Source organism: Streptomyces sp. NPDC018000 (assembly GCF_044328025.1).
Taxonomy (GTDB): Bacteria; Actinomycetota; Actinomycetes; order Streptomycetales; family Streptomycetaceae; genus Streptomyces.
This window is the reverse complement of sequence record NZ_JBIRGM010000001.1, coordinates 453,649-509,418: the sequence shown is the minus strand read 5'-3', so window position 1 is coordinate 509,418 and position 55,770 is coordinate 453,649. Positions and strand designations below refer to the sequence as shown.

General features: G+C 68.0%; 57 protein-coding genes (2 of these 57 cut by a window edge). 20 read left to right on the top strand and 37 right to left on the bottom strand.

Annotation, left to right across the window (positions count from 1 at the left end; genetic code table 11):
* The 4 genes from ACH4EW_RS02530 to ACH4EW_RS02515 form a co-directional block, all read right to left on the bottom strand.
* Nucleotides 1-734 carry the 5' portion of a recombinase family protein gene (locus ACH4EW_RS02530; RefSeq protein ID WP_398250293.1) on the bottom strand. 196 nt of this gene lie to the left of the window's left edge, so only the first 734 of its 930 coding nucleotides appear in the window; its start codon is at nt 732-734; its stop codon lies beyond the left edge, outside the window.
* A 404-nt stretch (nt 735-1,138) separates the two neighbouring features.
* Complete coding sequence (locus ACH4EW_RS02525) at nt 1,139-1,867, bottom strand: Imm52 family immunity protein (protein WP_398250291.1); 729 nt, start codon at nt 1,865-1,867, stop codon at nt 1,139-1,141.
* A gap of 51 nt (nt 1,868-1,918) precedes the next feature.
* Entirely contained in the window at nt 1,919-4,276 is a 2,358-nt protein-coding gene (locus tag ACH4EW_RS02520; protein ID WP_398250289.1) for a Tox-REase-5 domain-containing protein, read from the bottom strand.
* 226 nt (nt 4,277-4,502) lie between these two features.
* Nucleotides 4,503-5,096, bottom strand: coding sequence for a hypothetical protein (locus tag ACH4EW_RS02515; protein WP_398250287.1), 594 nt, complete (start codon nt 5,094-5,096; stop codon nt 4,503-4,505).
* Nucleotides 5,097-5,377: 281 nt separating this feature from the next.
* On the opposite strand from ACH4EW_RS02515, the gene ACH4EW_RS02510 reads away from it, so the two are divergent.
* Together ACH4EW_RS02510 and ACH4EW_RS02505 are read left to right on the top strand one after the other, a co-directional pair.
* The gene (locus ACH4EW_RS02510) at nt 5,378-5,881 is read left to right on the top strand and encodes a DinB family protein (protein ID WP_398250285.1); all 504 of its coding nucleotides are present in this window, start codon (nt 5,378-5,380) and stop codon (nt 5,879-5,881) included.
* Nucleotides 5,882-6,070: 189 nt separating this feature from the next.
* A complete protein-coding gene (locus ACH4EW_RS02505) occupies nt 6,071-8,047 on the top strand; it encodes a protein kinase (protein WP_398250283.1) in 1,977 nt (658 codons plus the stop codon).
* Between the two features lie 50 nt (nt 8,048-8,097).
* Here ACH4EW_RS02505 and ACH4EW_RS02500 read toward each other — a convergent pair whose 3' ends face one another.
* Together ACH4EW_RS02500 and ACH4EW_RS02495 are read right to left on the bottom strand one after the other, a co-directional pair.
* Nucleotides 8,098-8,478, bottom strand: coding sequence for a VOC family protein (locus ACH4EW_RS02500; RefSeq protein ID WP_398250281.1), 381 nt, complete (start codon nt 8,476-8,478; stop codon nt 8,098-8,100).
* A gap of 180 nt (nt 8,479-8,658) precedes the next feature.
* Nucleotides 8,659-9,528, bottom strand: a complete 870-nt coding sequence (locus tag ACH4EW_RS02495) for an LLM class F420-dependent oxidoreductase (protein WP_398250279.1) — start codon at nt 9,526-9,528, stop codon at nt 8,659-8,661.
* Between the two features lie 423 nt (nt 9,529-9,951).
* Between ACH4EW_RS02495 and ACH4EW_RS02490 the strand changes: the two genes are divergently transcribed.
* The 3 genes from ACH4EW_RS02490 (at nt 9,952) to ACH4EW_RS02480 (ending at nt 11,924) form a co-directional block, all read left to right on the top strand.
* Nucleotides 9,952-10,533 (top strand): hypothetical protein, encoded by a 582-nt coding sequence (locus tag ACH4EW_RS02490; protein ID WP_398250277.1) that lies wholly within the window; start codon nt 9,952-9,954, stop codon nt 10,531-10,533.
* Nucleotides 10,534-10,742: 209 nt separating this feature from the next.
* A complete protein-coding gene (locus ACH4EW_RS02485) occupies nt 10,743-11,285 on the top strand; it encodes an O-methyltransferase (RefSeq protein ID WP_398250275.1) in 543 nt (180 codons plus the stop codon).
* 90 nt (nt 11,286-11,375) lie between these two features.
* On the top strand, nt 11,376-11,924 hold the full coding sequence (locus ACH4EW_RS02480) for a putative immunity protein (protein ID WP_398250273.1): 549 nt from the start codon (nt 11,376-11,378) through the stop codon (nt 11,922-11,924).
* Between the two features lie 347 nt (nt 11,925-12,271).
* Here the strand turns inward: ACH4EW_RS02480 and ACH4EW_RS02475 are convergent, their stop codons facing one another.
* Nucleotides 12,272-12,850, bottom strand: a complete 579-nt coding sequence (locus ACH4EW_RS02475; protein ID WP_398250272.1) for a winged helix-turn-helix domain-containing protein — start codon at nt 12,848-12,850, stop codon at nt 12,272-12,274.
* Nucleotides 12,851-12,961: 111 nt separating this feature from the next.
* On the opposite strand from ACH4EW_RS02475, the gene def reads away from it, so the two are divergent.
* Complete coding sequence (gene def / locus ACH4EW_RS02470) at nt 12,962-13,624, top strand: peptide deformylase (RefSeq protein WP_398251245.1); 663 nt, start codon at nt 12,962-12,964, stop codon at nt 13,622-13,624.
* A gap of 129 nt (nt 13,625-13,753) precedes the next feature.
* Here the strand turns inward: def and ACH4EW_RS02465 are convergent, their stop codons facing one another.
* The gene (locus ACH4EW_RS02465; protein ID WP_398250270.1) at nt 13,754-14,047 is read right to left on the bottom strand and encodes a hypothetical protein; all 294 of its coding nucleotides are present in this window, start codon (nt 14,045-14,047) and stop codon (nt 13,754-13,756) included.
* 111 nt (nt 14,048-14,158) lie between these two features.
* Nucleotides 14,159-15,406, bottom strand: a complete 1,248-nt coding sequence (locus ACH4EW_RS02460) for an RNA-guided endonuclease InsQ/TnpB family protein (protein WP_398250268.1) — start codon at nt 15,404-15,406, stop codon at nt 14,159-14,161.
* A gap of 31 nt (nt 15,407-15,437) precedes the next feature.
* Between ACH4EW_RS02460 and ACH4EW_RS02455 the strand changes: the two genes are divergently transcribed.
* Nucleotides 15,438-15,638 (top strand): transposase, encoded by a 201-nt coding sequence (locus ACH4EW_RS02455; protein WP_398251242.1) that lies wholly within the window; start codon nt 15,438-15,440, stop codon nt 15,636-15,638.
* Here the strand turns inward: ACH4EW_RS02455 and ACH4EW_RS02450 are convergent.
* The gene (locus tag ACH4EW_RS02450; protein WP_398250266.1) at nt 15,602-15,847 is read right to left on the bottom strand and encodes a hypothetical protein; all 246 of its coding nucleotides are present in this window, start codon (nt 15,845-15,847) and stop codon (nt 15,602-15,604) included. The genes ACH4EW_RS02455 and ACH4EW_RS02450 overlap by 37 nt on opposite strands.
* Nucleotides 15,848-16,186: 339 nt before the next feature.
* Here ACH4EW_RS02450 and ACH4EW_RS02445 point away from each other — a divergent pair, with 339 nt between their 5' ends.
* Nucleotides 16,187-20,551, top strand: a complete 4,365-nt coding sequence (locus ACH4EW_RS02445; protein WP_398250264.1) for a S8 family serine peptidase — start codon at nt 16,187-16,189, stop codon at nt 20,549-20,551.
* A 44-nt stretch (nt 20,552-20,595) separates the two neighbouring features.
* Here ACH4EW_RS02445 and ACH4EW_RS02440 read toward each other — a convergent pair whose 3' ends face one another.
* From ACH4EW_RS02440 to ACH4EW_RS02420, 5 genes are all read right to left on the bottom strand, one after another.
* Nucleotides 20,596-21,627: a hypothetical protein gene (locus tag ACH4EW_RS02440; protein WP_398250262.1), complete on the bottom strand. Its 1,032-nt coding sequence runs from the start codon at nt 21,625-21,627 to the stop codon at nt 20,596-20,598.
* Nucleotides 21,628-21,790: 163 nt separating this feature from the next.
* The gene (locus tag ACH4EW_RS02435) at nt 21,791-22,054 is read right to left on the bottom strand and encodes a hypothetical protein (RefSeq protein WP_398250260.1); all 264 of its coding nucleotides are present in this window, start codon (nt 22,052-22,054) and stop codon (nt 21,791-21,793) included.
* A gap of 71 nt (nt 22,055-22,125) precedes the next feature.
* Nucleotides 22,126-22,578, bottom strand: a complete 453-nt coding sequence (locus tag ACH4EW_RS02430; RefSeq protein ID WP_398250258.1) for a hypothetical protein — start codon at nt 22,576-22,578, stop codon at nt 22,126-22,128.
* Nucleotides 22,579-22,698: 120 nt separating this feature from the next.
* A complete protein-coding gene (locus ACH4EW_RS02425; RefSeq protein WP_398250257.1) occupies nt 22,699-23,031 on the bottom strand; it encodes a response regulator transcription factor in 333 nt (110 codons plus the stop codon).
* Nucleotides 23,032-23,416: 385 nt separating this feature from the next.
* The gene (locus ACH4EW_RS02420) at nt 23,417-23,953 is read right to left on the bottom strand and encodes an ATP-binding protein (protein ID WP_398250256.1); all 537 of its coding nucleotides are present in this window, start codon (nt 23,951-23,953) and stop codon (nt 23,417-23,419) included.
* A 312-nt stretch (nt 23,954-24,265) separates the two neighbouring features.
* Between ACH4EW_RS02420 and ACH4EW_RS02415 the strand changes: the two genes are divergently transcribed.
* Together ACH4EW_RS02415 and ACH4EW_RS02410 are read left to right on the top strand one after the other, a co-directional pair.
* Nucleotides 24,266-25,117 (top strand): helix-turn-helix domain-containing protein, encoded by an 852-nt coding sequence (locus tag ACH4EW_RS02415; RefSeq protein ID WP_398250255.1) that lies wholly within the window; start codon nt 24,266-24,268, stop codon nt 25,115-25,117.
* An 11-nt stretch (nt 25,118-25,128) separates the two neighbouring features.
* Nucleotides 25,129-25,320: a hypothetical protein gene (locus ACH4EW_RS02410; protein WP_398250254.1), complete on the top strand. Its 192-nt coding sequence runs from the start codon at nt 25,129-25,131 to the stop codon at nt 25,318-25,320.
* Between the two features lie 60 nt (nt 25,321-25,380).
* Here ACH4EW_RS02410 and ACH4EW_RS02405 read toward each other — a convergent pair whose 3' ends face one another.
* From ACH4EW_RS02405 to ACH4EW_RS02340, 14 genes are all read right to left on the bottom strand, one after another.
* Nucleotides 25,381-26,031 (bottom strand): OmpA family protein, encoded by a 651-nt coding sequence (locus ACH4EW_RS02405; RefSeq protein ID WP_398251239.1) that lies wholly within the window; start codon nt 26,029-26,031, stop codon nt 25,381-25,383.
* An 8-nt stretch (nt 26,032-26,039) separates the two neighbouring features.
* Nucleotides 26,040-26,657 carry a hypothetical protein gene (locus ACH4EW_RS02400; protein ID WP_398250253.1) on the bottom strand — a complete coding sequence of 206 codons (618 nt, stop codon included), beginning with the start codon at nt 26,655-26,657 and terminating at the stop codon, nt 26,040-26,042.
* Between the two features lie 31 nt (nt 26,658-26,688).
* The gene (locus ACH4EW_RS02395) at nt 26,689-27,297 is read right to left on the bottom strand and encodes a pilus assembly protein TadG-related protein (protein WP_398250252.1); all 609 of its coding nucleotides are present in this window, start codon (nt 27,295-27,297) and stop codon (nt 26,689-26,691) included.
* On the bottom strand, nt 27,294-27,527 hold the full coding sequence (locus ACH4EW_RS02390; protein ID WP_398250250.1) for a hypothetical protein: 234 nt from the start codon (nt 27,525-27,527) through the stop codon (nt 27,294-27,296). The genes ACH4EW_RS02395 and ACH4EW_RS02390 overlap by 4 nt, the downstream gene beginning before the upstream one ends.
* 254 nt (nt 27,528-27,781) lie before the next feature.
* Nucleotides 27,782-28,879, bottom strand: coding sequence for a response regulator (locus tag ACH4EW_RS02385; protein WP_398250248.1), 1,098 nt, complete (start codon nt 28,877-28,879; stop codon nt 27,782-27,784).
* 55 nt (nt 28,880-28,934) lie between these two features.
* A complete protein-coding gene (locus ACH4EW_RS02380; RefSeq protein ID WP_398250246.1) occupies nt 28,935-30,287 on the bottom strand; it encodes a sensor histidine kinase in 1,353 nt (450 codons plus the stop codon).
* Between the two features lie 51 nt (nt 30,288-30,338).
* Nucleotides 30,339-31,226 (bottom strand): DUF5936 domain-containing protein, encoded by an 888-nt coding sequence (locus ACH4EW_RS02375; protein WP_398251236.1) that lies wholly within the window; start codon nt 31,224-31,226, stop codon nt 30,339-30,341.
* Between the two features lie 14 nt (nt 31,227-31,240).
* Entirely contained in the window at nt 31,241-32,179 is a 939-nt protein-coding gene (locus ACH4EW_RS02370; RefSeq protein WP_398250244.1) for a type II secretion system F family protein, read from the bottom strand.
* Between the two features lie 10 nt (nt 32,180-32,189).
* On the bottom strand, nt 32,190-33,527 hold the full coding sequence (locus ACH4EW_RS02365; RefSeq protein ID WP_398250242.1) for a CpaF family protein: 1,338 nt from the start codon (nt 33,525-33,527) through the stop codon (nt 32,190-32,192).
* 68 nt (nt 33,528-33,595) lie between these two features.
* Complete coding sequence (locus tag ACH4EW_RS02360) at nt 33,596-34,003, bottom strand: TadE/TadG family type IV pilus assembly protein (protein WP_398250240.1); 408 nt, start codon at nt 34,001-34,003, stop codon at nt 33,596-33,598.
* Nucleotides 34,000-34,329 (bottom strand): septum formation initiator, encoded by a 330-nt coding sequence (locus ACH4EW_RS02355; protein ID WP_398250238.1) that lies wholly within the window; start codon nt 34,327-34,329, stop codon nt 34,000-34,002. Before ACH4EW_RS02355 ends, ACH4EW_RS02360 begins: the two co-directional genes overlap by 4 nt.
* 153 nt (nt 34,330-34,482) lie before the next feature.
* Nucleotides 34,483-35,787: a CpaE family protein gene (locus ACH4EW_RS02350; RefSeq protein ID WP_398250236.1), complete on the bottom strand. Its 1,305-nt coding sequence runs from the start codon at nt 35,785-35,787 to the stop codon at nt 34,483-34,485.
* Nucleotides 35,788-35,794: 7 nt separating this feature from the next.
* Nucleotides 35,795-36,502: a Flp pilus assembly protein CpaB gene (cpaB, locus tag ACH4EW_RS02345; protein ID WP_398250234.1), complete on the bottom strand. Its 708-nt coding sequence runs from the start codon at nt 36,500-36,502 to the stop codon at nt 35,795-35,797.
* Nucleotides 36,503-36,577: 75 nt separating this feature from the next.
* On the bottom strand, nt 36,578-37,444 hold the full coding sequence (locus ACH4EW_RS02340; protein ID WP_398250232.1) for a hypothetical protein: 867 nt from the start codon (nt 37,442-37,444) through the stop codon (nt 36,578-36,580).
* Between the two features lie 646 nt (nt 37,445-38,090).
* On the opposite strand from ACH4EW_RS02340, the gene ACH4EW_RS02335 reads away from it, so the two are divergent.
* Nucleotides 38,091-38,597, top strand: a complete 507-nt coding sequence (locus tag ACH4EW_RS02335) for a SigE family RNA polymerase sigma factor (protein ID WP_398250230.1) — start codon at nt 38,091-38,093, stop codon at nt 38,595-38,597.
* Nucleotides 38,598-38,613: 16 nt separating this feature from the next.
* On the opposite strand, the gene ACH4EW_RS02330 is transcribed toward ACH4EW_RS02335, so the two are convergent.
* Nucleotides 38,614-39,192 carry a hypothetical protein gene (locus ACH4EW_RS02330; RefSeq protein WP_398250228.1) on the bottom strand — a complete coding sequence of 193 codons (579 nt, stop codon included), beginning with the start codon at nt 39,190-39,192 and terminating at the stop codon, nt 38,614-38,616.
* 57 nt (nt 39,193-39,249) lie between these two features.
* Here ACH4EW_RS02330 and ACH4EW_RS02325 point away from each other — a divergent pair, with 57 nt between their 5' ends.
* The 3 genes from ACH4EW_RS02325 (at nt 39,250) to ACH4EW_RS02315 (ending at nt 43,152) form a co-directional block, all read left to right on the top strand.
* Nucleotides 39,250-40,473, top strand: a complete 1,224-nt coding sequence (locus ACH4EW_RS02325; RefSeq protein WP_398250226.1) for a glycosyltransferase — start codon at nt 39,250-39,252, stop codon at nt 40,471-40,473.
* Nucleotides 40,470-41,750: a hypothetical protein gene (locus ACH4EW_RS02320; RefSeq protein WP_398250224.1), complete on the top strand. Its 1,281-nt coding sequence runs from the start codon at nt 40,470-40,472 to the stop codon at nt 41,748-41,750. The genes ACH4EW_RS02325 and ACH4EW_RS02320 overlap by 4 nt, the downstream gene beginning before the upstream one ends.
* Nucleotides 41,751-41,817: 67 nt before the next feature.
* On the top strand, nt 41,818-43,152 hold the full coding sequence (locus tag ACH4EW_RS02315; protein ID WP_398250222.1) for an amino acid deaminase: 1,335 nt from the start codon (nt 41,818-41,820) through the stop codon (nt 43,150-43,152).
* Nucleotides 43,153-43,237: 85 nt separating this feature from the next.
* Here the strand turns inward: ACH4EW_RS02315 and ACH4EW_RS02310 are convergent, their stop codons facing one another.
* Nucleotides 43,238-44,122: a siderophore-interacting protein gene (locus tag ACH4EW_RS02310; protein WP_398250220.1), complete on the bottom strand. Its 885-nt coding sequence runs from the start codon at nt 44,120-44,122 to the stop codon at nt 43,238-43,240.
* An 84-nt stretch (nt 44,123-44,206) separates the two neighbouring features.
* Here ACH4EW_RS02310 and ACH4EW_RS02305 point away from each other — a divergent pair, with 84 nt between their 5' ends.
* The gene (locus ACH4EW_RS02305; RefSeq protein ID WP_398250218.1) at nt 44,207-45,034 is read left to right on the top strand and encodes a TetR/AcrR family transcriptional regulator; all 828 of its coding nucleotides are present in this window, start codon (nt 44,207-44,209) and stop codon (nt 45,032-45,034) included.
* A 66-nt stretch (nt 45,035-45,100) separates the two neighbouring features.
* Here ACH4EW_RS02305 and ACH4EW_RS02300 read toward each other — a convergent pair whose 3' ends face one another.
* Nucleotides 45,101-45,979: a serine protease gene (locus ACH4EW_RS02300; RefSeq protein ID WP_398250216.1), complete on the bottom strand. Its 879-nt coding sequence runs from the start codon at nt 45,977-45,979 to the stop codon at nt 45,101-45,103.
* A 266-nt stretch (nt 45,980-46,245) separates the two neighbouring features.
* Nucleotides 46,246-47,154 carry a DUF3626 domain-containing protein gene (locus tag ACH4EW_RS02295; protein WP_398250215.1) on the bottom strand — a complete coding sequence of 303 codons (909 nt, stop codon included), beginning with the start codon at nt 47,152-47,154 and terminating at the stop codon, nt 46,246-46,248.
* A gap of 143 nt (nt 47,155-47,297) precedes the next feature.
* Between ACH4EW_RS02295 and ACH4EW_RS02290 the strand changes: the two genes are divergently transcribed.
* Entirely contained in the window at nt 47,298-47,510 is a 213-nt protein-coding gene (locus tag ACH4EW_RS02290) for a DUF4287 domain-containing protein (protein ID WP_398250213.1), read from the top strand.
* A 114-nt stretch (nt 47,511-47,624) separates the two neighbouring features.
* Here ACH4EW_RS02290 and ACH4EW_RS02285 read toward each other — a convergent pair whose 3' ends face one another.
* Nucleotides 47,625-47,933, bottom strand: coding sequence for a helix-turn-helix domain-containing protein (locus ACH4EW_RS02285; RefSeq protein ID WP_398250211.1), 309 nt, complete (start codon nt 47,931-47,933; stop codon nt 47,625-47,627).
* Complete coding sequence (locus tag ACH4EW_RS02280) at nt 47,933-48,298, bottom strand: type II toxin-antitoxin system RelE/ParE family toxin (protein WP_398250209.1); 366 nt, start codon at nt 48,296-48,298, stop codon at nt 47,933-47,935. The genes ACH4EW_RS02285 and ACH4EW_RS02280 overlap by 1 nt, the downstream gene beginning before the upstream one ends.
* A gap of 302 nt (nt 48,299-48,600) precedes the next feature.
* Between ACH4EW_RS02280 and ACH4EW_RS02275 the strand changes: the two genes are divergently transcribed.
* The 4 genes from ACH4EW_RS02275 to ACH4EW_RS02260 all read left to right on the top strand — a co-directional run bounded on the left by ACH4EW_RS02275 (nt 48,601) and on the right by ACH4EW_RS02260 (nt 52,189).
* The gene (locus ACH4EW_RS02275; protein WP_398250208.1) at nt 48,601-49,812 is read left to right on the top strand and encodes a pyridoxal phosphate-dependent aminotransferase; all 1,212 of its coding nucleotides are present in this window, start codon (nt 48,601-48,603) and stop codon (nt 49,810-49,812) included.
* A 310-nt stretch (nt 49,813-50,122) separates the two neighbouring features.
* Nucleotides 50,123-50,500, top strand: coding sequence for a hypothetical protein (locus tag ACH4EW_RS02270; RefSeq protein WP_398250206.1), 378 nt, complete (start codon nt 50,123-50,125; stop codon nt 50,498-50,500).
* A gap of 104 nt (nt 50,501-50,604) precedes the next feature.
* Entirely contained in the window at nt 50,605-51,510 is a 906-nt protein-coding gene (locus ACH4EW_RS02265; protein ID WP_398250205.1) for a hypothetical protein, read from the top strand.
* Between the two features lie 274 nt (nt 51,511-51,784).
* Entirely contained in the window at nt 51,785-52,189 is a 405-nt protein-coding gene (locus ACH4EW_RS02260) for a hypothetical protein (RefSeq protein ID WP_398250203.1), read from the top strand.
* Between the two features lie 108 nt (nt 52,190-52,297).
* Here the strand turns inward: ACH4EW_RS02260 and ACH4EW_RS02255 are convergent, their stop codons facing one another.
* The gene (locus ACH4EW_RS02255) at nt 52,298-54,109 is read right to left on the bottom strand and encodes an Ig-like domain repeat protein (protein WP_398250201.1); all 1,812 of its coding nucleotides are present in this window, start codon (nt 54,107-54,109) and stop codon (nt 52,298-52,300) included.
* 238 nt (nt 54,110-54,347) lie between these two features.
* A protein-coding gene (locus ACH4EW_RS02250; RefSeq protein ID WP_398250199.1) for a phosphoenolpyruvate carboxykinase (GTP) crosses the window boundary here: on the bottom strand, nt 54,348-55,770 show its 3' portion. The gene runs 428 nt beyond the window's last position; only the last 1,423 of its 1,851 coding nucleotides appear in the window; the start codon falls outside the window, past its right edge; the stop codon is at nt 54,348-54,350.

The following is a 55,770-nucleotide window of genomic DNA, read 5'->3' as shown; positions in this document are numbered from 1 at the left end:
ATCTCGGCCGTCTCGGTGGCCTTGAGGTGCTCGGCGAGCAGGCCCGGGACGTCGATGGTGTGCGGCTGCTCGGGATCGGGCGTCTGCTCCTGGTGCTCGGCGTCGATGGCCGCGCCGTCGGACTCCTCCAGGACGTAGCTGATGTCGCGGGCGCCGGCCGCGTCGAGCACTCTGCGAATGGTCTTGGGCGCGACGTTGTACTGCCGGGCAAGCGCCTTGACCGCGGTGCCCTTGGCGTAGGCGTCGACGATGTCGGCCGCCTGGTCCTCGTCGAGCGCGGCCGGTCGGCCCAGCGTCTTGCCCGCGGCCTCGGCGGCGGCGACGCCCTCCTTGGTGTTCTCGCTGATCATGTCGCGCTGGAACTCCAGGACCCCGGCGAGCATCGTGACGAACAGCTTGGTCTGCGGTTCGTCGGCCGCCAGGTCGAAGCCGGACCAGGCGCCGGTCGCGATGCGCAGGTGCAGGCCGCGCCGCTGGAAGACTTCGCGGATCTGGATGACGTCCTTGGTCGAGCGGAACAGCCGCGCGGCGTCCGCGATGCGGATGGTGTCGCCGACCGCCGCCTCGTCGAGCAGCCCGCGGAACCCCGACCGGTTGATGGCGTAGACGCGGGACGACGTCGCCGGGTCCTCATACTTGGGAGCGCCGGACTTGAGTAGATGATTCAGAGCATGAAGTTGACGGGCATTCGTCTGCTTGTCGGTGGAGTGTCGCAGATACAGGCGATCCGTCATGCTTCGTTCCCTCTCTTTGTCGTTCCGGCGGGCGCCGGATCATGACGGTAAGGGGGCGAAATGGGGAGGCGCAATGATGGAGTGAGCCCGATTGGATCGACGTGCCGGTTTACCCCGATATGCTCGCATCCGGTCATCGGATCGGCCCGAGGGGGCGCAATCGACCGATTCCGCCTCCACGGCGGATCGGATCAGTGCCCAGGCGATCACCGTCGCAGCGGTAGCCAGCGGCGACTGTCAAATCATGTGACACCAAACTGCACTCTCTGTGCGGTTCCTACTCGACCCCCGGATTCACGGCGATGCGGGGATGGCTCTGAGACACGCCGCTCACGGGCGCGCGGGTATCACGACCTCGCCCACGATTGTCAGCGGCGTCGCGGTGCCAGTCGTCGGCGAGGTCGTCAGAACGTGGCCCGGTCGAACGGCACCGGGAGCCTCTCCAGCGCTCCGGCCTCCCGCAGTTGCGTGTTCGCCTCGATGACGGTCTCGATGGCCGGGGACTCCGTACCGCCACGGGTGAGGTCGATGACCAGTCCGCCGTGTGCGGTGCGGACGTACGTTCCGGGCAGCCCCTCGGGTGCGAGGGCGGCACGGCCGGCGGAGAGGAAGACCGCCCGGCCGCAGCGGGGGTCGCTGTTCGCCAGGTCGAACCGCTCGGCCACCGCCCGGTACTGGGGCCTGTCGTACACCTGCCCGGCGTCGATCTCCCAGTTCTCCGCGAGGAGACGCAGGATCTCCGGAGCGCGCCGGATCACCTCCGCTGTTTCGTCCACCTCGCGCGACCGGAAGGCGAGCGAGACGGAGTTCACCGCGTAGTGCGAGGTACTGCCCGCGTGAATGGCCATGGATACCCGCGCCGCAGCGGGGTTCTGCGCCCACAGCGACGTCGTGTAGCCCACCACGTCGAGGTCGGGACCCGTGTTCTTCCGCTCGATGTACTCCGCCAGTGCGGGGACCGAGGGCTCCAGCACGGGATCGGACGGGAGGTCGTCACCGGCCTCGTGCCATACGTCGAACGTCGGGCCGTCGATGTCCTTGAGCGCGGTGAGCGTGCCGGACCAGCGCTCGGCGATGCCCGGCACCGATTCCCCGCGGGGGCCCCAGAAACCGTTGACTACGACGTTCAGCACGACACGTTCTCCTCGGGCTCCGGTCTGCGGTTCCACACCCCCGTCCGGCGTTCAGCCGGTCACGTCCCCCGGGGTGTGGATCACCTTAACCGGGATGCCGCGGTCCTCGAACATCTCTCGCGCCGCCTCGGCGACGTCCGGGTCGGACAGGTGCCACTCGACCGGCTTGCCGCGTGCCGCGTCGACCTGCCGGCTCGCCTGGTCCGCCCACCGGTCGGCGACCTTCGACGTGAGCGTCCCGGTGTCGGCGTTGTAGTAGTCCTTGCCCTTGTACCCGTACTTCGCCTCCAGGTAGGTGCCCCGCGAGGCGTCCCAGCCGTCGAAGTCGACCGGCTTGCCGGTGAGTTTGTCCAGCGGAACCCGGTACTCCTTGCCGCGGCCCACCTTGGAGATCTGCTCCTGATAGCGGGCGCCCATCTCGGTCGGGTAGTTCCAGACGCCGGGCTTGATCTCCTGCCAGTTACCCGCGCCGCCGTCCTTGGCCCCGGCCGGCGGGTCCTTGAGGTCCTTGTACCAGGCCGGCTTCGGCTGGTTCTGGGCGGCTTCCAGAGCCTTCCGGCGCTTGGCCGCCTTCGCGGCCCTGTCCGCCTCGTCGGCCTGCTTCTGGGCCTCCTCGGCGGCGGCCTTCTTCTCCGGGTCGACCTCGTCGCACTTTCCGGCGAGGACCCCGAAGGGCACGGACGTGCGGGCCGCGGCCATGACGCCGATGCCCGAGCCGGACAGCCCCATGCCCGCACCGCTGCCGTACGGGACTCGTACACGGCCGCCCATGCCGACGGTGCAGCCCTTGAGTCCGGCCTGCTCGGCTGCGTCGTCGGCGTGCTGCTGCGCTTCCTTCGCGGCCTTCTCGGCGCCCTCGACATCGCCCGCCTTGGCGGCCTTCTTCGCCTTGGCCGCGGCCTGGGACGCCTTCTCGGCCACTTCGCCGAGCTTGCCGAGTTTCCCGAACTTGCCCAGCTTTCCGAGCTTGCCGACGAGCTTGGCCTCGCCGTAGCCCGGGATGAAGAGAGAGCCGATGTTCCAGAGGCCGGTGCCGATCGCCTGGCCCTCGTCGCCCCTCTCCCACATGTCGCGGACGTCGTCGCCGATGAACATGTCGTCCAGGACCTTCACCCCGGTACCACCGGACGCCTTGGTCCAGTCCCAGACCGCGCCGAGGTAGTCGCCCTTGGACCACTTGTCCCCGGCGTCCTTGGAGTCCTGGCTCCACTTGTCGCCGAGGCTCTTGCCGTAGTCCATCAGGCCGTTCCACGCCTCGACGGGGTGGATGACCGTGTCGAACGTGCCGGTGATGTCGCCCCACAGCCCGTCGCCGATCAGGCCCTCGAAGAAGCCGCCGGTCTGGTGTGCGGCGCAGGAGAAGAACGCCCCGACGCCGGAGGTGCAGCTCTCGCCGGGCTTCTCGTCGCCGCCGCTGCCGCCGTCGTTGCCGCTGTCGTTGCCGCTGTCGTCGATGTCGTCGCCACCGTCCGGCTCGCCGGAGGTGTCCACGTCGTCGCCGCCGTTGTCGACCTGGGTGGCGGTGTCGCCTCCGCCGGAACTGCCGGAGCCGGAGCCGGAGCCGCCGGCGGCGTTGGAACCACCGGCCGCATTGGAACCACCGGCCGCATTGGAACCACCGGCCGCATTGGAACCACCGGCCGCGCTGGAACCACCGGCCGCGTCGGACCCTCCTGGCCCGGACCCGCCGGAGTCCGAGCCGGACCCCCCGGACTCCGTACCTCCGGACTCCGTACTCCCGGACTCCGCACCTCCGGACTCCGTACCCCCGGAGTTCTTCCCGTCCCCCGCCACCACATCGCCGCCGGGCGCAGGGCACGCGCTACCGGTCAACTGGCAGATCGCGTTGCGCATCTCACCGGTCAGCTGGGCGCCGACCCCCGTGGCGACGAGTCCACCGATGAGGGCCACGACCACCAGGACCATGCCCAGGTATTCCATCGCGGTCTGACCGTCGTCGTCGCGGCGCCACTTGATCATCCGCGCGATGCTGAACCGCCGGTGCGGCGACCGTTGTTCGAGGGAAAGCTCGAACCAGTCGCGTGAGCTCGGCCGGAACAGCAGGACGACGACGACTACGGGCATCACCAGTTGGGTGACGCCTCGCCCGCCGCCGTCCTGGCCGAGGGTCGCCAGCGCACCGAGGGTGAGCCAGACGTGCACGGCCAGGAGTCCGCGCCAGATCCAGATGCCGCCGGTCCGCACATACAGCGAGAGCACACATGCGGTCACGCTCGGCAGCGCCGCGTACAGCAGCAGCCCGAACAGCTGGCCGTCGACCTCATTGACCGCCGACGCCACCGTCAGCACACCGGCGCCACCCAGGACCGCGGCCGCGAAGAGGACCCGGACAAGGATCAACACCGCCTGCAACGGGCGCGGCAGCGGCTGCCTGCCCTGCCGAGTCACGGCAGCACCTCCACCGGCGCCACCCGAAACCACAAATCCGCCTATGCCAGACACGACGAGTCCCCCAGCTTGCCGGTGTACAGCCACAGTTCAGCCACTCCACGCATCCGACCACACCGGCACCCTTCGGGCATGGGCCTCAGGGCCCAATGCAAGGCTCAAAGTTGCCGATTTCGCGCGGAGTTGCAGACATGGAGAGGTTGAGAGGTTCAGGGGGCCGACGCCGCTACCGGCTGAGCACCTCGCTCCCGAACAGCATCCACGGCGACTGGTCGAATGACTCCACACCGGACAACTGCGGCTGCATCGCCGCGATTTGATGCCGTACGGCAAGTGTGTCCGGCCAACTGTCGAAGAACGTCGTTCCGTTGATGACGACACCGCTCCAATCGGTCGCCGCGGAAGTGCCCTCCCGGTCGACCACGAAGCCGATGCAGAGAACGGAAGCCCGCCCTATCGCCTCCCGGATCGCCCGCGCGGCCACCTCCTGCTCGTCCCGCGTCAGCCGCCCGAATCCGAATTCGAGCGCGACGACTCCGTCCCCCATCCGCCGGATGCGCGCCGGAACATCGGTGCCGCTGTTCACCCACAGCAGGAAGTCGACCCTGTCGAGCCGCTGCAGGCCGGCCAGGAGCACGAGTTGCTCCCTCGTCACCCACGAAGGGATCCCCCGCGGATCCGGCCCCGGGCCGAGGAGCGTGACCCGCCTGGTGACGGGGTGCCTGAGCCGCAGTCCCGCCGCGTCGAGATCGCCGAAGAGCGACTCGGCATCCGGTCGGCTCCAGCCGAGGTGGTACGAGTAGAAGAAACCGTCACTCATCGACACATCACCCCATGAAAGTGTGGCCACCCCGCTTCGGGCGAACAGCATCGAACGAGAAGCGGCCGCCCAGCGGAAACAGGTGGAGCGTGCAGATCCATGCGCGTATGGGCACACCGGACAGGCGCCCATGGCGGGCGCCTGGTCAGTGGGCTCATGGTTGGTCGCGTACGAGCGTAATCACCCCCGCCCGCCCGGGCTTGGGCCCACGGACCCAGGGCCGGGCCCCAATGAAACAACGCGGTGGACAGGGGGCTGCGGATCGCAGATCGTTTCCCCCTATGACACGCACCGATACGCCTCCCACATGGGACGAGCGCACCCAGCTGGCCACCTTCCTCGACTACGCTCGCGACACCGCACGCGCGAAGTGCGAGGGCATTTCACCGGAAGACGCCCGCCGGGCCCCCCTGCCCGGCTCCCCCCTGATGACGGTCTCCGGGCTGATCAACCACCTCAGCTGGGTCGAGTACTACTGGTTCGAGGTGGCCTTCCTCGGCGGCGAGGACGAAGGGCCGTGGACGGACGAGGACCCCGACCGTGAGATGCGCATCGCGGTGGACATGCCGCTCGCCGATGTTCTGTCGGCGTACGAGGAACGGACCACCCGCTATCGCGAACTCGTCGCCTCCCACGACCTGGACACTCCGGCCGAGCGTCCGCGCAGGGACGGCCGATACCCCGATCTGCGCTGGATCGTCCTGCACCTGATCGAGGAGACCGCGCGGCACAACGGCCACCTCGACGTGATCCGGGAGATCGTCGACGGCACCACCGGTGTCTAGGTCCACTGACCCGTGAGGTCGGGGACGCGGCTCTGTCGAGGCTGCGACGGTTCGCTGATGCCGTCGGCGAACCGAACGTATGGCTGATCCTCGGCCTTGCGGGAATCGTGGACCTCCCCGATGCTCCTGAAATAGACAACGGAACGGGCGGGCACGCGCCCGCGGCCGTACAACCGATCCAAGGTGACCGTGAACGGGGAAGACGTGCCAGACCTGACCGGCAGTGGCGCCGAGCCGCTGGAGGACGAGGATCCGCGGCGGATCGGGGCGATCCCGCTGGTCGGCCGGCTCGGGGCCGGCGGCATGGGCCGGGTGTACCTCGGGGTGTACGAGGGCCGGTACGCGGCCGTCAAACAGCTGCTGCCCTCCGTGGTCGCCGAGGACAAGGACTTCCTGCGACGCTTCGGCCACGAGCTGGACAACCTCTCCCGGCTGCCCGCCGAGGCCACCGCACCGCTGCTCGACAGCGACCGCACCGCCCGGCCGCCGTGGTTCGCCACCGCGTACGTCCCCGGCCTCACCCTGCGCGAGGCCGTCGAGCTGAACGGCGGCCCCCTGCCCCTCGACGCGCTGTGGCTGCTGCTGCGGGACGCGGCCTCGGGGCTCGCGACCGTGCACGCGCTTGACATGGTCCACCGGGACGTCAAGCCTTCCAACGTCATGCTCACCCTCGACGGTCTCACCCTCATCGACTTCGGGGTCGCCCGGGCCGCCGACCAGAGCCAGCTGACCCGACCCGGCATGGTGGTCGGCACGCCCGCCTACATGTCGCCCGAACAGGCCTCCGGCAGACTTGAGTTGAGCGCCGCCGTCGATGTGTTCGCGCTGGGCTCGGTGGCCGCGTACGCGGCGGGCGGGCGGCCGCCGTTCGGGGACGAGTCCGGGCACGGTGTGCTGTATCGCATCGTGCACGAGGAGCCTGACCTCCAGGCCGTACGAGACCTGGATCCGGAGCTCGCCGATCTGGTCAGCTCCTGCCTCGCCAAAGACCCCGAGGCCCGCCCCACCGCCGCCGAACTGCTCGAACTCGCTTCGACGCACGGGCCGTTCGAGCCGCCACTCTGGCCGGAGGCGGTCACCGGGCGACTGGCCGAACGGGCCGCCTTCGCCGCGAGCGTGCCGGACGTCGAGGCCCTACCGTCCGAGTCCGTAGCGACGCTTCCGCTCGCCGGGCCGAAACAGGAGAAGCAGGAGAACCCGAAGGAGGAGGAGAACGGGGAGAACGGGGAGCGGGCGAAAAAGGAGCCGCCGTCCGAGGACCAGCGGAAGCCCGAGTCCCGTCCGGAGCGGCGGGGGACCCGTGTGCTGTTCAGCGTCATCCCCGTCGTGGTCGTGGCGACGGGCACGACGCTCGCCGTGCAGCTCCTGCCGTTCGGGTCCTCCCCGGAGACGGGGGCGAAGGCGCCCCCGTCCGTCTCCGTCCCGGCGTCGCTCACTCCCACACTGTCGGCCTCGGGTGGAGTCCCGTCGGACGCCACGCCGTCACCGAGGAAGTCCGCATCAAAGAGCGGGAGTTCCGACGCAGGAGGCTCCCGGGGCGGCGCTGGAGCGGGAGGCTCGGAAGGCTCCGGCGCCGTCGGCGGCAACTCCGGCGGGTCGGGTGACGCGGGCGGCTCCGGCGGCAGCAACGGTTCCAGCGGTTCCGGCGGTTCCGGCGCCGTCGGCGGCAACTCCGGCGGGTCGGGTGACGCGGGCGGCTCCGGCGGCAGCAACGGTTCCGGCGGTTCCAACGGTTCCGGCGGTTCCAACGGTTCCGGTGGTTCCAACGGTTCCGGTGGGGCATCCGGCGCGACCTCGCCGAAACCGCCCGCACCCAGCGGCTACTTCCAGCTCAGGGACGCCGGCTACGGCAAGTGCCTGGCCGTGAACTTCGGCGCCGTGTTCGCCACCTGCGCGGACAGCCCGGCGACCAACTGGACCACAAAGGCCGGTTCGGGCGGCTCCTACAAGCTGTACAACGAGTCCACCGGCAAGTGCCTGAGTGTCAACATCAACCAGCTGTACATGGCCGACTGCGGCTCCGGGACCGGCCAGAGCTGGCGCACGGGTACCAGCAGCACCGTCGTGAACCTGTACAGCAGCCTGTGTCTCGACGAGAGTGCCACCTGGCCGGTCCTGGCGTCCTGCGAGCCGTCGAAATCGACTCAGCACTGGGCGAGGGTGTGATCCAGGGCGTGTTTCGAAAGTCCCTGAGCCGCACCGGGGAAACGGAGCCGTCAGAGCGGATTGAGGCGGGCCTTGAGCAGGCAGAATTCATTGCCCTCGGGGTCGGCAAGAACGTGCCACGGCTCCTCACCGGTCTGGCCGATGTCGGCCGGGCGTGCCCCGAGCTTCAGGAGGCGTTCGAGCTCGGCGTCCTGATCGCGGTCGGTGGCGTTGACGTCGATATGCAGCCGGGACTTCCCCGGCTCCGGCTTGTCCCCGCGGAGGAGAATGATCGTCGGCTGCGGGCCGCCGAATCCTTCGCGCGGCCCGATCTCGATGCAGTCGTCCCCTTCACGATCGAGCACTACGAAGTCCAGGACCTCGCACCAGAACCGCGCCAGCGCCTCGGGGTCATGGCAACCGAGCACGAGTTCACTGATACGACATGCCATCGACAAAACCAACTCTCAACGCGGGGACGGCCGGGGCGACCGCGCAGAACTCCTGAGGCTCCCCGCAGTGGCAGTGATCGAGACCGTACCGGGTGAAGCGATCAGGCGAAAAGGTTTTTTGGGGGGCGTCGCCTCCCCCGGCCGGGGTGCCACCGCGACCGGTTCGTTCCCGGTCCGGCGCTATCCGATCAGCGCGGTCCGGGGCGCGATGTGCTCGGCGACCTGGTGGGTGAAGCTGACCGGGTGCCGGTCCGGCAGCAGCTGGATCTCACTGATCCCCAGGCCCGCGTACGCCTCCGCATCCGCGAGGAACGCGTCGGGCTTGGACAGCACCGGGCCGTTGTACATCACGGTTTTCGCGATGGCGTCGTAGTCACGGCCCTCCATATCGCAGTGGGCGCGCAGCACATCGAGCTTGTGGGCCACTTCTTCCTGGTCGGTGGCGAACAGATTGCAGGCGTCCGCGTATCGGGCGACCAATCGCAGGGTCTTCTTCTCGCCCCCGCCGCCGATCATGATCGGCGGTCGCTCGCCGATCGGCTCGGGCACGCACAGCGTCTCGGCGAGCTGGTAATGACGGCCCCGGAACGGGCCGTTGTCGTCGCTCCACATCTGGAGGCAGATCAGGATCGCCTCCTCCAGCCGTTCGAACCGCTCGGCCATCGGAACCACCGGCACTCCGAGCCCGTACTGCTCCCGCTCGTACCAGGAGGCTCCGATGCCCAGCCTGGCCCTGCCGCGCGACAGCACATCGAGGCTGGTGACGATCTTCGCCAGCAGCCCGGGGTGCCGGTACATCACTCCCGTGACCATCAGGCCGAGCGTCATGCGCTCGCTCACCGCCGCGACATAGCCGAGCGTGGTGTACCCCTCCAGCATCGGTTCGTCGGCGACGGTCTGCCCGGTCTCCATCTGGAAGTAGTGATCCATCACGGTGAACGACGCGATGCCCGCCTGTTCGGCGATCCGCACCGACTCCGCGAGCGTCGGGGCGATGAGCGCGGGGTCTGCCGGTGTCGAGTAGTTCCAGTAGTGCAAGCCGAGCTTCACATCCGACCTCCGCAGGTCAAGGGAGAGCAGCAGGCCTGGTCAGCATCGCTGCCCCGGCCGAAGTGTTCAGGACTTGTGCGTGGCGTACTCGCTCCGCACCGCCTCGACGCTCAGCCTCCCGATTCACCCATTCGACTACTCTGCGCAGTCGCTCATCACGCTACGCGAGGTCGGCGTCATCGGCACTTCGGTGCGCCCTGCCGGGCGGACCCTGCGCTCATCAGCACGGGTACGCCATGGATGCCGGATGGATGCCGCTGGGCAATGCGGCTCGCGCGACACAGCACCGTTCCTGTCGCCCGACCGATGCATACGGGTCAAAGATGGGCCCTTCTCGGACGCGACTTCACCTCGCCGCCGACGTCGATGTCTCAAAGGACGTCTTCGACCTCGACCGTTCATACGCCTCCGGGGAGGAACCACGTGCGCGCACGCGGATCACGTACAAGCGTCCTGGCCGCGGCACTGACTGCGGCAGCAATCGCGGGAGGCGTCACAGCATCGGCGAACTCCGCTCCCCGGACACCGGCAGCGGCAGACCGGGTCCGGCTGTCCCGACTCGCGCAGAGCTACCTTCAGCAACGCGCCGACCTGGTGACCCGGACCGCCGCACGATCCCCCGACGCCGCCGAACCTCCGGCCGCGGCCACCCCGTCGATGCGGACGGAGTTACGGGCGGAGTTCGCCGCGCTGGTCCGTCAAGGCCGTGTCTACCAGCATGCCGACGGCGGGTACACCCGCGCTGCGGTCGACGTGACGGTGAACGATGCGGCCGAGGAAGGGGGCGTCGTGACACTGCGCATCACGGAGGACACCCGCCTCTACTACCCGTTCACACCAGCTCAAGTGGCGCAAGGAGCCCCGGAGCGCGAGGAGTACTCACTTCCCCACACACTGACCTTCGTCCGTGACCCTTCAGGGTCCTGGCTGCTCGCTTCGGACGAGGCCGAGCTGGGCGGCGGGATCGCGCCGAGTACACAAGTCGTCGCGTCCGGCGCGGCGTGAGCCGGACTGTGGTGCAGGGCGCTCTCTCACATGTGGCCGGGAAAGGCGCTCTTCTGCGACCCTGGCCACGGCTGCGGAGCGAAGCTGGTCGGGGTTGACAGCGGTCGGCTGCCCGGACGGTTGCGCAGTCGTTGACGTACGTGAATAGGGGGAGCATGTCCAGTTCTGGAACGGACGCTTATGCAGGCCTGACTGGCCTGCCTGATCTCGTGGTGGAGGCAGTCGAGCTCGCCAGGCGGCTGGACTTCCCGTCCTCTTGCCGTCCGGAACAGGGGCGCCTCCTGCACGCGCTGGCCGCCGGTGCTCGAGAGAGCATCGGGGAAACGGGGACCGGCTGCGGTGTGGGTCTCGCCTGGATGATTGCGGGACGTCGACCTGGCGTCCGGATCGTCAGCGTCGAGCGGGACGAGCGGCGCGCCGAGGAGACTGCCAAGCTCTTCGCAGACGTCCCCGACGTGGAGATCCTCTGCGGCGACTGGACCCGCATCTACGAACGCGGTCCTTTCGACTTGCTCGTCCCCGACGGCGGCGGCAACGGCAAGAAGACGTCCCCCGTGGATCCGGAGCGCCTGCTCCGTCCTGCGGGCACGATCGTCGTTGACGACTTCACCCCCATGACTCAATGGCCGCCGCTGCTCGACGGCCGGCCGGACGCCGCTCGTCTCGCCTGGCTTGAGCATCCGGCTCTGCTGTGCACAGAGGTGCGGCTGGCCCCGGACCTGTCGGCGCTGGTCGGCACGAGGCGGACGTGACCGCTGTCGCGCATCTCGCCGCCGCCGCTCAACAGCCCGAAGCCCCCGCCACCTTGCTGTCCAGCGCAATGGGCGAGGGAGGATGGAATTGTGGCAGGGGAAGCGAACGAGATCTCTCTGAGTAAGCAAGACCTTCGTGAGATCGCCGCGTTCGCTGCGGCGTGCGCCGAAGTGGTGCTCGAGGTATTCGAGGCCGATCAGCCGGACGATTCGCGGCCTCGGGACGCTATCGGTGCCGCGTGGGAGTTCGCTCGGGGTGGTGAGCGAGGGAAGTCTCTGCGCGACACCGCGTGGGCGGCCCTCAAAGCAGCCAAGAGCGCAGACACTGCGGCTGCGCGCGAGGCAGCTCGGGCAGCGATGGCTGCGGCGGGCGCCGCCTACTTGCATCCGCTGGCCAAGGCCACCCAGGTCAAGCACATTCTCGGAGCAGGCGCTCACGCGGCCAGAGCAGCCGAACTCGTCGCCGGCGACAATCCCGGCATGGGTGCCGAACACGTTGAGCGAGCGGTGCATCGTGCGACACCGATCGTCGTCGAGGTACTCAAACGCTTCCCGGCGGCGCCAGGTGGCGGTGGACGGGTTGGTGAACTGATCCGCATGCTGGACGCCGACCTTCGTTCACTCACGCTCACTGAATGACTTTCAGCGTCCGGATGACGCAGCCTCCTGACCAGGGGGCTCAGCCCCTTGGTCAGGCGTCGGTGGGCACGGGTTTCCTCGGCCGGCTGGGGTGGCGCCTACTCGCTGTACATCCAGGAGCAGTGCCGCCGCGAGTGGGATTCCTTCGGGGCCGTGCAGATCAACCTGGCGAGTGACCCGGTCCTCGGCATCGACCTCGAAGAAGAACCAGATGTCTTCCTCCTTCCAGTAACAGCGCATCCAACGCATGGGTGCCCATCCCCTCGGCACAGACGGCAGACTCTGGCGCCCGCGGTCTCAGCTTCGTGTCATTTCCTCGCCCCGGCGGGGAAACAGCTGGCGGCTTCTCAGTCCTGGTCCGCGTCGTCCGTTGCGTGGGGGAGCAGGGGGAACAGCCGGGTAATGAGGGCCACCGGTCGAGCGCTGTCGGGTCGGGCCAGGGGGCGTTGCTCGCGGTCTTGGTAGGGTGCGAGCGCCCGTCGGATCCTGCCCGCGACCCGGCTCATCTCTTCAGGAGTCAGATAGGCGACGGCGCTGAAGGCCTCGTCGTGGCGCCAAGCGGACGGCGCCTCATCGCGCTGGGTCAGCCATCGTTGCCAGCTCTCGTCCTCCAGCCCTCGGGCCAAGTCACCGAATTGCTCCTCCGCAGGCCCGTCGGCAGTGGAGGTCTGCTGCTTCAGACGCCAGGGGCGGGCGCGCCCCCCACTGCGGGGGGCTTCCTCGATGTATCCGTGGCGTGCGAGCTGCCGTAGGTGAAATGAGCAGAGCCCGGAGCTGTAGCCCAGTCGGGAAGCGGCTTCGGTCGCCGTGACGGCGCCGACTTCGGCGAGCAGGCCCAGCAGGGCTGTCCGGACCTCGTGCTCGCGCAGCTCTTCGCCCATGTTGCGCGTCTGGTCGTTCGGAGTGTTGACATCATCTTCAGTCACTTTGCAAAGTCTGTTACTTTGCAAAGCACTTGGCAAGCAGCGCTTGCTTGAAGGAATCAGGCTGCGGCGACATCCGCAGCATCTGTGGTGTGCACCGAAGGGGAGACAGCTATGTCTGTTCGTCACGAGCGATCCCGCCCCGTCGACCGGCGAGTCCGCCTGCAAGGCCGCCCAGTCGACTCTTATCCGGCTCTGCCGCCGGAGACAGAACGGGGTTCGGTGCGCCGAGTCACGGTGGTCGGTGAGGAGATCCTGAGTCATTCGTGCCAGGAAGTGACCGAGTTCGGTTGCCCCGAGTTATCGGCGCTGATCGACGACATGTTCCTGACGATGTATGTGGCCGACGGCGCCGGCCTGGCTGCCAACCAGGTGGGCGTCGACCTACGGCTGTTCGTGTACGACTGCCCGGATGACTACGGGATCCGGCATGTCGGCCACATCATCAACCCGGTTCTGGACCTGCCCGATCCGGGTAGCCGCCGGCTCGTTGACGACTTCGAGGGCTGCCTGTCCGTGCCCGGTGCCGCCATGGCTGTCCCCCGCACCGATCGTGCAGTCGCTCGCGGGTTCGACAAGGACGGCAATCCACTCGTCATCGAAGGGGCGGGTTACTTCGCCCGGTGTCTGCAGCACGAGACCGACCACCTCTTCGGTCACACGTATCTCGACCGGCTCTCCAAGCGGGATCGCAAGGACGCGCTGCGGCAGATGGAATACAACCGTGAGGGCGTCTTCACGCAACGCGCGATCAAGGCCACAAGCCTGGGCCGATGAGGCGCTCCCCTGCCGCCGACGGCACGTGCCACGACTCTGAGGGCACAGGATTCTGCGGGATGTTGACCGGCGACACAGGAGATAGAACTCAGCCGTCGGCCGGGACTCCGGTCTGACGGTGAGTCCTCCTCAGCCGAGCATCATCAACACGATCAGGACCCCTGCCAACTCCACCAACAACAAGAGTGATCCGTATCCGAGGATCTGGCCAACAGACCGAACTGGATGACCTGCATCCGCCCGCAGAACCGTAATGTGCGCGGCCAGCGCGGCCGGCATGGAGATGCAGTAGAGGGCTGACGCGTACAACAACCAGTCGAGGATGTCCTGCCATGAAATATACGCAGGTCCTCGTCCGTAGAAGGCCACAATCAGCAGCGTGCCCACTACGGGCGCCAGCACCAACGAGCCCGCGGTCGCCACCCACCACCAACGCCTTCCGCTGCCCCAACGCTCCCCCAGCCAATGGCCGAGGGCGACAGAAGGCAGTACGTACGCGGCGGATACCAACGAGCCGTTGACGTGCTTCCTGGCCTAAAGTCCAGGGATTCCGGCCTGGGTCGTGTGACCCTTCCGGGGGCTTCCTGCTTCAACGAGCTGTGCCGGGACTTTCGTCCTGGTCTTACCGGCGCTCTGCGAGGCGTTTAGCGTCTCCGCCCGTCCGGCGGCGACGATACGGCGTCCTTCGAACAGGACGTTGCGGGCTGCGTTGTGGTCACGGTCGTGCACGGTGCCGCACGCTCCGCACGTCCACTCCCGGACGTGCAGGGGCTTGGGACCGTCCCTGAATCCGCAGGCCGAACAGACCTGAGAGGACGGGAAAGCACGGTCCACCTTGACGAACGTGCGGCCGTGCTTGACCGCCTTGTACTCCAGCATGCCGACGAACGCGGACCACCCCGCGTCATGCACGGACTTGGCGAGCCGGGTACGGCCGAGACCGGACACCGCGAGGTCTTCCACATACACCGCTTGGCTGTCGCGAATGATCTGCGTGGATACCTTGTGGTGCCAGTCCCGGCGCCGGTCCGCCACCTTGGCATGCTGGCGTGCGACCTTGATACGGGCCTTGGCCCGGTTCTTAGATCCCTTGGCCTTGCGGGACAGGTCCCGCTGGAGACGCTTGAGTTTCTTCTCCGCCCTGCGCAGGAAGCGGGGGCTGTCGATCTTCCGGCCGTCGGACAGGACCGCGAAGGCGGACAGGCCGAGGTCGATACCCGACTCCGTCTCCACCTCGGGAAGGATGTCCGGCTCGGTGTCCACCACGAAGCTGAGGAAGTACCGCCCCGAACTGTCCTTGGTGACGGTCAGGGACGTAGGCGCGGCCGGAAGCCGACGCGACCATTTCACCTTGAGATCGCCGACCTTGGCCACATACACCGTGCCGTTCTCCTTCAGGGAGAAGGCGTTGGTGTTGAGGCGGATCGACTGCCGGGTGTCCTTCTTCGACTTGTACCGGGGCGGCCCGACCTTCCGGCCCTGCCGCTTTCCCTTGAGACTGTCGAAGAAGTTCTTGTAGGCGGTGTCGAGGTCCCGAAGGGACTGCTGCAGAACGACCGCCGACACATCCGCGAGCCAAGCCCGTTCCTCGGTGCGCTTGGCCTCGGTGATACGAAGCCGGGACAACTGGGCTGACGTCACATACGGCAGCCCCGCCGCGTGCGCTTCCTTCCGGTCACGCAAGCAGTCGTTCCACACCACCCGGGCGCACCCGAACGCCCGGTCCAGCGCACGGCGCTGGGCGGCATCCGGATAAGCCCGATAGTTGTAGCGAAGCTGCACAACCAAGACCCTACGACGATTGATCTCATGAATCAGGAGAACGACTACAGGCGAGGAGTTCACCGGCCACATCAACCGCACCATCACGCACGAGGCCCCGTGGTCGCCCTCGTACTTCTCGGCATCCTGCGACGGAACACCACCGGCGATCGTCCGTCAGTACATCGAGCAGCACAAACGCCCGCTCAGTGCAGGTCAGAGCAGCCCTGAAACGCATTCATCCCCGGCGTGAACGCCGGGGCCTTCTGCAAGAGTCTCGGTAAAGAGAAGAGCCAGCAGAGCCAGGGGCAGCACAAAGACTGACCTCACCTCCGGCACTCCTCCGAAGAGCGGCATCGCCAGAAGGAGACCAAAGCCCTCCACCCACAGCACAGCCATCGAGACCGACGACGGTGCGGCCCCCTGTTCCTGACGAATGTCCCCACGCAACAGTTGCGTCATCTCGCCCCCTGTTCGGCACTCATCATCGGGGACAGGGCCGACGCTGTCAGCTGCTCAGAATCGCGCGGGCGGTGAATGGAACCGATGGTGAACGGCTGCAGGTGCATGCAGCTGACCGTTCTGGGTCCGGCCCTCCTGCCGCGGTGATCTGCTTTCGGCACCGCAAAGGACCTCCTTCGTCGTCCCTGCGACCGTGCCGACAACAGGCGGGTTGATGCAGGCGGAATGCCGCCATGTCACAGATCCGCCGGGCCCGGCCCATTGCTGCGCACTGGTTCGGACTGCGAGATTCCGGACGGACTCGCGACCGAGCCGGGACATGTCATCTGAAGGAGCAGCGTGAGACGCAAGAGACCCCAACCACTCACTACGATCGGCGCAGCCGCATTGGCCGCTGCGGTCCTGATGGTCGGCCAGCCGACCATCGCCGCGGCAGCGACGGACAGTCCGGGGAACGACGGTCCGGGGACGAGCGTCCCGCGGGTGCCCTTTGCGGAGCCGTCGCAGGCGGCCGACGATCCGTATGAGCCGTCCAAGGACGACAAGGGATTCCAGCCGCTGGGCGCCACGGCGCCCGCCGGCAAGAGTTCGGAGAAGCTCGGCGCCCAGGACACCCAGGTGCTGCAGCAGGCGCAGGCCACCGAGGCCAAGACCGTCACGGTGATGCTGCTCGCCAAGTCGGGCAACACCAAGGAGGTGACGGCGGCCGTCGCCAAGGCCGGCGGCTCCGTAGGCAAGGTCGAGCCCGAGGTCGGCTACGTGCGGGCCACTGTCCCGACCGGCAAGGTCCAGAGCCTGGCCGCGCTCCCGGTGGTGAAGGCCATCGATCTGGACAAGACGTTCCGTGTGCCGAGCCCGGAGCTGGGCAAGGCCGTCAGCCCGGCCGGAGCCAAGGCGAGGGCCGCTCATCCGGCGGCGCCGGGCGCGACCACGCCGGCCGACAATCCGTATATGCCGGTCAACGACATCGGTGCCGTCGATTTCGTTGAGTCGCACCAGAAGTGGGACGGGCGTGGGATCACCGTCGGAGTGCTCGACACCGGCGTCGACCTCGATCATCCGGCCCTGCAGAAGACCAGCGACGGGCGGCCGAAGGTGGTCGACTGGGTGACGGCCACCGATCCGGTGACGGACGGCGACGGCACCTGGGTAAAGATGAGCAAGGCAGTGACCGGTCCCCGGTTCGACTACGCCGGGGCCACATGGACGGCCCCGGAGGGGTCCTTCCAACTCGGCCTGTTCTACGAGATGAGCACCACCTACAGCGATTTCGGTGGCGATCTCAACAACAACGGCACCACCACCGACAGGTTCGGCGCGCTGTACGACCCGCAGACCCACCGGGTGTGGGTGGATGCCGACAACGACCACGACTTCACCGATGCGCCGGCGATGCTGCCGTACGGCCAGCAGCGGCAGATCGGCCATTTCGGCACCGAAGATCCGGAAACCGCTGTCACCGAACGGATTCCGTTCGTCGTGGACTACCGCGACAACGTCGACCTGTCGCCGCAGGGCGGCGGCAACGTCGGCAAGACGGCGAACTTCGTGAACATCGGGTTGCCGTCGGGGTCGCACGGCACCCATGTCGCGGGAATCACCGCCGGCACGTCGTTGCTCGGCGGCGCGATGCACGGTGTGGCTCCGGGCGCGCAGATCGTCTCGTCCCGGGCCTGCACCTGGGGCGGCGGTTGCACACAGGCGGCGCTCACCGAAGGCATGATCGACCTGGTCGTCAATCGCGACGTCGATGTGGTGAACCTGTCGATCGGCGGGTTGCCTGCGCTCAACGACGGATCCGACGTGATATCCCAGCTGTACAACAAGCTGACCGGTCACTTCGGCGTGCAGATCGTGGTGGCGGCCGGTAACGAGGGCGCGGGCACCAACACCGTCGGCTCCCCGGCGGTCTCCTCGTCGGTGCTGGCCGTCGCAGCCTCGGTGAGCAAGGAAACCTGGTGGGCCAACTACGGTTCCAAGGTCGGTGCACGGCAGGGACTGTTCGGGTTCTCCTCCCACGGCCCGTCCGAGGACGGTGCGCTCGCACCCGCGATCAGCGCCCCGGGATCGGCGATCTCCTCGATCCCCGGCTGGCTGGAAGGTCAGCCCGTGCCGGAAGCGCGCTACTCGCTGCCGGCCGGCTACGGCATGGCGAACGGAACCTCCATGGCAGCACCCCAGGTGGCCGGAGCCGCTGCCCTGTTGCTGTCGGCGGCGAAGTCCCAGGACGTCGAATCCGGCCCGACGGCGCTGCGCGCCGTGCTGACAGGTACGGCGACACACATCGACGGAGTGCCGACCACCGCCCAGGGCGCCGGACTGGTCGACATCCCGGCCGCCTGGAAGCAGCTCTCGAAGGGCGTGCGGGTCGACAACTATGACGTCTCCGCCCCGGTGTGCACGGCGCTGTCGGGCAATCTGGCCACGCCGAACAGCGGCGCCGGGATCTACAACCGGTGCCTGCCCGGGTCGGGTGGGCAGCCGGTCGGGACCGGCAAGTCCTACCAGGTGACGGTGACCAGGACCAGCGGAAAGGCCGGAAGCACCAAGAGCCGGATCGGCTGGATCGGCAACGACGGCACGTTCCGTGCACCGAAGACCCTCTCGACGCGGCGCGACGCCTCGAGCACCGTGACAGTGACCGCCACTCCGGAGACGGCCGGTGTGCACAGCGCGATCATGACGATCGACGATCCGACGACGACCGGCATCGACCGGTTCGTAGCAGTCACCGTGCTGGCGGCGGATGCGTTGCACGGCCCGAAGTATCAGGTCAGCAAGACCGGAACCCTTGGTCGCGCCGAAGCTACGTCGTTCCTGGTCGCGGTACCGAAGGGCGTCGAGGCCCTGCAGCTGAACCTTGGCGGACTGGCCAAGGACAGCCAGGTGCGAGTCCTGCCCATCGATCCCGACGGGATCCCGGCAGACTCCAACGCCAGCAATCACTGCTTCACCGGATACAGCGATCCGGCCGGATGCGATCCGCGATCCAGGGCCGTGATGCGGCCGAAGGCGGGCATCTGGGAGTTCGTCGTGGAAGCCCGACGCACCTCCGAGACCGCCGAGAACCCCTTCGCCGCATCGGTTTCGTTGCAGGGAATGTCGTTTGCGCCGGACGTGACGACCTTGCCGTCGGCCACCGTGCACCAGAAGGAGTCGGTCGAGTTCACCGGGACGAACACCTGGGGCACGGCGAAGCTCAAGGCCACCGACGGTGAGCTCGGGTTCGTCCGGAACCTGTTCTCCACCGTCGACAACGGACAGCTCACGGCGAATCGGGTCGACGTGCCGCGGCAGTCGACGCGACTGGACGTGAAGTTGACCCCACGCTCCGACGATGCCGATCTCGACATGTACATCATCGGACGCCGCGGCCTCGCAGCCACCAGCATGAACATCGGCCCGGGCGTGGAGAGCATCGTCCTGGACAATCCGGCACCTGGCACCTACTACGTGGTGGTGACCGGCGCCAACGTCCCGTCTGGCCCGGTGACCTTCGACTATCACGAGGAGATGTTCTCCCGCGGCATCGGGACCATCACGGCCCAGTCCGACAAGGCGTTCCGGCTCAAGCCGGGACAGTCGATGCCTCTGGCCGCCGACATCGACCTGAGCACGGCCACCCGGACGAGCGAGCCGGTGATCGGCCGGGTCCGAGTGGCCAACACCGACGGCACCGTCGTCGGCGCGGCGAAGGTCAAGATCAACAAGGTTGTCGCGCCGAAGCTGACGGCGGTGAAGTGGGAAAAGCCTTTCGTCGGTGCCAAACTCACCAACAGCGGCGTCGTCGCGGGCGATCGACAGTTCAACTACAAAACGACGCCGACAACCTGGACCAAGGAGACCGGGTTCACCGACCTGGCCCTGGGGACGGCGAAGAGCGGCTCGGCGCTGGACATGAATGAGCGCCGGGAAGCGGCCGGCATACTCTCTTACCCTGGCGGGGGAGGCACCCGTCCGACCATGTGGGCGGCCGACGGCAGTGTGACGGACCTCGGTCTGCCGGACTGGCGGGAAAAGGCCTACCTCAGCGGGTTCGCCACCGGCATCAGCGACAGCGGGACCGTCGTCGGGTTCGCGGACCTTCAGTACCGGGAGAACGGTCAGGGACACACCTACGTGGACCCGTTCAGCTGGACCAAGAGCGGCGGATACGCGAAGCTGGCCCACCTGTCGGACAACACCACGCAGACCCAGCCGAGAGCGATCAACGCCCAAGGCACCGCGGTCGGGTCGTCGCTCACCGCTGAGGGTCAAATGCGAGCCGTCACCTGGAAGACCTCAACCGGGAAGATCACCGATCTCGGCACCCTTCCCGGGCAGTACGACTCGGTTGCCCTGGGCATCAACGCGGTCGGCTCGGTGGTCGGCTCCAGCGGAGACGACGCGTTCGTCTGGACGTCGGAAGCCGGAATGAAGCGCTTGCCGGACTACGGGTTCAACGCCAAGGCGGAGAAGATCACCACCGACGGCTGGATCCTCGGCACCGTGGAACTGGCGCCCGACGCCGAGGTTTCGGCGATGTGGGATCCGCAGGGCCGGCTCTGGGATCTGTCGGCGATGATCCCCGGGGACGATTGGTTCCAGCCGCTGTACAGCTTCGGCATCAACGACAACCACGATCTGATGCTCTACGGCGAAGGCGGGCCCAACCGGGCCCCGTCGAGCTCTGTCCTGCTGCACATACCGGAGCAGCTCTCCTAATAGCTCCTGCGTAGCGACCGCGACCGTGGCCGGCCTGAGGCGACTCAGAGCCAGCCACGGTCGCGTGCGTACCAGCCGAGCAGAATCCGGGAGTCGGTGCCCGCCAGATTCATCAGATGCCGCACCCGGCGTTGCACGGTCCGCAGGCTGACGCCGAGCCGAGCCGCCACCGCCCCGTCGGTGTGCCCGGCGAGCAACAAGGTCAGCACCTTCCGATCCATCGGATCGCCCAGGTCGTCCATCGACGCCGGATACGGCTCGAGCCGCCGCCCCGGCGCCTCCCGCAGTTGGACCGAGCGCTCCCACAACGACTCGAACAGTGTCGCCAGGGATGTGAGCAGACCGCCGGGCCGCACCACCGCCACCACGTCGTGGGACGGGCCGCCGTCGTCGAGTTGCACCAGGGCCAAGGAGTCGTCGGCGATCAGCAATTTGCTCGGCAGCGTCTCGGCCAGCCGGATCTCCTGGCCGCGGTCCAGGGACGCCAGCAATTCCTTCTCGGTCTCCGGTTCGTCGAGCAGCGACCGCTCGATGATCACCCGTTCGACCAGCCCGCGGCCCGCCAACTCCTTCTCCTGCTCCGTTTCGGCAACACCGATCACCCCGAACGGCGGCTTGGCGAACAACCGCAACTGCTGCTCCGTGGAACGCATCAGGTGATTGACCCAGCCGCCGATGTTCGCCCGCCCGCGGACCACCTCAAGACCGCGAAACTCGTGCTGGTTACGGATTGCCCGGTGCTGCTCGGCGAGTTCGTCCAGCGCCGAGCGAGCCATCCTGGCCTCACGTTCGCTGTTGGCAACCAAGTCGCCGAGTGCGAGCAACGGGGAGACAGCGGTCAACATGCCACCGCTCTTGCCGACCAGGCCGCGGGCGACGAGTGCCTCGATAAGGGCTGCAACACCGTCGACGGTCATTCCGGTCGCCAGGGCGAGCTCATCCGGCCGGATCGCCGGCTGAGCGACAATCGCCCGGTACACGGACTCCATGGCCCCCGTGAGGCCGATGCCGGACAACGACCCCCGCCCCACTGGTCCCGGCCCCAGCGGGATCTGCACGGCGGAGTCGGCACCCATGGTGCTCCACTGTATCCCCCCGGAACCGGCGGGCTGCGTCGGCGTCGCACCAGTGATCGCCGTCGGTGCAACGCAGCTCCTCCACAAGCTCGACGGCCGGGCTCCGTCGAAGACCGTCGCCACGCTCTGTACGACGCAGCGTCGTTTTCCCACGGCCAAGGAATCAGCCATGGTTTACCCAGAACACGGCGCCCATGATCAAGAGGATTCCGCAGCCGAAGACCGCACCGATCCCAGGATTTCTGCGCTGCGCGACGGTCCGGCCGAGCATTCCCAGGACCGGAATCCAGCCCGCAGCATAAACGATCCAGGCGCTTCTCTGCATTAATGGACTGGCATCCACCTTGAACAGCACCCACGCCACGAATACAAAAAGCGCCGGCGCGGCCCACAGGTTGCGCTCGATCACTTCCTGACGTTCCGACAACGAAATCCTCCTGGATCGATGAGGGCGCACCCCCTCCCTTTTAGAGGGGACGCGATCCCTCCACGGCTGTACTAGAAGTTGCTGATTAAGTACGAGATGACCTCGTCGATCACGTAAGCGGGTGCAGCCTTGATGGCCCACTTCAGCGGATTCCAATTGGACAGACTGTCAACCCACTTCTTGAAGGCCTTGCGTCCCTTCTTAGCGGCCTTGATCGCAGCCTTTCCGTACTTGCTCTCGACTATCTTGTTGACCAGCTTCTTGGCCGCGCCACTAATGCCCTTCGCTCCGGCATCGGTCTGCACACCAAGGGATGCCGAACCGGCATCAGCCGACGAGCCGACGCTCGTCGCACCGGCGGACAGTGCGACACCGACCGGGACCGCCCGTACGGCCGAAGCGGAAGGCGCGACCCTGGAACGGCTGGCGTCCGCCGCCGATGCAGCCGACGCTGCGGGGGCCACAACACCGAGCGCGAATGCCGCTGTGAGTGCGGCAGCGGTCATACGCATCTTGTTGTGCATCAGTACTCCTCCTGCTCACCAGGAGGCACGGCGATTCAAGAAGCGTTACGTAAACCACCATGCCCTGGCCGGAATTTCCGGCTGGTGAGATGGAGTTTCCAACGCTCTTGGTGATTCCCACTATTGGACCTTGGGGAGGTGACCCAAAGGGCATTGTCCTGCAGGGCAGATCAGTTCGTGATGGGCATAGGCGAACAATGCGGCTTCCAGCCGGGAAGACACGCGGATTTTCCCCATGATGCTGGTCAAATGGGCTTTTACAGTACGCTCCGCGATGCCGAGTCGCCGGGCAATCACTCGATTCCCCGCAGCTCCCCCCACCAACACGAGAACCTGGCGCTCACGGCCGGTCAAAAGCGGAGCCCCCGCCGGATCACCGGGCACGACACCTACCCCTGCGCTTGCTATGACATGCGGCTCTGCACCCGTTTCCAGGGCATCCTGCGTGGTCAAAGCAGATACACCTCCCCCATGGAGCGCCACGAACGGCGCTCCACTCACCCTAAGGCATCCGTTCGCGCCAGGAAAGGTGAATGCAAAACCGCCCGGAACATATCCGGCATCTGCCGCATCGCCGGTATCGACTGACCGGAAACCAGGGGTTGGATGCCTAAAACCTGGCCAATTTTCATCCACTCTAAAATCCCTTCACTGCTTTGCAGCAAACAGGTCGGCGTGCGTGGCCAGCGCGGCCGGCATGGAGATGCAGTAGAGGGCTGACGCGTACAACAACCAGTCGAGGATGTCCTGCAATCCCTATGACCCGGTGGCGATTCACGAGGCACCCGGTCGACGCATCCTCGGGGTTTGGCGGGGCACAGTCCCCCGATCGGGAATGTCAGCGGGGCAACGCCACCCAGGACTTGATGCCTAGCTGCGGCGGCGGAGCCTCGCAGGCACCCCACTCGCCGCCCCAGTCGTCCACCACGGCCGCGAGCAACCACAGCGCCCGCCGACGCCGCGTCTCACAGAGCGTGGCCACGTCAGGGTTGAGGTGGCGAGGGTGCTGGTCCCAGACGACGAGACGGAGCGCGTCGTCACGGTGCCGCAGAGATACGTAGAGCTCCTTGCCCGGGCTCATCCTGCTAGTGACGGCGATGAGTTCGGCCGCAGCAAGCGTGGCCGGCCAGATGTACGGGGCGAGCCCATGCACCTCGAGAGCGGCGGCAATCGCGGTGCGCCCGATGAACGCGCTACGGACATCGCCCGGCAGCGTGAAGCTCATCGTGAGGCCGCGCGCGGAGCGGCCCTTGGAGCGCAGGTAGGGCTGTGGGTACTGCCGCGAGTCGGGTTGCGGGCTGCCGAAATGCGGATACGGGACCGGCGTACGCGCCTCGGTGGCAGCTGGACAGAGTGCGGCGCGAGATGGGTGCATGGCTGACTCCCCTGATACGGGTGGCGAGTTGGCGGTTTCTCTCTTTCGCGTGGGCGCGCACGAGTGGCTCTTTTGCTGCGGACGAGCAGTGGCCTGTCTCCCTGACGCGGGACTGCCCCTCCCAGGGCAGGAGGTTGCGGGCAGGACCACGCGATGCACTTCCGGCTCGTCGTCGCTGTGTGAGCGGTGCGTTACTGAATGTAGGGTGCGGTGGGTCATATTGGCCACCCAAACCCGAGAAGTTGACCCTTGCGTGGCTCAAGATGCCCTCCAGGCGGCAGACTTCACGGACAAGGTCACGGAAGGACTGACATGGCATCGCGAACGTCCCCGACCGAACGACAGAAGCGCCTGGGGCGTGAACTCCGGAAGATGCGGCTGGCTGCCGACATCTCCGCCGAGGCTGCTGCCGGGCTTCTCGGGGTAGACCGGTCCAGACTCTCCAACATCGAGCAGGGCATCCGAGCGATCAGCGAGGACCGACTGCGCACTCTCGCCCGCGCGTGCGAATGCCAGGACCAGGCGTACATCGAGGCACTGGCCGGCATGGCGAAGCCTGTGAAGCGGGGCTGGTGGGAGAGGTATCGCGACTCACTTCCCGAGGGGCTCCTCGACATCGCCGAGTTGGAGGCAAACGCTCTACGGATGCGGACCGCTCACTCCGTACATATCCCGGGAATCCTTCAGACCAGCGACCACGCCCTGGCTGTCTTCCGAGTGGTTGTCCCCGCCCTCCCGGAGCACGAGGTCGCCCTGCGGCTGGCTCACCGAGTGGAACGCCAGCAAGTCCTGGAGGGAACCGCCTCACCTGAGTACGTGGGAGTCATACACGAGGCCGCACTACGCATGCAGTTCGGCGGTCGAGCGGTTGCCCGCGCTCAGCTCGACCACCTGCTCGCCGTCTCCGAAAGCCGTCACATCACGCTGCGTGTCATCCCTTTCGAGGCGGGCGCATTCCCCGGTGCGGGGCAGACGGTCAACTACGCAGAGGGACCCGTACCTCAGCTGGACACAGTTCAGGTGGACAGCACCCATGGTCCCGAATTCCTGTACGAGCATGACCAGTTGGGGAAGTATCGTTCACACCTTGACTGGATGGAGCGGATCGCGCTGCCGCCCCAGGATTCGCGGGGATTCATCCATGACATCGCACGTCATCTCTGAGGGGAGTCATCATGCAGGACGTCACGTGGGAACAACCATTCTGCGGCGAAGGCGCCAGCTGCTACCGCCTCGGGACAGACGAACGGGGTAACAGCTACATCTCCGTCGCCGGTTCCGAGGAGCACTTCCTCACCGACAGCCGCGAGGCGCTTCAGCAGATGATCCGCGACATCAAGGCCGGCAAGGCCGACCACCTGCTGTAACGGCAAGGGCCCGGCACCGCGACGCGCTCGCGGTGCCGGGCCCCTGTGGGCGCGGATGCCTCAGGAAGCGCCGCCGCGCGGGAAGGAGACCTCCACGCGGCGGTTCTTCTTGCGGCCCTCCTCCGTGCTGTTGTTGGCGATCGGATACTGCTCGCCGTAGCCGCGGATATCAAAGCTGACCGTCGATCCCAGTTCCTTGACCAGCACCGATTGCACGGCGTTGGCGCGCTGCTTGGACAGCACGTCACCGTGAGCCGAGGAACCGAGGTTGTCGGTGAAGCCGAAGACGCGCACCTTGGTGGCGTTCTGCTTCTTGATCTCGGCGGCGATGGCCGCGATACGGGAGTTGGCGGCGGAGCTCAGCTTGGCGCTGTCCTTGCCGAAGAGGACTTCGGCCTGGAGCGCGAACTTGACGTTCGCATTGCTGTCCTCGCGACGCTCCTCGCCGCCCTCGTCTTCGACAACCTGGATGATGTCGAGAACCTTGCCCGGTGCGAGAGTGCCGCCCTCCGGCATCTTGAGGTCAGGGTCGTTGCCGTCCACCTTGACGGGCGGCTCGGAAGAGGCCTCGGTGCCTGGCGGCACGCTCGGGCCGTCATCAGCCAGAGCCGTGGTCGCGCCGAAGACAGTGGTGCCGGCCAGCAGTACTGCCACAGCGATGGCACGCCCTGCGACATGGTGTCGCTCGCGCCGTGAACGAACGCATTTCATGTCGGCCATCACCCAGAAATCTTCAGCGAGGCAGTGGCGAACGTCGGCAGCGTGAAGTCGACTTCAGTGGTGGTTGCCGGCGGCGCCGGGAACTGCATGAAGACAGAGACCGACTTTCCGGGCTGAATCGCTGTCAACCCGGTGGTGCAGAGGCATCGTCCATCCGTGTCCCGAAGAATGTAGTAACGCTTCTTGCCGACCTTGTCCACAAGTGTCGCACCTGCTACGGAATTCGGATTCTTGGCCACGATGGTGCTCTCGTTGCCCGACCACTGGCCGCCACTCTGAATGCCGTCTCCGTCATTCTTGATCAGGCCGCTGACGGTGACGAACCCGCCACTGTCGCGCTTTACCTCATTGACGACAAGAGTCAGCCCATTACGGCCATTGACCTGAGCGAGTTTTACATTCGGGTCCACATTGTCACCGGCAGCCGTGTCCTCCTGCTTTGCGTCCTTGTCCTCTCCCGAGGGCTTGGACGAAGCGGAGGATGGCGACGAACCAGCTTCATCGGTCTTTCCGCCACCGCCATCGGTGCCGCACCCAACGACAGTCAGGGCCATTGCCGCCGCCAGCGAGACGGCTGCCACAACCCTTCGGGATCTGGTGGAGTGCCGAATGCTCATGGATTCTGAATCCTTTACTCGTCGTTCGCCATCAATTGTCGACCAGGTGCACGTCGTAGAGAATCTTGCTCACCTCGGACCAGGGCGGGGGGTTGCTCGGCTCGATTTTGAGGAAATCATTGCCGCACCAGAAGAAGAACATGTCCCGGATGCCGTCGTTGTTGTAGTCGAACGACGTCCATTCACAGCGAAACTTGATGACAGCGGTGGCCGTGGCTTTCGCGCGCGTCCTCTCCGAACCGGGAAGCACCGTGGAGTCCACCGGCTTGCGGCCCTCGACCTCGACCTCGATCCGGTCCTCGCGGCCACGGGGGAACTCGCGGCAGCCCGAGTTCGTGACATCCGCCTGGTTCGCGGCGGCAAGACTCTGGGCCGCAGGGCAGCCCACGACCGGGTGACTCCGCAGGTACGCGGCGAGCAGGTCCTTGGGTAGCGAGGCAAGGAACCCGGCCTCGAAGTTCTCACGCGCCTCGTTCGCCGCAGCCAGAGCTGCCGCGTCCGCCGCCCCCTGGGCCCCGTTACGCAAGGCCGATGCCTTGCCGACGGCAAAGAACGCGAACACGAGGAAGAGCAGGCCCGCCACCATCATCATGTAGATGGGGAAGGCCTGCCCTGCATCGCGGCGACTGCGCTCGATCACGTGCCCGAGGTGATGGAGCTCACAAGGCCCTGGATCCGCTCCGAGATCGCGCCGCCGATGCCCGTCGCCATGATCGCGCCGATGATCGCCACGACGACCAGAATGATGCCCAGGTACTCGAACGCCGTCTGGCCGCGGTCCTTGGCCTCGTAGCGCTTCTGGATCGCGCTGACCGCCGTGTTGGCCCAGCCGTTGACACGCACGGCGGTCTTCAGGGTGATGTTCGACATGAAATTCCCCTCCGGGTTCGGCCGACCGGTAGTCGGCCGACTCAGACGTTTTCTGGGCGTCGCCTGCGGTACCGGCTTCCTCCTGGCCGGTGCCGCTGGCGACGTGAGAAACATACGGTGACGCACCTTGCTCACCGGAGGGTCCCAGGACCCATTCCCGGGCCCAAAGCATCAGTTGGGCCTCTGCCAGTACGTGCTGGGCCCCACGCCCCGCGCGTACGACCACGACCCCACGGCCGGCCTCGCTGCGACGCTCAGCCACGGTGACCACCGGCCCCACGTGCCCCTGGTCCCGCCGTCGGGGCAGTGCCGAGCCAGCGGGCGATGGCTTCGCTGCGGCTTGTGCTGTGCAACTTGGTGAAGATGCGGTTGATGTGGTTCTTGACCGTCTTCTCGCTGATGAAGCAGGTGGCGGCGATCTGCTGATTGCTCATGCCGGACGCGATCAGCTCCATGACCTCCACCTCCCTTGAACTCAGCCCGTACTTCCGCCTGTTGAGGCCCGAACCCGTCCCCTCGGCCACGGAAGACTGTGCCACAACTGGTTGCAGATGCGAAAGACCCTGTGGTGGTCGGACTGCTCGCGTCGCAGGTGGAGACGGTGCGGGCTGGGACACATGTGCGGGCGCACCGTGTTGCTGAGGGAAACTCGGGACCTGGTCGTCGTAGCCGGGCCCCTGGTACGGAACGCCCGTGGTCAGGGCCGTTCCGAGTCCCTCCGGAAGTGGTCGCCCCTGTGGTCCGGGGCCCTGGCGCATGTGGGCCAGGAGCGCGTTGGCGGCGGTGGCGGTGAAATGGGCCCGGCCATCCTTGGTGTCGCGTACGGCTTGTACCAACTGGTCCGCCGTGAACTCGCCGTGGACCAGGTAGCCGCCCGCGCCCAGGCGCAGCGCCTCGTGGACAACCTCGCTCTCGCGGCTGTAGGTCAGCATCATCACGGGTGCGACCTGGACGAGGTGCGGAAGCGCGGAGATGCCGTCCACGCCCGGCATGCGTACGTCGAGCAGGACGACGTCCGGGCGGTGGCGTACGGCCAGGTCGTAGGCCTGGCGGCCGTCGGTGGCCTCGGCCACGACTTCGATGTCCTCGCGGCCGGAGAGCAGTACGCCCAGGCCGGCCCGGACGACGGGGTTGTCGTCGGCGACGACAACCCTCAGGGCACTCGGTGCGGGGAAGGGGGACAGGGGCTCGGATGCCGCGGACTGCGGGGGGACGGGGGCGGGGGCGGGAACTGGGAACGCGTGGGAGCTGGGTTCCGAGTTGAGCGGGGTGACGTGCGAGGACGTGTGCTGGGAGGCGTGGTTCCGTGCTGCCCAGTTCTGGCCCGACGCGTGGGAGACGTCGTCCGGCATCTGCGACCTCCTCTCAGTGATCTACGGGGGGGGTGTGAAAGTGGGGTGGAACTCTTCAGTTCACTTGCTGGTGCATCGGGAGCGGTGGTGCTGTCCGGTGAGGTAATGCGTCCGTAGTGGTCGTGAGGGCGGCCATCGGCAGTTCCAGGCGTACTTCCGTGCCTTTGGTCGCCTGGCCCTTGCCGATACGGATACGGGCTCCGATGGAGGCGGCACGTTCGACCATGCCGACCAGGCCGAAGTGTCCGGCGTGCCGGAGGTCGTCGAGGGTGGTGCCCGCCGGTAGGCCGCAGCCGTCGTCGTACACGCTGACGCGCAGGACGGAGCCCTGCACGCCTGCCAGCACAACGAGATAGGTGGGGTGGGCGTGGCGGTGGGCGTTCTCCATCGCTTCGGAGGCGACGGTGAGCAGTTGGCGTGCGACGGCCTGAGGGACGTGTGGAATCGGCGCTTCATTGAAAAGCCGGAAGGTGGCGGTGAGTCCGTTGCGTCGGGTGAAGTCTTCGGCGCGGGCGCGGAGTTCGCGTACAACGTCGATGCCACCGTCGAGTCCGGACTCGCGGCGCAGGTCGGAGAGGAGTTCCCGGGATTCGGCGGCTGCGCGGCGGGCGGCGCGGGCGACCAGTTCGGCCTGGTGCTTGACGGTGAGCGGGTCCATACGGTCGGAGGAGCCCGCCAGTCCGTCGGCGGCGAGTGCCAGGCCGTGCAGGGTCTTGGCGACGGAGTCGTGCATTTCTCGGGCGAGCCTGGTGCGTTCGGCCTCGACGGCCTCGCTGACGGCCAGGCGGGCCCTGGTCTCGGTGAGCGCCTGGCTGGCGGTTCCGAAGCGGAGCAGCAAGTTGCGCAGGGTGACTCCGACGGCGCCGGCGATGATGCAGAAGCCGGGGAGGAGGAGTGCCGTGGCGTCGGCGGGTCGCAGTTTCGGGTCAGTGCTGTACACACCGAGGACGATGACGATCTGAAGAGCGGCGAACACCGCCGCGCCGCGCCAGCCGGAGACGAGCCCGGCCAGCAACGGGGTGCACACGGTGACGTAGGCGAGGGTGGACTCGGGGCTGGCGGTGATCAGCAGCAGAGCGCCGAAGAAGGCGTCTATGCCGAGCAGCCAGGGGTGGCGCAGGAGGACGGGGCCGAAGCGTTCCCAGTCGCGGAACAGGAGGTATGAGCCCATGAAGGTGACGAGGATGGCCGAGCCGATCAGCCAGGAGGCCAGTCCCTTCGCGGTGTGGTCGATCGCGAACGGTGTGGCTATGGCAATCATCGCGAGCCGGAATCCGAAGACCTGGCGGCACATCGCCTGGAGCGCGTTCAGCTGGATCGCGAACGCCGGGCGTGAACCGGGATCGGCGATCGCCTGACGCACCTCGGCATTCAGTCCGGTCTGGATGCCGCCGAGTTGGAACGACATGAGCCTGTCACCTCCTTTCGCTCGTCCTGCCCGCCGTCCGCCGAGTTCACGTCATCCGCCCGCGAGGAAGCCGAAGTCGATGTTGGCTCCGTAGACGAATCCGACCGTCAGCAGGACCAGCGTTCCGGGAAGCAGGAACGTCGTGACGGCAAAGGTCGCCTTGGGGACGGCCCTGGCGGCCTTCCGGCGTGCGTTCTGGGCGTCGGTGCGCCGCATGTCGTTGGCGATCTGGATCAGTGTCTCGACGATCGGCGCACCGAGCTCCTCGCCCTGCTGGAGCGTGGTCACGAACATCGCGACCTGCTCCGAGTCATTGCGCTTGCGCAGTTGCTCGAATGCCTCGCGGCGGCTGACGCCCATGTCCATCTGGCGCAGGGTGATGCGGAGTTCGTCGGCCCAGGGGCCCTCGTACTTCTCGGCGACGCGACCCAGCGCCTGGCGGAAGCCGAGGCCCGCCGAGACGACGACGGCGAGGACGTCGAGGAAGTCGGGGAGCGTCCGGTCGATGTGCTCGCGGCGGATGCGGACCGCCGACCAGATACCGACCTCGACCCAGAAGAGGCCGAACGCGACCAGCAACAGGGCGAAGAAGATCTGGCCGCGCATGAGCATCGAGAAGGCGCCGAGCGCGCCGAGTCCGCCGTAGACGGCGCGGCGGGCGGCGTAGCGGTCGATGGTCAGACCGCCCGGGTTGCCCGCCAGGTCGATCTGACGCCGCTTCTTGTTGACGGCCTTGGGGCCCATCATCCGCAGGACCGCGGGAGCCCAGCGCATGCCGAGGCGGTCGATGCCGGAGCCGACCGCGCTGGTGCGGGTGGAGCCGACCTCCAGGGCGATCGCGAGGTCGCCGGGGAGCTTCGCGTCGCGCCGGTACATGCGGATACCGGCGATCGCTCCGTACACCGCCAGACCCATGACGCCGGCGAGCAGCAGGCCCATGTTCGCCCCGCCCATCAGACGTCGATCCGGGACATGCGGCGGATCACGATGAATCCGATCGCGTACAGGGCGATGGAGATGACCACCGCGACCTGCCCGATGAAGGCGCCGGTCATGCGGTCGAGTGCGCCGGGCATGACCGCGTTCATCAGGAGCATGGCACCCAGGCCGAAGATCGGGACGGCGTAGGCGGTGACGGTGACCTGGGAGAGCTGGGTCTTGACCTCGCGCCGGGTCTCCTTGCGCTCCTCCAGCGTCTCGGTGAGGTTGCGCAGGGAGCTGACGACCGTACCGCCGGCCCGGTTGGACAGGACGAGGGTGGTCACCAGGACGACAAGTTCGCGGGAGGGCAGCCGGTCGGTCAGCTCACTCATCGCGTCTTCGAGGGATTCGCCGACGGCGAGGCGGCGGGAGACCCGGGCCAGTTCCTCGCCGGCCGGGTTCTCCATCTCGTCGGCCGCCATGCCGATGGACGTACGCAGCGCGAGTCCGGCCTGGGTGGCGTTGGCGAGAATGCGGGCGAGTTCGGGGAGCTGGTTGATGAAGTGTTCGGTGCGTTTGGTCCGCTGCCAGTTCAGGAAGGCGTTGGTGCCCCAGAGGCCGATGAGGGCGGCAACGGGCCCGAAGAAGCTGGCCAGCATCGACGAGGCGATCATCCAGAGGCCGGCCATGGCGGCGAGCGCGTAGACGAAGAACTCGCCCGGGGTGAGTTCCAGACCGGTGGCGGCCAGCTTCAGTTCGAGCTTCCGGCCCAGGCCGGTCCTGCGCAGCCTGGTGTCGAGTCTGCGGAAGCGGCGGTGGCGACCGGTCTCCGGGATGTGGCCGGTGTGCGAAAGGCGGTTCACCAGGGCGTCCTGGTCGGCCTTCCCGCCGGAGTAGGCGTGCAGGCCCACGACGCCCGTTACGCCGGCGAGCAGCGTCACGCCGATCGTGAGCAGAGGGAGATTTGTCATGGCACGGTACCTAGTTGGCCTCTCGAGTGGCGAGCTGTTCGGCGGATGCGGCGACCCCGAAGGCCTGCGGGATGGGCTGGCTGGCCATGTAGAGGCGATCGGCGATCTTGCGCGGGATCGGGAGGTACGTGAACTCGCCGTTGATCCGCCCCTCGGCGTCCATCGGCTGGGCATCGAACCGGGCGACGGTCACGATGCGGTACGGGTCGCGGCCGTGCGAGTCGAGTACGGCGATCTCGGTGACCTTGCGGGAACCGTCGGCGTGCCGGGTGAGCTGGACGATGACGTCGACGGCGCTGTTGATCTGGTCGTGCAGTGCCTCGAACGGGATCTTGATCTCGGACATCGAGGCCAGGGTCTGCAGACGCATGAGCGCGTCCTCGGCGTTGTTGGCGTGGACGGTGGCGAGCGAGCCGTCGTGACCGGTCGACATCGCCTGGAGCATGTCAAGCGACTCGCCGCCACGGACCTCACCGACGACGATGCGGTCGGGGCGCATACGCAGGGAGTTGCGGACCAGGTCACGGATGGTGATCTGGCCCTTCCCCTCAACGTTCGCCGGACGGGACTCCAGCCGGATGACATGGCTCTGCTGGAGCTGGAGCTCGGCGGAGTCCTCGATGGTGACGATGCGCTCGCTGTCGGGGATGAGGCCGGAGAGCGCGTTGAGGAGCGTTGTCTTCCCGGTACCGGTGGCTCCGGAGACGATCACATTGAGCTTGGCCTGGACGAGCCCGGAGAGCAGGATCAGCATCTGCTCGTCGAGCGAGCCTACGTTGATCATCTCCTGGAGCGTGAAGGCCCTGGGGAACCGTCGGATGGTGAGCGTGGCACCGGTCAGCGACAGCGGCGGGATGATCACGTTGACACGCTCACCACTGGGTAGACGCGCGTCAACCATGGGGTTTGACTCGTCGACGCGGCGGTTGACGGTCGACACGATGCGCTCGATGGTCTGCATCAGCTGTTCGTGCGAACTGAAGCGCATCGGGAGCTGTTCGACCCTGCCGCTGCGCTCGACGAAGATCTGGTCCGGTCCGTTCACCATGATTTCGGTGATGGACGCGTCTTCGAGGAGCGGTTCCAGGATGCCGAGACCGAGGGCCTCGTCGACGACCCGGCGGATCAACTGAGTGCGTTCGACGGTTGAGAGGACCGGACCTTCGCGGCTGATGATGTGGCTGAGCACGCGCTCCAGCCGGGCCCGCCGGTCTGCGGCGGCGAGCGAGGACATCTCCGCCAGGTCGATCTCTTCGAGCAGCTTGGCGCGATAGGTGGCCACCATGTGGCTGTCCTCCCGCGCCCCGCCGTTCTTCTCGGGGGCGGTCATGCGTGCCCGCAGACTCATTGCGTAACTCCTCGTTCCGGCTTGCTTGTTGAGCCGCTGGTGTGGCAGCGGCGCGTGCGCCGCAGGGGTCAGGTGCGGGGCATCGTGGAACTGCGTTCGGCCGTGCCCCAGATATGAACGCCCGGGATGATGTCGGGCACGTCGACGCGGGCGGTGCAGGTGACCTCGTCGAAGGAGGAGGAGGACTCGCGGATCTTGGCCAGGCCGGCGGTCCAGTCGCTCATCGCGGCCTTGCCCGCCCGCTCGTCGCAGCCGCCCGACGACATGCTGGCCATACGGGCTGCCGCGCGGGCGCCGGTGCCCGCCTGATTGGCGGCGTATGCGGCGAGGCCGGCCTGGATCGCGAGGAGGCCGACCAGGAGCAGCAGGGGGAGGAAGCCCAGATACTCGATGGCGACCTGGCCGCGGTCGCGGCGGGGGGCGGCGGTGGTGGTGGCAGCGGCTGTCCGGCCGGGTGTGGGCGTGTGCTTGCTCATCGGTCAGCCTCCAGCGGGTACGCGCCGTTGCCTTTGACAGGAAACGGCCAGTCGAGCACACCGGGCACCAGGACCGGCACCTGCAGCCTGACTTCAGCCTTGTACATGCCTGATGAGTGGCGACACTTGGACGGCTTCATCGATTTGCGCCAGGCCTTCGGCAGATCCTTCTTGGCCGCTTCCTGGCATTCCCTCAGCCGAAAGCCCTGCGTGACGGCCCCCTGGTGCGCCGCCTGGTCCGCCGCGTTCCCCGCCAGGGAGAACGTGTAGCCGATCAGCGCGCACTGCCAGAGCACGACCGCCAGCAGGATGATCAGCGGTGTCATGCCCAGGGCCTCGATCGCGGTCTGGCCGCTGTCACGCCTGCGGCCGAACAGCCTGCCGTACAGCCGGCCCCGCGTCAGTCCCCGTGCCGGGGATGGCTCACCGCAACGCCTTCCCCGTATCTCCATGTCTGCCGTCTCGGTAAGTGCCATTGGTCAACTTGCCCCCTTGGTCGTCGCCCGGTTCCGGACATCGCCGTCGCGTCGGCCGATGCGTGGGCGCCCGATCGAGCCCCGGTCGTTCTTGAACATTCCGCCGCTCTTGGCGCCGTTCTTCTCGGCCTTCTCAGGAACCTTGACGATGCCGAGCTCGCCCGCAAGGGCCCAGAGGGCCTGTTTGACCGTGCTCTTGGAATCGAGTTCGTGCAGCCGGCCCGCGTCGACGACGCTCTGGAGTTCTTTGAAGTTCGCGGGAACGGCCGTGTTGGCCGTCCTGGTCCCGGTGATCTTCTCGATCAGCTGCGGCTGGATCTCGGTGTTGCGGATGAACCGGTTGACCACGGTGACCGTCTCCTCCGCCTTGCGGATCTGGAGCCGTTCCCACATCCGTACGAGGCGCTTGGCCCCGCGTACCGCGATCACATCGGGCGTGGTGACCAGCAGCGCCGCGTCGGCCATCTCGATGGCCGCCGCGTTGGCGCCCTGCAGCTGGCTGCCGCAGTCGATCACCACGACCTCGTAGCGCGAACGCAGGGCGCTGACGATCTGCCGGGCCGAGCGGTCGCTGACCTCCTCGGCGCTCTCGCCCTCGCCGGGTGCCAGGAGCAGCGCGAGGCCGGTGCCATGGCTGAACACGGCGTCGGACAGGACGCGTGGCGAGATGTCGCTGATCGCCGACAGGTCGACGACGGAACGCCGGAACTGCACATCGAGGTAGGAGCCGATGTCGCCGGCCTGGAGGTCCATGTCGACCAGGGCTACGGAGCGCCCGGACGCCTGGGCCGCCAGGGCGAGTTGAACGGCGGTGACGGTGGCGCCGACGCCGCCCTTGGCGCCGCTGACCGTGATGACCGTACCGCCGGGGCCGGTGAAGACATCGGTGCCCGTGCTCAGGTGGCGGCGGACACCGACGGACCACTGGGCGGCGGACTGGACCCGGTTGGCCAGTTCCTCGTAACTCAGGGGCAGGGTGACGACGCCTCGCGCACCCGACTCCATGGCGGACGCGAACAGACCGGGGGTGACGTCGGCGGTGATCAGCACGACCCCGATGGCGGGGAAGCGCAGGGAGACCTCCCGGATCAGTTCCAGCGCCGGCACCGGACCGATCCGCTCGTGGACCAGCACGACCTCGGGCAGCTCCTCGAGCGATTCGCCCGCGAGGCGGGCGAGGGTGTCGATGAGCTCGGTCGAGTCACCCGCCGGAGTGGCCGGTTCCGCATCGGGGAGCTGGCTGAGCAGGGTGGTGACGGATCTGGCCGCGTCGACGTCACCGACGGCCGGGAGGATCCTGGTGGTCATTCGATCCTCACTTGTCCTTGTCGATCGTGTAGGTGCGGTCGCCCGGGCGGATGGTGCTGTCACTGCCGGGGGCGAGGAGCGCAAGGCGTACGTGCGCCGCGAAGGACTCGGCGTAGGCGATGCGCTGGGTGTCGAGCGTGTTGAGTGCGAAGGTGATCGGGACGGCCTCGGTGCCCATGCTGGACTTGCCGTCGCGGCTCGGCTCCAGGGCGGTGAGCTTGCCGACGTCCAGCACCTTGGCGTTGGAGACGATGACCTTCGACTGGGAGGGGTTGCCTTCCTTCTCGCCTTCGAAGGTGGCGTAGATGTTGACCGTGGCGCCGGGGGTGATCTTGCCCGCGACGCCGGTCGCGGCATCGATCATGATGGCGATCTCCTGCTCCCCGGGCTGCAGTTCGGGGCGCTTCTGCATCATGTCGGACTGGAGCAGCGAGCCCTTGCGCAGCTGGGTGACGGCTATCTTGCCGTTCACCTCGGAGATGTCGGTGACCGCGTTGGTGGAGAGCCAGCGCTTCGGCATCGAGATCTTCTCGAACTGCCCGGCCGACAGGGCGGTATAGGGGGCGACGTCGGACTTCAGCTGGTAGGCCGAGACCTCGGGGCCGACCTTGGTGTTGACGTCACTGATCACCGAGAGCACGCCGGCGAAGGCGCCGAAGGCGCACAGGACCGACAAAAGCAGGAGTATCACGCCGCGGCGCTGGCGGGAGTTCATGGGCCGGACAACCTCGTTCGAATCGTATGCGTGGGGCAGCGGACAGGAGGGCGTCTACGGAGGAAAGCGGAAGCGCTAGGACTGCGGTGGTGCGGGCGCTTGCCGGCTGAGGACACCGGCGGAGTGCATGCGGTTCTCGGCTGCGGGTAGCGGGGAGGAGCAGAACCCGCAGCGGTCACCGATGAGATCCATTCCGCACCAGTGGCAGTTCTCCCGACGTACGGAGGACACCAGTTGGTACAGGACGGAGATGTCTGGCAGATAGGCAGCGAATTCCACCAGTTTTCCGGTTCCCCACCATGCCGGGGAAGCGGAAGGAAGCGCGGCCTCGTGAATGGACTGGACCTGCCACGCGGGCGCGAGGGTCTGCTTCACCCACTCGGACTGCGACTGCCCTTTGGCGGTCATCAGGTGCGTGGCGAATTCCGGGCCGGCCGGAGGCGCGGCCTTCGGGCCGACCTTGACGAGCTGCGGGTTGGGGCCCGCGACCACGGCGAACTGGGAGCCGGGCACCCACGACTTGGCGTGCGTCCTGAGGTCGACCGGGACCCGGTCGAACTTGGTGACGGAGTTCAGCAGGGCGCCCGCATGGATGTAGTGGGACAGCAGCCGGGCGGCGGAGGCGACCACTCCAGGGCTGAAGTCGCAGATGGACAGCTGGCGGAGCTGCCTCACGAGCACGGCGACGCCCAAGGGGGGGAGGTCCACCTTGAGCAGGGCGATGCGGTCACTCTCCAGAACGGACCGTACGGAGTAGAGCCGGCGTTCATGGGCGGGTGCGATGCCGGTCGGGTAGACGGCGACGACGTAGCCGTGCTGTTCGAGCAGCACATGCATGTCACCGATGGCCATCTCCAGCGCCTGGGTGTCGGGCGCCTGCAGCAGGGCAGCTGTCGGTGTCTGCTGGTCGGTGGGAGGTAGCACCAAGTCAGCACTGGTCACTGCTATTGCGGTCGGCACGCTGTTCCCCGTTTCGGCTCCGGCCGGACGACGGTCATACGTCGGCCGCAATCGCTCCTGCTCCGCGGTTCTGCCTCAGCACTTTATCCACGTCTTACCTGGCAGAGAACACTTTTCGGAGGCCAGTACGACGAACTGTGTGAGCCACCTGCACAACACCTCCATATCAAATCGGATCAAATCGAAAGTCGTTAACTCCTGTACCACTGCGGAGCGTTACGCATCCACCTTCCGGTCACCTGCGGCCGGAACTCCTTCTCCCCATGTCAGACCAGATGCGGAACCTGCCGCACCGGGCCACGGCGGGGGCCGGTTCGTCACTGTCCGGGCATCTTGGCCGCGTCACCCGCACGGGGACACCCGGGATCAACAAAACGTCAATTTCTTGGGGGCCGGGGCCATTGCGGAACCTCCGCTGGGGCGTTCGCGGGTGGGCGCCGGGGCGGCCATGGAGCGACCGCGCCCTCGTCGTCGGCTTCACGGACGGAACGGGACGGGGCAGAGGGGCGACTCGCGCTTGTCGCCGACATGCCATGTGATCCAGATCACGGGCCGTAGGTGCATCGTGGGTCGCACGCCAGTGCCTTTTACAGGGTGTAGGCGACCGGCGAGAACAGGGACAGTGCGGATGGAGCAGAGTCGAGCCCGTGCGTTCGACGAGTTCGTGGCTGCCCGCTGGTCGGCGCTGATCCACCTGGCCCGTCTGCTCGTCGGAGGCGATCGGCATCGGGCCGAGGACTTGTTGCAGGAGTCCTTGGTCAAGCTCTGGTTCGTCTGGCCCAAGGTCGCGGATGACGCACCGGAGCCGTACGTCCGCAAGGTGATGATGCGTGCGGCGGCACGCTCGGGGCAGCGGCGCTGGTGGGGCGAACGCCCCGTCGAGCAGTTGCCCGAGGCGGCGGTGGCCGGCGATGTGTCCGCGGACGTGGCGGAGCGTTCTCGGCTGGAGGCCGCGCTGGCCCAGTTGACGCCGAAGCAGAGGGTGGCGGTGGTGCTGCGCTACTACCAGGACCTGCCCGAGAGGCAGGTGGCGGAGGCGCTCGGGTGCCCGGTGGGCACGGCTCGGTCCCACGCCGCACGCGGAGTGGCGCGACTGAGGCAGCTCCTGGGCAATGTGAACGAGCCGGTGCGGTGAAGGAGAACCCCATGGATCACTTCGAGCGGCAGCTGGCACAGATGATGCGCGACAGCGAGGCGCCCGCACCGTTCGAGCCGAAGCAACGGGAACGTCTCTGGGCAGGGGTGCGTGCCCGACGTCGGAGACGGGCCGCGCGGAGGGCAGCCGGCTCCGTCCTGGCCGTCGTCGGCCTCAGCGTCGGACTGTTCCTGCTGCCCGGCCGTGCGACCCGGGTCGAGCCCAGCCACCCCGGCCCACAGCCGACGACGAGCCCGTCGCCCTCCGCCTCGACCGCGACACCCGACGCGTCCTCGAGCGCGCCCTCCTCCTCGGGCACCTCCACCGCCCCCGCGTCCCCGGACGGGGCCACCGCAATCATGCCGCCGGGCGCGACCGGGAGTACGGCCACGGCCACCGAGGCCCCGCCGGGGAGTACGGCCACGGCCACCGAGGCCCCGCCGGGGAGCACGGAAAGCGCGTCGCCGCCGCCCTCGACCTCGGCCTCATCTCCGGGTACGGGTAGGGCGGCCGCGCGGAACCAGCCGTCGACCACCCCGTCCTCGCTCGCCACCCCATAACGCCGCAACGCCGCAACGCCGTAACGCCGCAGCACACCGTCGCCCCGAGCGTCTTCAGCACACCCCGCACCAGGTAACAAAAAGGACAAAGCATGAGAAAACAAGGGTCACTTGCCCTGAAGGAACCGAGCCCACTGCCGCACCGCGCACCGGTGGTGACGCACCACCGGGAGCCCGTCCTGGACGTGGTCGTCCCCGTGTTCAACGAGGAAAAAGATCTGGAGCCGAGCGTGCGGCGGCTCCACAAACACCTGCGCGAGACCTTCCCCTATCCGTTCCGTATCACCATCGCCGACAACGCCAGCACGGACAGCACCCCTCGGATAGCCGCTCGGCTGGCAGACGAACTGCCCGAAGCACAGTGGCTTCGGCTGACCGAGAAGGGGCGCGGCCGGGCGCTGCGTACCGCCTGGTCGCTCTCGTCGGCCCCCGTACTCGCGTACATGGACGTGGACCTGTCCACGGAACTGACGGCGTTGCTGCCGCTCGTGGCCCCGCTGCTCTCCGGCCACTCCGATATCGCCATAGGCACCCGCCTGGCCCCCGGTTCCCGGGTGGTGCGCGGCCCCAAGCGAGAGATCACCTCTCGTTGCTACAACGCCCTCCTGCGCTCCGTCCTCGCCGTGGGCTTCTCCGACGCGCAGTGCGGGTTCAAGGCGGTGCGGCGTGATGTGGCCGAGCGACTGCTGCCCCTCATACAGGACTCGGAGTGGTTCTTCGACACCGAACTGCTGGTGATCGCCGAGCGTGCCGGGCTGCGCATCCATGAGGTGCCGGTCGACTGGGTGGACGATCCCGACACCCGGGTCGACATCCTCGCCACGGCACTGGCCGACCTGCGCGGCATCGCCAGGATCGGCGGGGCACTGGCGCGGCGCACGCTGCCGCCGGGCGGGTCGCTCCGCGACGACGGCGCCGACGCACCGGGCAGGCTCGCCACCCAACTCGTGTGCTTCGCCGCCGTAGGAGCCGTCAGCACCCTCGCATACCTGCTCCTCTACGCGGTGCTGCGCCCGGTGGCCGGACCCCAGGCCGCCAACGCACTCGCGCTGCTGGTCTGCGCCGTTGCCAACACTGCCGTGAACAGGCGGCTCACCTTCGGCCTCCGTGGCCGCGGCGGTGTGCTGCGCCACCAGAGCAGGGGCCTGGTCGTCCTCCTGATCGGCCTGGCGCTCACCGGCGGATCGCTCGCCGCCCTGCACCACGCGGCGCCCTCGGCCGGGCAGGCCGTCGAACTCGCCGTACTCCTCGCCGCCAACCTGGCCGCGACACTGCTGCGGTTCCTGTTCTTCCGGGCGTGGGTGTTCCGCGCATGATCAGGACTACCGCCCGTACGAACGCGACCGGCACCCCGAGCTGGAACGCGAAGCTGCCGCAGCGACCCGCCACCACGGGCCCCGGCCGCCGGCACCGGCTGCGCCGCACAGCCGAGCACTACGGCCCCGTACTGGCCGTCTACGGCACGCTCAAGTTCATCGGCTTCGCCACCTTCATGTGGCTGCTGCACTCCGCCGGGGACTACCGCACGAAGCACCCGCGCTTCGGCGGCGGTGCCCACCCGTGGGACGTCCTGGCCAGCTGGGACGGCTGGTGGTACGAGCAGATCGCCACGTACGGGTACGACCCTCAACTGGTCCCGATCCCCGGCGCCACCGGCCCGATCACCCTCGAAGGGAACTCGGCGGCCTTCTTCCCGCTCTACCCGGCGCTGATGCGGCTGGTCTCCGAGCTCACCGGCCTCGGCGTGTACGGCGCCGGCATGCTGGTCTCCGTCGTCGCCTCCTTCGCCGCCGCCCTGGGCATCTACGCCGTCACCGAACGCCTCGGCGGCAGACGGGCCGGGCTGGCCGCGGCCGGACTCTGGGCCGTCTGGCCCGGTTCCGGCGCGGAGTGGGCGGTCTACTCCGACTCCCTCTACGTGGCCCTGGCCGTCTGGGCCTGCCATGCCGTCCTGAGCCGCCGCTGGCTCACCGCCGGTCTCCTCACCTGCGCGGCAGGGCTCAACCGGCCCACCGCCGGGGCGCTGATCGCCGCCGTCGCCGTCGCGGCTCTGCTCGCGCTCTGCCGTCGCCAGGACGGCATCCTGCGTCCGGTGGCCGCGATGGCCGTCGCCCCGCTCGGCCTCCTCGCCTATATCGGCTGGGTGGGTCACCAAATGGGCGACTACGGCGGCTACTTCAAGCTTCAGTCCGATGCCTGGGCCCATGAGTGGGACTACGGCCGGCACACCCTCGACGTCCTCACATCCGTCCCGGTGGGCCACTTCGACTATCTCTCCGCCTGGCCCTTCGCGGACCTGATCGGCGTCGGTGTCGTCCTGCTCGCGCTCGCACTGCTCTCGCTGCTGATCCGGCTGCGTCCCCCGGCCGTCCTGGTGGTCTACACCGTCCTGACCCTCGTCCTCATCCTGGGCAGCCAGCAGATATTCGCCAACGTCTCCCGCTATCTGCTCCCCCTCTTCCCGCTCTTCCTCCCGCTCGCCCTCGCCCTGCGCCGCCTCAGCCCGGCCCACCAGCTCATGCTCCTCGGCGTCGCGGCCCTGGCTTCCGGCTCGTACGCGGGCTACGCCCTTTTCGAACTCGGCGTCCCGTGACGACCTCACCCACGGACCCGGGAATGTTGCATATGTTGCAACGACTACTCAGATCGAGGAGGCCCCCTTGGCCGCCGACCGTCCCGACCGTCCCGACCGCCCCGACCGCCCCGACCATTCCGACAACCCCGTGGCCAAACTCGCCGACGAGCTGGTCGACCACCGCTTCAAGGCACTACCGCCCGACGCGGAAGGGCTGACCGTCGGCGCCCTCGCCGCCGAGCGACGCAATCTCTTCACGGGCGGCTTCACCACCCCGGTGCTCGCCCTGTCCGCCGAGTCGGTCGAGCACAATCTCGCCCTTCTGGAGACATACGCGGAGCGCCACGGGCTGGCCTTCGCCCCGCACGGCAAGACCTCCATGTCCCCGCAGCTCTTCGCCCGTCAGCTGGAGCACGGCGCCTGGGGCATCACCGCGGCCGTGCCCCACCAGGCGCGGGTCTACCGGGCGTACGGAATCCGGCGGATCTTCCTCGCCAACGAGCTCGTCGACGCGGCGGCCCTGCGCTGGATCGCCGGCGAGCTGGACGCCGACCCGGACTTCCACTTCATCTGCTACGTCGACTCGGAGCGCGGCGTGGAGCTGATGGACGAGGCGCTGCGGAGCGCGGGCGCCACCCGCCCCGTCGATGTCGTCGTCGAGCTGGGCGCGGGCGAGGGTGCGCGTACCGGTGTCAGGACCGAGACCGAGTGCGCGGCGGTCGCCGACGCCGTGGCCGCGACGGGGACGCTGCGCCTGGTGGGCGTGGCGGGTTACGAGGCCGAGGTGCCGGACGCGTCCGGCGAGCGGGTGCGGGAGTGGGTGCGCCGGCTCGTCGCGCTGGCCGTCGCCTTCGACCGCGCCGGCCGATTCGCGGCGCTGGCGGACGGCGAGCCGATCGTGATCAGTGCGGGCGGCAGTGCGTGGTTCGACGTGGTGGCGGACGTACTGGCGGAGATTCCGGAACTCTCCGCCCCGGTGCTGAAGCTGCTGCGCTCGGGGGCGTACGTCTCGCACGACGACGGCCACTACCGCCGCCTCACCCCGTTCAACCGCGTCCCGGACGAGGGGGCACTGCAGCCCGCCTTCCGGCTGTGGGCGCAGGTCGTGTCGCGCCCGTCCGCCGAGCAGGCGTTCCTCAACGCGGGCAAGCGGGATGCGGCGTACGACCTCGACCTCCCCGAGGCGCAGGTCGTACGGTCCGGCCGCGACGGCACGATCCGGCCCGCGACGGGCCTCTCGGTGAGCCGCCTGTCGGACCAGCACGCGTGGGTGCGTACGGAGCCGGGCGCGGAGCTGGAAGTGGGTGACTGGGTGGGGATGGGCCTGTCGCACCCGTGCACCAGCTTTGAAAAGTGGCCGCTGATTCCACTGGTGGAGGCGGACGGCACGGTCACGGACTACATCCGCACCTTCTTCTGATCCTTCTGATCCCGACGGGGTTGTTCTCCGCTCCCTCGGACGGAGGACGGAGAACAACCCCGCAAGGGCGGGACACACCCAGGGCCTACGAGGCCTCCGAGCCCTGGGCCGCACGCTCCTTCGCCCAGGCCAGGTCCTCCTCGGTCGGGGCGTCGTCCTGGGTCAGGTTCACCCGCCAGTAGCCGCTGAACTCCACGGCATTCCTGGGCAGTTGACGCTCATCGACCAGATGGCGGCGCAGGGCCCGCACCGCCCCGGCCTCACCGGCCAGCCACGCGGCACCGGACCCGGCGGGCAATTCGGCGCCCCTCACCGCATCCGTCAACGCCCCGCCCCGGTCCCGGTGCACCCAGTGGACGGTCACCTCACCGGGTGAGTCGAGCACCTGCTCCTCCGTCTCGTCGGCGACCTCTGCGTACACCACCGCCCGCGCCCCGGCCGGGAGGTATTCCAGGAGCGTCCCGATCGCCGGGAGCGCCGTCTCGTCCCCGGCCAGCAGCAGCCAGTCGGCGACGGGCAGCGGCCGGGCATACGCCGGCGACGGGCCGACCATGCCGAGGACGTCCCCGGAGCGCGCGTCCCGGCCCCAGCGGGCGGCGGGGCCGCCACCGTCGCCGCCGTCGTCGCCATCGCCGCCGTCGTCGCCGTGGAGCACGAAGTCGACGGCCATCAGGCCGAGTCGGCGGTCGTACGCGCGAACCGTGAAGCTCCGCATCAGCGGACGTTCGGGCTCGGGGATCGCGAGGTACGCCTCGTACCACCGCATGCCGTACGTGTCGTCGGCGTCCGGCTCCGGCAGCCGGGGCACCTCCCGTCCCTCCCTCGGGAAGCAGAGCTTCATCTGCTGGTCGGGCCGGTCCTCCATGAGCTCCGCCAGGGCGTCCCCGGCGAAGGTGACGCGCGCCGTCCGCGGAGTGATCCGCTCCACGCCGACGACCCGTACGTACGACACGGGCAACGCCTGCCCCATCGCGGCACCCACTCTCTGCGACTGATACTTTATGCCATAAGGAATTACCTCGGCGAAGGTACTTTACGGCGTAAGGAGTCGCAAGTGGTGGTCTTTGCCGGACAGGGCGACACCCGCCGCTCGATGTCCCTGCTGTGGCGGGCCGAGCAGCCGGAGCAGCCGCGCCGCAGCCCCGGCCCGGGCCCCAGGCCGGGGCTGAGCGTGGACGCGATCGTGACCGTCGCGATCGCCGTCGCCGACGAGGACGGCATGGCCGCGCTCTCGATGCGCGCGGTGGGCGAGCGGCTCGGGCGTACCGCGATGGCGCTCTACACGTACGTCCCCGGCAAGAGCGAACTGCTGGACCTGATGTACGACGCGGTCCACGCCGAACTGCCCACCCAGTACGCCGACATCGACAACTGGCGTGCGGGACTGACCGATTGGGCGCACGATACCCTCGCGTTCCACCTCCGCCACCCCTGGGTGCTCCAGGTCTCCCAGGCCCGCCCGGTCCTCGGTCCGCACGAGTACGCCGGCCTGGACACGCTCGTACGCCTGCTGAACGCAACCGGCCTCGACGCCCCGCTCCTGCGGCGGCTGGTCGGCACGCTGTCCCACTTCGTGCGCGGCTGCGCCGGGACGGTCGCCGAGGCGCGGCAGGCCGCGGCGGTGACGGGCGAGTCGGACGAGGAGTGGTGGTTCGCCCGCTCGGCGCTGCTGGGCGAGGTGGCACCCGACTTCGCGGCCCGTTATCCGAGCCTGACCGCGATGGAAAGCGAGAGCACCCCGCAACAGCCGCCCTCCGCACCCGGCGAGGAGGCGATGCCGTACCTGGAGCGCGAGGCGCGGGAGACGTTCACCGTGGGACTCGACGTGCTGCTCGACGGGATCGAGGCGGCGATCCGGCGCACGCGCACGCGCACGCTGTGAGCCCACCAGTGCGTCGCCGCCACGACACCCGACCGGGCAATCGCGACGGCGACGGGATTCACAGACTCACGGCTTGGGCAGGGCGCACCCGGGCCGGTTGAGGTCGAACTTGCTGCTGGTACCGATGCACGGCACGATGCCGTAGGTCTGCTGGGCGTAGTTGATGCCGTGACGGACCGTCACATTGCCGCTCTCGTCGACCTCGCACGGGTTGTTGTCCGTGCACTGCTGCCCGTCCTCGTTGCCCGTGTTGTTGACAGCGACGACCTTGCCGGTCGCGTTGTCGATCACCGGGGAGCCGGACGTACCGCCGATGGTCTGGCAGGCGGAGGTGTAACGGACCGAGTCCTTCCAGGTCCATGCCCCCTCCTTGAGGCGGTAGACGAAACCGTCCACGTTGCAGGCGTACGTGCGCTTCCAGTAGCCGGAAACGACCGTGATCGCGGTGCCCTGGACGGGGTGCGCGGCGTTGAGCTCCAGGGCCTTGATGCCGTAGGTGCTCTCGATCTGGGCGTAGGTGCGGGTGAGTTGGTACACCGAGATGTCGGTGTCGGTCATCGTCCCGTACGCGATCTTGCTCGCCCGCAGGGTGCCGACACCGCTGCCGGCGGCGTTCAGCAGGGTGAAGCTACGGGTGGACGGCTGATTGAACACCACCTTGCCCGGCCCCGGGAATCCCGTCTCCATGCAGTGCCCGTTGGAGAGCACGAGCGCGGGGTCGGAGGGCTGGGAGTCGGGCGTACGGACAACGGAGCCGGAACAGTTGCTGAGCGCGACGGTCCCGGCGAAGTTGACCGCCTTCGGCGTGATCTGTTCCTTGAGCTTGACCTGTGGCTTGACCGTGCCGGTCGCTGCCGCGTCGTGGCTGGTGGCCGCGGTCGCGGGTGCGATTCCCGCCCCGAGGAGCAGAACGGTGAAAAGCGCGCCGACGAGAGGCTTCTTCATGTGGGGGTCCCCTCCAGTGAGCCGCGCAGGGCACACATGGCCCCTGCGACCGAAGTTCCTTCGGTTTGACATGTGCATGTTGGCGCACGGCAGGGGCCCCCACAAGGGGCGGTTTCCAGCCGCCCGGTCTCAGGCCGTTCGGTCCCAAGCCGCTCGGTCGCCGCGCCGGCTCGGCCGCATCGATCCGCTGATCGAGGCGGCACTCGATGTGCTCCATGGCCTGGTTCAGCCGCTCCAGTACCCCGGACTCCTTCCCTTACGAGCACTCACGTCAGGAAGCGCGTGCCCGGTCGGACCCGACCATCCATGCCCTGATCGGTCGGGTCGGCCGGGCGGTGCGGTGGTGCACCGAAGCGGGCGAGGCAGTGCCAGACCATCTTGAGCGACTGCGCGTCGTACCGGCCGCCGCGGACGGCGTCCCCGATGACGCGCGGGTCGAGCACGCCGTCCTGCGCGATCTCGGCGCCGAGTTCGACGATCTCCGCGCCCCGGTAGCCCGGACGGTGCCGCAACTGCTCGACGGTCAGCCGGAATCCCTCGTGCCACTCCGTCCGGCAGGGGAGCCGGTCGGCTGCCTCCTCAACCGGTGTGGACCGGTAGCCGGGGTCCAGCACCAGGGCCTCGACGTGGCGGTCGAGGACGACAGAGCCATGGATCTGCGCCTCGATGTAGTCGTCGAGCGCGTCGCGGTCGTCGGCCTCGGCCAGTTCGATGAGGTGCGTACCGGAAGCGACGCCGAAGTCCGTCGGCCCGGCTGCGCTGTCCGGGTAGCAGAACGTGGCCCGAGGCAGGGTTTCCGCGGTCAGCCGGAAGTACGAGGAACCGAACCTCGGCGCCGCACCGACGGACTTCCGACGGAAGTTCAACGCGCCGTACACCGGCCTCTGTTCGGCGGGCGCGTCGTCATACGCGCCGTCGAAAATCCGGCTCTCCCAGCGCCACCGGTCGCCGCCCGGGTGCGCGGTCAGGCCTCCGTTGCTGGTGCCGGTGACGAACTGCGACCGGTAGACACCGTCCTCGGCCAGCCGGTCCAGGATCGGCCGGCCGCCGACCAGCCGGTCGGGGTGGAAGTTCAGCGTGAGGGGCAGGTCGGGGTCGAGCGGCCGACCCGCGGACCGGGAATCGACATGTCTCAGGGCCCGCGCCTGCGGCAACGGAGCAGGAACTGCGTTCATCGGCGCAGTGTGCCGGAGCGCGGTCCACCGCCGCACTCGGATTGCGATCGGCCGACGGTAGCGGAGGCACGGCACGGCCCGGCCCGGCCCGGCCACCGGATATCGCCCGGACAGTCACCGTCGGCGATGACAGAATTCCCGCCATGACCGATGCAGTGAAGGGCCCCGCGAGCTATTTCCCGTCGATCGAGAAGAAGTACGGCCGACCGATAGCGGAGTGGAAGGAACTCATCCGTTCCTCGCCGCTGACCAAGCACCTGGAGATCGTCAACTGGCTCAAGTCCGAGCACGGCCTGGGGCACGGGCACGCCAACGCCCTGGTCGCGCACACGCTCGCCGAGGACAAGGCGAGGTAGAGCGCGATCACCCACCCGTCAGGGAAGCGGCCGCTCGGCGCCCACCGGGATGTTCTCCCTCCTCCAGGCGCCGAGCGGTGCCGGCTCCTCGTTGAGTCGGGCATCCCGATTCTGTCAGGCCGCGTGCGCTTCGAACCAGAGCGAGCCGAGGTCATGGCCGGCTGTGAGGCGTACGTCCGCGTCCAGGGCAGCCGCGAGGCTCCTGAGCAGTTCGAGTGTCGGCGCTGTACCGCCCTCTTCGATGCACTCGATGTCGTCCTCGTCCATGCCGGTACGCACGGCCAGCTCCGACACGCTGAGCCCGAGTGCGGTCCGGCGGTCGTAGAGGGCCTTACCGAAGGCCAGGGCCTCGCGAATGGCGATCCGCTCCGGGTCTTCCGTCCGGGTGTCCGAGGGAATCCAGCGACTGTGCTGTACGGCCATCACGCCTTCCTCTCATACATCGCGGTCACCGGTTCATGATGCACGCTCTCGCAGACCTTCTGGGCGCGTACAGCGCGGTCGATCTGACCTTGCTCGTGCTGCTTCGTCTTCCGGAACACGGTCAAAAGCACGATCGTGCGCGTCGGAGTGATCCAGTAGGTCACTCGGGGCGCGACGTCACGGAACCGCAGTCGCAGCTCCCAGACCGGCCCCTCGAGGTGGTCGGCCCAGGGGCCTCCCAATTCGGGCCCAAGGTCGGCGAGCATCCCGGCCACTTCGTCGACTCTCTTGAAGTCGCGGTCGCTCAGGCTCTCCAACCACGCCCGCACCTCCGGCTCGATCTCGAAGTCGTACGGCTTGTTCATACGATGGTCAACCCGACAGCCGGAATATGCGTCACGCCTCTCGCGCCTCCACGCTCCCACAAACCCCCCTTCACGCCCCGAGCACCCTCCGCTCACGTGGCGCATCTCACCCGTCCGCGTCCGTCGCGTCCCCGTTCCGCCCATTTCCAAGCCCAGCCCCCGTCCCCGACCCGCGTTCCCACGGTCGGGGGCGGCGGGCTCATGGTTATGGAAGCCGGAGCGGGGTGCCCGGGTTACTCGGGCGGGGTAACCGGAGACGAATGTCCGGGCGGCTCGTGAAACACGGCCGTAAGCTCCCAGCCATGCAGGTCATCCAGTCCACGAAGCTCGCCAACGTCTGTTACGAAATCCGGGGCCCCGTGCTCGAGGAAGCGATGCGGCTGGAAGCAGCCGGTCACCGCATCCTCAAGCTGAACACCGGCAACCCTGCCGCGTTCGGGTTCGAATGCCCGCCCGAGATTCTCGAAGACATACTGCGCAACCTCTCCGGGGCACACGGCTACGGCGATGCGAAGGGGCTGCTGTCCGCGCGGCGGGCGGTGATGCAGCACTACCAGACCAAGGGGATCGACCTCGATGTCGAGGACATCTACCTGGGCAACGGCGTCTCCGAGCTGATCCAGATGTCGATGCAGGCGCTGCTCGACGACGGCGACGAGGTCCTCGTACCGGCTCCGGACTATCCGCTGTGGACCGCCTCGGTGTCGCTGGCCGGCGGTACGGCCGTGCACTACCGGTGCGACGAGCAGGCCGACTGGTTGCCGGACCTCGCCGACATCGAAAGGAAGATCACCGACCGCACCAAGGCGCTCGTGATCATCAACCCGAACAATCCGACGGGTGCGGTCTACGACGACGAGATGCTGCGCGGGCTGACGGAGATCGCCCGGCGCCACAATCTGGTCGTCTGCTCCGACGAGATCTACGACCGGATCCTGTACGACGGAGCGACCCACACCCCGACCGCGACGATCGCGCCCGATCTGATGGTGCTCACCTTCAACGGGCTCTCCAAGAACTACCGGGTGGCCGGATACCGCTCGGGATGGATGGCGGTCTGCGGTCCGAAGGCGCACGCCTCCTCGTACATCGAGGGCCTGACGATCCTCGCCAATATGCGGCTCTGCGCCAATATGCCGTCACAGCACGCCGTGGCCACCGCGCTCAACGGGCGGCAGTCGATCAACGATCTGGTGCTGCCGGGCGGGCGAATGCTGGAGCAGCGGAATGTCGCGTACGACCTGCTGACCCAAATTCCGGGCGTGACCTGTGTGAAGCCGAAGGGGGCGCTGTATCTCTTCCCGCGCCTGGACCCCAAGGTCTACAAGATCAAGGACGACCGGCAGATGGTCCTCGACCTGCTGCGGGCCGAGAAGATCATGGTCGTGCACGGTACCGGGTTCAACTGGCCGGAGCCCGATCACTTCCGTGTGGTGACGCTGCCCTCGACCGAGGATCTGGCGGACGCGGTGACCCGGATCGCACACTTCCTGGACGGATACGGCCAGCCGTAGAGAGGTTGTCCCAGGTGGCGTGTTTGGTGAGCGTCTTGTAGCAGGTCAGGGCTGGTGCGAGGCCGAGGAGGGCTCGCCGCACCGGTGCCCGGCCCTGTTCTGTGGCCGGGCTGGGCTGGCGAGCCCAAGTGCGACGGTTCCGGGCCCTACATGACCAGCGCACGCCGGTAGCCCAGTTCAAGCTGCTTGATCACGGCCTTCTGCAACACGCCTCAATTGATCCCGATCACGCCAGGCCGGTGGTCACCGCTTCCGCTTCACGGGTGTGAACGGGCCGGTCTCGGGGGCTCCGAATGCCAAAGCCGGCCTTGTGCGCATCGTCTACGGCGGGGGCAAGGGCACTTTCGAGATTAATCAGGACCTCTCCACGGTTCCCGGCGACGCCGAGGCGAACGACTACTTCGGAGACTCGCTGGCCACCGTCGACCACAACGCGGACGGCTGCACCGACCTGGTTGTCGGCGCCTCCCGTGAGGACGTCGGTTCCGTGACGGACGGCGGCACCGTGGACGTCATCTACGGAGCCTCCGGTGGACTCGCCTCCGGCCGGGCGGCACTCCACCTGGAGCAGGGCGCGGGGTCAGGGGACATCTTGGCCGCGACGTCCGACAGCGGCGACCGCATGGGCGCCGCTGTCGCCGCCGGCCTCACGTTCGCCAATGAGCCGTACATAGTCATCGGAACATAGTCATCGGAGTCCCTGGTGAGGACGTCGACGGCAAGACTGATGCCGGCGGCGTCTTCTATCTGCGAGGCGCCGTCAACCGGGCGCTCAACCAAGGGAAGTCGGGCGTGGCCGGCACCGCCGAGGCGGGCGACAAGTTCGGTTCCGCCGTTGCCGGATCGGCCGATCATCTGGTGGTCGGCGTTCCGGGCGAGGGAGTCGTTCCCTATACGAGCGGCCCGAACGGGGCCGAGGTGGTCTCTGGTCAGGTCGATGTGCTGGGCCATGAGCTGAACAGCAGCGGTGTCCCCACCTACCGGGTATCCATCAATCAGGCTGACCCCCGAATAAGCGGTGAGGCGGAGGCAGGGGACCAGTTCGGGGCAGCGGTCTCGGCCGCCGCGGCCCGCACCACCAGAGGCTGGGTACCCTACCGGGGCTCGTACATCGCCATCGGCGTCCCAGGCGAGGACATCACCTACGCAGGGGCCTCCAAGGCCGACGCCGGGCGTGTTGTCGTGGTCAACGTGCTCCTGGGCGTCGGGATCGATGAGGTCAACTCCGGCTACGACCAGGCCCCTGACGATATCGTCGGAGCGCCCGAGGCCGGTGACCGTATGGGCGCTCAGGTGGCCGTCGTCAACCGCGCGCCCGAGACGAACAGCACCGCCTCCAGCCTGGTGATGGCCGTCGGCGTGCCGGGGGAGGACATCGGCACGGTCGTCGACGCAGGTGCGGTGAGCGTCTTTGGCCTGATCGGCGCGCCGGGCGACAACGACCGATGGATCGAGGCGGGCAACGGCTCCGGCATGCCGGGTACCCCGGGCACCTCGCAGAAGACGGGCACCAGCCTGCACGGCACGCAGACCAGCCTGTACATCGGCATGCCCTACGGCCCCGGCGCCTATGGCTCGCTGTACGCGATGCAGTGGACGAACGTGACCGGCGGCACCGTCCAGCCGGTCACCACCTATGCACCGGGGACGGGAGGCCTTCCGGCCGCCGGGCTGCGGTTCGGAATGACGGCTCGATGAAGAACGACTCTCCGGGCGCGTAGGCCCCGGATACCGGCAGGCCACAGTTTCCATTCCGATGCTGCTGGCGAATTCGAGTCCTCACGTGACGTCGGCTTCCACGACGTGGTTGGTCATGGAAGCCGACGTCGTCGTGGTGGAGAGGAATGTTGATGTCGATGCGGGGAGCGGCAAACAGGGGCGGCCGGTCCGCCTCTCCCACGGTATCGATCGCGGATAATTTTAGACTGAATCCAATGTAGGATGGTTCCATAGCATCACCAGGAGGCCATCCATGTACGAACCGATCCGCACCGAATCGGTCCACACACCGGCCGACCGCGCCGACGACTACCCGCACCGTTCCCGCGAGGAAGAGCTGGACATCCAGCTCGCCGGGCGCCTGGCCGCACTTCTCGCGGTCACCGACGAGCTGGACCTCGGCGCGGCGGGCGACCGCATCGCCGAGCAGGTGGCCAGGCTGCGCGGCACGCCACCCACCCGGCACGCCGGTCGAACCGATGCACCCGCACTCGCGCTCCACCGCCGCGCCCATGCCCTCGCGGGCCGCGCTCTGGTGGTGGCCGCGTCCCGCGCCGACACGGCCGTCGCGATCCTCGCGGCCGAGCGCATGGACGCCCACGCGGAGGCGGTCGCCACCTCCACCGCCGCCTCGTCGCACCTGGTCGGCGCCCTCTGACTGCCCCGGTCCACGGGCCGCCGGCGCGTGGACCGGGTGGCGCGTGGACCGGGTGGCGCCCATGAGCCGGACCGTACTCACCCGGTCACAACACGCCTACGAACAGAGCTAGTTGCGGACTCGCACCGTGGCCGACGCCGTCGATGCGCTGTGCAGGGCGTCGCCCGCGTAGCCGACCTCGTACGTCACCTGGCCGGCGGCCCGGGGCAGGTCGTTGATCGCGAAGGTGCCGTCGGCCGCGACGGCTGCCGATGTCAGCGTGCCGGTTCCCTTTCTGTCGGTGCGCTGCACGGAAAGGGTGATCCCGGCGGGAAGCGCACGTCCCTGACCGGTCAGGGTGCCGGTGATCGTCAGCCCCTCGCTCTTGGTCGCCTCCGCGGGGGCCGTGAGCGTGATGGTGGTCGGGGCCTTGGCGACCGTGACCGAGAGGGTGGTGTCCTCGGCCGGGCGGTGGGTGACGTCACCGGTGAAGGTGACGGTGTAGGTGGCGTCGCCGACCAGTGACGGGACGTCGAGAACGGTGAACGAACCGTCGGCGTCGACCTCGACGGGGGCCAGTTTGCGGTCGCCGTTCGCGTCGTGCCGTACCGCGGTGACCCTGACCGGCTCGGCGGGCGCGGGTCCGTCCAGCTCCAACCGGCCCCGGATACCGAGAGGTTCACCGACTACGGGCTGCCCCGGGGTGGTGGAGAGCGCGCCGGTGAAGCGGGAGTCGTACTGGGCGGCCGGGGGCTGGATGACATGCAGCCAGTACTCGGAGCCGGACGCGTTGGTGGTGACGGCGAAGAGGCGCGCCCCGTCCTTCGACCAGCTGAGCCCGCGCGGTGCGATCCGGCCCCCGTCGAGCGCACCCTCGAAGGCGAACTCCAGCGGTGCCGTGCCGTCAGCCGGGTCCGCGGGCTGCACCAGCAGGTCGGGCGTGGACCCGGTCGCGCCGGCGCCCCGCGCGATGTACGTGCCGTCGCCGCTGAAGGCGACCGCGGAACTCTTGGCCCCCTCGGGCAGCGGCTGGTACCCGGTCGGCGCGTCGGACAGATCGGCGGCGTCCAGGAGACGGGTGCCCGCACCGTGGGCGGCGTCGGCGACGGCGATCCGCCGGCCGTCGGCGGACTGCGCGACGTCCTTCATGTCGAGTGCGCCGCGGCCCTCGCTGTCCGCGAACCGCCGCTCCGGGCCACGCACGAGCGTGTCGCCGCTCGCGTCGAACGTGGTGAGGAACGGGTTCGGCTCCCCCGCGCTGGCGGCCTGTGCCATGACCAAGCGGTCGGGCGCCTCGGGGCCACTCGCCAGCCGCAGCCGACCCGTGGCGTTCCAGCCGGTGTTGACGGACTGGGTGCCGTTCGTGCCGTGCAGCCAGTTCTGGCGGGTGTCGCAGTCGAAGTAGTACGGCGTCTCGGTGTGCCATACCTTGCCGCCGGCGAAGGCGACATCGCGCGGGCAGCTCACGTCGTACGAGGCAAAGGTGAAGCCGGTGCGCGCCTGTGTCACGGTGTCGAACGCGAGGATCCCCGAGGACTGCGAGACGTAGAGTGTCCCGCTGTCCGTGCTGAGGGCCATCCCGGACGGCGCGGTGCCGGTGGGCAGCGAACCGACCTTCTGTCCCTCGAAGTTGTAGACGTGGACCTGGTTCGCGACCCTGTCCCTGCGGTCGTCCGTGATGTAGACCCGCTCGTGCACGGAGTCGACGACCATGGCCGAGTACGACGAGATCGGCAGCTTCGCCACGGTGTCGCCGGCCACGGGACCGTCGGCCGCGCGGGCGGCGGTCGGCGCGAGTGCGGTGAGTCCCGCGGTGGTGAGTGTCAGCGCGGCCAGCGTCGCCGCGATGCGTCCATGGTGCCGGATCTTGTTCAACTGAGTCCCCCACAGGCCCGGTTGGCCCTCCGGCCAGGCTCGACCGAAGGTGATGTGAAGGGACATCGAAGCGTTGTGGAGGTGTTGTGCGCAAGGATACGGCGATGCTTGGACGTTCTCTATAAAAGGGGCGGGAAAGAGCGGCCCCCGGAACCGTGAGGGGATTCCGGGGGCCTTACGACCTCGCCCACGGGTGAGGTCGTTACCGCGGCGGGCCGTTGACCCCACAGGTCAGGGCGGATGTCTGGAGACCCGGCCGCGGGGTGTGTGGGGGCGCACCCACGCGGGGTGCGCCCGGGGGGCGTCAGCCCAGGCGCTGGACCAGCGCGCGGTACTCGTCCCACAGTTCCTTCGGCGCGTGGTCACCGAAGGTGTTGAGGTGCTCGGGGATCAGACCCGCCTCCTCGCGCCAGACTTCCTTGTCGACGTTGAGCAGGAAGTCCAGGTCGGAGTCGGAGAGGTCCAGGCCGTCGGTGTCCAGGGCGCCCTTGGCGGGCAGGATGCCGATCGGCGTCTCGACGCCCTCGGCCTTGCCGTCCAGGCGCTCGACGATCCACTTCAGGACGCGGCTGTTCTCACCGAAGCCCGGCCACACGAACTTGCCCGCTTCGTTCTTGCGGAACCAGTTCACGTAGTAGATCTTCGGCAGCTTGGACTGGTCGGACTTGTCGGCGCCGACCTTGATCCAGTGGTTCATGTAGTCGCCCATGTTGTAGCCGCAGAACGGCAGCATGGCGAACGGGTCGCGGCGCAGCTCGCCGACCTTGCCCTCGGCGGCGGCGGTCTTCTCGGAGGCGACGTTGGCTCCGAGGAAGACGCCGTGCTGCCAGTTGAAGGACTCGGTGACCAGCGGTACGGCCGAGGCGCGGCGGCCGCCGAAGAGGATGGCCGAGATCGGCACGCCCTTCGGGTCCTCCCACTCGGGCGCGATGATCGGGCACTGGCCGGCCGGGACGGTGAAGCGGGCGTTGGGGTGGGCGGCGGGCGTGTCGGACGCAGGCGTCCAGTCGTTGCCCTTCCAGTCCGTGAGGTGGGCCGGAGTGGCCTCGGTCATGCCCTCCCACCAGACGTCGCCGTCGTCGGTGAGCGCGACGTTGGTGAAGACGGAGTTGCCCCACATGGTCTTCATGGCGTTCGCGTTGGTGTGCTCGCCGGTGCCGGGCGCGACGCCGAAGAAGCCGGCCTCGGGGTTGATCGCGTAGAGGCGGCCGTCCTCACCGAACCGCATCCAGGCGATGTCGTCGCCGATGGTCTCGACGGTCCAGCCGGAGATCGTGGGCTCCAGCATGGCGAGGTTGGTCTTGCCGCAGGCGCTCGGGAACGCGGCGGCGACGTATTTCGCCTCACCCTGCGGCGGCGTGAGCTTGAGGATGAGCATGTGCTCGGCGAGCCAGCCCTCGTCGCGCGCCATGACGGAGGCGATGCGCAGCGCGTAGCACTTCTTGCCGAGCAGGGCGTTGCCGCCGTAGCCGGAGCCGTACGACCAGATCTCGCGGTCCTCGGGGAAGTGCGAGATGTACTTGGTGGAGTTGCACGGCCACGGAACGTCCTCCTGGCCCTCTTCCAGGGGAGCGCCGAGCGTGTGGACGGCCTTGACGAAGAAGCCGTCGGTGCCGAGCTCGTCGAGCACGGCCTGTCCCATGCGCGTCATGGTGCGCATCGAGACGGCGACGTAGGCGGAGTCGGTGATCTCGACGCCGATCGCGGACAGCGGGGAGCCGACGGGG

Bases quoted from the DNA above. Each gene is read 5' to 3' on its own strand.
- ACH4EW_RS02365 (WP_398250242.1), bottom strand. From the start codon at position 33,527: ATGAGTCTGCGGGCACGCATGACCGCCCCCGAGAAGAACGGCGGGGCG.
- ACH4EW_RS02320 (WP_398250224.1), top strand. From the start codon at position 40,470: ATGATCAGGACTACCGCCCGTACGAACGCGACCGGCACCCCGAGCTGG.
- ACH4EW_RS02355 (WP_398250238.1), bottom strand. From the start codon at position 34,329: ATGACACCGCTGATCATCCTGCTGGCGGTCGTGCTCTGGCAGTGCGCG.
- ACH4EW_RS02285 (WP_398250211.1), bottom strand. From the start codon at position 47,933: ATGGCCGTACAGCACAGTCGCTGGATTCCCTCGGACACCCGGACGGAA.
- ACH4EW_RS02420 (WP_398250256.1), bottom strand. From the start codon at position 23,953: ATGCACCCATCTCGCGCCGCACTCTGTCCAGCTGCCACCGAGGCGCGT.
- ACH4EW_RS02325 (WP_398250226.1), top strand. From the start codon at position 39,250: ATGAGAAAACAAGGGTCACTTGCCCTGAAGGAACCGAGCCCACTGCCG.
- ACH4EW_RS02440 (WP_398250262.1), bottom strand. From the start codon at position 21,627: ATGGGTGCCGACTCCGCCGTGCAGATCCCGCTGGGGCCGGGACCAGTG.
- ACH4EW_RS02375 (WP_398251236.1), bottom strand. From the start codon at position 31,226: ATGGGCCTGCTGCTCGCCGGCGTCATGGGTCTGGCGGTGTACGGAGCG.
- ACH4EW_RS02310 (WP_398250220.1), bottom strand. From the start codon at position 44,122: ATGGGGCAGGCGTTGCCCGTGTCGTACGTACGGGTCGTCGGCGTGGAG.
- ACH4EW_RS02295 (WP_398250215.1), bottom strand. From the start codon at position 47,154: ATGAACGCAGTTCCTGCTCCGTTGCCGCAGGCGCGGGCCCTGAGACAT.
- ACH4EW_RS02515 (WP_398250287.1), bottom strand. From the start codon at position 5,096: ATGAGTGACGGTTTCTTCTACTCGTACCACCTCGGCTGGAGCCGACCG.
- ACH4EW_RS02280 (WP_398250209.1), bottom strand. From the start codon at position 48,298: ATGAACAAGCCGTACGACTTCGAGATCGAGCCGGAGGTGCGGGCGTGG.
- cpaB (WP_398250234.1), bottom strand. From the start codon at position 36,502: ATGAACTCCCGCCAGCGCCGCGGCGTGATACTCCTGCTTTTGTCGGTC.
- ACH4EW_RS02255 (WP_398250201.1), bottom strand. From the start codon at position 54,109: ATGTCCCTTCACATCACCTTCGGTCGAGCCTGGCCGGAGGGCCAACCG.
- ACH4EW_RS02370 (WP_398250244.1), bottom strand. From the start codon at position 32,179: ATGACAAATCTCCCTCTGCTCACGATCGGCGTGACGCTGCTCGCCGGC.
- ACH4EW_RS02300 (WP_398250216.1), bottom strand. From the start codon at position 45,979: ATGAAGAAGCCTCTCGTCGGCGCGCTTTTCACCGTTCTGCTCCTCGGG.
- ACH4EW_RS02390 (WP_398250250.1), bottom strand. From the start codon at position 27,527: ATGTCGAACATCACCCTGAAGACCGCCGTGCGTGTCAACGGCTGGGCC.
- ACH4EW_RS02430 (WP_398250258.1), bottom strand. From the start codon at position 22,578: ATGCACAACAAGATGCGTATGACCGCTGCCGCACTCACAGCGGCATTC.
- ACH4EW_RS02400 (WP_398250253.1), bottom strand. From the start codon at position 26,657: ATGAGCATTCGGCACTCCACCAGATCCCGAAGGGTTGTGGCAGCCGTC.
- ACH4EW_RS02380 (WP_398250246.1), bottom strand. From the start codon at position 30,287: ATGTCGTTCCAACTCGGCGGCATCCAGACCGGACTGAATGCCGAGGTG.
- ACH4EW_RS02275 (WP_398250208.1), top strand. From the start codon at position 48,601: ATGCAGGTCATCCAGTCCACGAAGCTCGCCAACGTCTGTTACGAAATC.
- ACH4EW_RS02385 (WP_398250248.1), bottom strand. From the start codon at position 28,879: ATGCCGGACGACGTCTCCCACGCGTCGGGCCAGAACTGGGCAGCACGG.
- ACH4EW_RS02260 (WP_398250203.1), top strand. From the start codon at position 51,785: ATGTACGAACCGATCCGCACCGAATCGGTCCACACACCGGCCGACCGC.
- ACH4EW_RS02290 (WP_398250213.1), top strand. From the start codon at position 47,298: ATGACCGATGCAGTGAAGGGCCCCGCGAGCTATTTCCCGTCGATCGAG.
- ACH4EW_RS02360 (WP_398250240.1), bottom strand. From the start codon at position 34,003: ATGAGCAAGCACACGCCCACACCCGGCCGGACAGCCGCTGCCACCACC.
- ACH4EW_RS02450 (WP_398250266.1), bottom strand. From the start codon at position 15,847: ATGACGCAACTGTTGCGTGGGGACATTCGTCAGGAACAGGGGGCCGCA.
- ACH4EW_RS02510 (WP_398250285.1), top strand. From the start codon at position 5,378: ATGACACGCACCGATACGCCTCCCACATGGGACGAGCGCACCCAGCTG.
- ACH4EW_RS02335 (WP_398250230.1), top strand. From the start codon at position 38,091: ATGGAGCAGAGTCGAGCCCGTGCGTTCGACGAGTTCGTGGCTGCCCGC.
- ACH4EW_RS02405 (WP_398251239.1), bottom strand. From the start codon at position 26,031: ATGAAATGCGTTCGTTCACGGCGCGAGCGACACCATGTCGCAGGGCGT.
- def (WP_398251245.1), top strand. From the start codon at position 12,962: ATGTCTGTTCGTCACGAGCGATCCCGCCCCGTCGACCGGCGAGTCCGC.
- ACH4EW_RS02500 (WP_398250281.1), bottom strand. From the start codon at position 8,478: ATGGCATGTCGTATCAGTGAACTCGTGCTCGGTTGCCATGACCCCGAG.
- ACH4EW_RS02415 (WP_398250255.1), top strand. From the start codon at position 24,266: ATGGCATCGCGAACGTCCCCGACCGAACGACAGAAGCGCCTGGGGCGT.
- ACH4EW_RS02410 (WP_398250254.1), top strand. From the start codon at position 25,129: ATGCAGGACGTCACGTGGGAACAACCATTCTGCGGCGAAGGCGCCAGC.
- ACH4EW_RS02350 (WP_398250236.1), bottom strand. From the start codon at position 35,787: ATGACCACCAGGATCCTCCCGGCCGTCGGTGACGTCGACGCGGCCAGA.